This window comes from Frankia sp. R43 (assembly GCF_001306465.1).
GTDB classification, from domain to species: Bacteria; Actinomycetota; Actinomycetes; order Frankiales; family Frankiaceae; genus Parafrankia; species Parafrankia irregularis.
In genome coordinates this window covers 113524-171194 of record NZ_LFCW01000013.1, presented here as the reverse complement: position 1 = coordinate 171194, position 57671 = coordinate 113524, and the positions used below count along the sequence as shown (strand labels likewise).

Annotated in this window: 20 protein-coding genes (2 of these 20 only partly in view); 4 read left to right on the top strand and 16 right to left on the bottom strand. The window is 73.7% G+C overall.

Features of this window, described 5'->3' with window-relative positions; translation table 11 throughout:
• From ACG83_RS38720 to ACG83_RS38700, 5 genes are all read right to left on the bottom strand, one after another.
• Positions 1–2211, bottom strand: the 5' portion of a protein-coding gene (locus ACG83_RS38720) for an acyltransferase domain-containing protein (RefSeq protein ID WP_054571233.1). 237 nt of this gene lie to the left of the window's left edge; the window shows 2211 of its 2448 coding nt (coding positions 1–2211); its start codon is at positions 2209–2211; its stop codon lies off the left edge, out of view.
• On the bottom strand, positions 2208–13424 hold the full coding sequence (locus ACG83_RS38715) for a beta-ketoacyl synthase N-terminal-like domain-containing protein (RefSeq protein WP_083473925.1): 11217 nt from the start codon (positions 13422–13424) through the stop codon (positions 2208–2210). The genes ACG83_RS38720 and ACG83_RS38715 overlap by 4 nt, the downstream gene beginning before the upstream one ends.
• Positions 13424–24208, bottom strand: a complete 10785-nt coding sequence (locus ACG83_RS38710) for a type I polyketide synthase (protein ID WP_054571231.1) — start codon at positions 24206–24208, stop codon at positions 13424–13426. Before ACG83_RS38710 ends, ACG83_RS38715 begins: the two co-directional genes overlap by 1 nt.
• A 120-nt stretch (positions 24209–24328) precedes the next feature.
• Positions 24329–35065, bottom strand: coding sequence for a type I polyketide synthase (locus ACG83_RS47825; RefSeq protein WP_054571230.1), 10737 nt, complete (start codon positions 35063–35065; stop codon positions 24329–24331).
• Between the two features lie 41 nt (positions 35066–35106).
• Positions 35107–35991, bottom strand: a complete 885-nt coding sequence (locus ACG83_RS38700) for a thioesterase II family protein (RefSeq protein WP_158230847.1) — start codon at positions 35989–35991, stop codon at positions 35107–35109.
• A gap of 608 nt (positions 35992–36599) precedes the next feature.
• On the opposite strand from ACG83_RS38700, the gene nifJ reads away from it, so the two are divergent.
• Positions 36600–40127, top strand: a complete 3528-nt coding sequence (gene nifJ / locus ACG83_RS38695) for a pyruvate:ferredoxin (flavodoxin) oxidoreductase (RefSeq protein ID WP_054571228.1) — start codon at positions 36600–36602, stop codon at positions 40125–40127.
• A gap of 86 nt (positions 40128–40213) precedes the next feature.
• Here the strand turns inward: nifJ and ACG83_RS38690 are convergent, their stop codons facing one another.
• Positions 40214–40741, bottom strand: a complete 528-nt coding sequence (locus ACG83_RS38690; protein WP_054571227.1) for an NUDIX domain-containing protein — start codon at positions 40739–40741, stop codon at positions 40214–40216.
• Between the two features lie 276 nt (positions 40742–41017).
• A complete protein-coding gene (locus ACG83_RS38685; RefSeq protein WP_054571226.1) occupies positions 41018–42220 on the bottom strand; it encodes an oxygenase MpaB family protein in 1203 nt (400 codons plus the stop codon).
• Between the two features lie 906 nt (positions 42221–43126).
• Here ACG83_RS38685 and ACG83_RS38680 point away from each other — a divergent pair.
• Entirely contained in the window at positions 43127–43822 is a 696-nt protein-coding gene (locus ACG83_RS38680; RefSeq protein WP_054571225.1) for a GntR family transcriptional regulator, read from the top strand.
• 98 nt (positions 43823–43920) lie between these two features.
• Here the strand turns inward: ACG83_RS38680 and ACG83_RS38675 are convergent, their stop codons facing one another.
• Positions 43921–45411, bottom strand: coding sequence for an aldehyde dehydrogenase family protein (locus ACG83_RS38675; RefSeq protein ID WP_054571254.1), 1491 nt, complete (start codon positions 45409–45411; stop codon positions 43921–43923).
• A 153-nt stretch (positions 45412–45564) separates the two neighbouring features.
• On the opposite strand from ACG83_RS38675, the gene ACG83_RS38670 reads away from it, so the two are divergent.
• Positions 45565–46017: a DUF4334 domain-containing protein gene (locus ACG83_RS38670; RefSeq protein ID WP_054571224.1), complete on the top strand. Its 453-nt coding sequence runs from the start codon at positions 45565–45567 to the stop codon at positions 46015–46017.
• A gap of 117 nt (positions 46018–46134) precedes the next feature.
• Here ACG83_RS38670 and groL read toward each other — a convergent pair whose 3' ends face one another.
• From groL to ACG83_RS38635, 7 genes are all read right to left on the bottom strand, one after another.
• Positions 46135–47775 carry a chaperonin GroEL gene (gene groL / locus ACG83_RS38665; protein ID WP_054571223.1) on the bottom strand — a complete coding sequence of 547 codons (1641 nt, stop codon included), beginning with the start codon at positions 47773–47775 and terminating at the stop codon, positions 46135–46137.
• Positions 47776–48178: 403 nt separating this feature from the next.
• Entirely contained in the window at positions 48179–49444 is a 1266-nt protein-coding gene (locus ACG83_RS38660) for a cytochrome P450 (RefSeq protein WP_200931453.1), read from the bottom strand.
• A complete protein-coding gene (locus tag ACG83_RS38655; protein WP_054571221.1) occupies positions 49441–50796 on the bottom strand; it encodes a condensation domain-containing protein in 1356 nt (451 codons plus the stop codon). Before ACG83_RS38655 ends, ACG83_RS38660 begins: the two co-directional genes overlap by 4 nt.
• Before the next feature lie 415 nt (positions 50797–51211).
• Positions 51212–52609 carry an NtaA/DmoA family FMN-dependent monooxygenase gene (locus ACG83_RS38650; protein ID WP_241840358.1) on the bottom strand — a complete coding sequence of 466 codons (1398 nt, stop codon included), beginning with the start codon at positions 52607–52609 and terminating at the stop codon, positions 51212–51214.
• Between the two features lie 8 nt (positions 52610–52617).
• Positions 52618–53844 carry an LLM class flavin-dependent oxidoreductase gene (locus ACG83_RS38645; RefSeq protein ID WP_369812950.1) on the bottom strand — a complete coding sequence of 409 codons (1227 nt, stop codon included), beginning with the start codon at positions 53842–53844 and terminating at the stop codon, positions 52618–52620.
• 74 nt (positions 53845–53918) lie between these two features.
• The gene (locus tag ACG83_RS38640) at positions 53919–55082 is read right to left on the bottom strand and encodes an LLM class flavin-dependent oxidoreductase (protein ID WP_054571220.1); all 1164 of its coding nucleotides are present in this window, start codon (positions 55080–55082) and stop codon (positions 53919–53921) included.
• Positions 55083–55256: 174 nt separating this feature from the next.
• Positions 55257–55718 carry a VOC family protein gene (locus ACG83_RS38635; protein WP_054571219.1) on the bottom strand — a complete coding sequence of 154 codons (462 nt, stop codon included), beginning with the start codon at positions 55716–55718 and terminating at the stop codon, positions 55257–55259.
• Between the two features lie 331 nt (positions 55719–56049).
• Here ACG83_RS38635 and ACG83_RS38630 point away from each other — a divergent pair, with 331 nt between their 5' ends.
• Positions 56050–56925 (top strand): hypothetical protein, encoded by an 876-nt coding sequence (locus ACG83_RS38630; protein ID WP_054571218.1) that lies wholly within the window; start codon positions 56050–56052, stop codon positions 56923–56925.
• Between the two features lie 248 nt (positions 56926–57173).
• Here ACG83_RS38630 and ACG83_RS38625 read toward each other — a convergent pair whose 3' ends face one another.
• Positions 57174–57671, bottom strand: partial view of an MFS transporter gene (locus tag ACG83_RS38625; RefSeq protein ID WP_054571217.1) — the end only. 2199 nt of this gene lie beyond the right edge of the window; only the last 498 of its 2697 coding nucleotides appear in the window; the start codon falls outside the window, past its right edge; its stop codon occupies positions 57174–57176.

The window sequence follows — 57671 nt, the reverse complement described above, 5'->3', positions numbered from 1 at the left end:
GTCCTCACGGGCGCCGGCGAGCACGGCGGCCGACCAGCGGTCCGGATCGGCCGACAGCTCCCGCCACACGTCGTCCAGGTTGCGGCGGAACAGATCCTTCTCCAGCCGCTGGCGGTCCTCGGCGCACAGCGCCGCCAGTTCGCCATGCCGGCGATACAGCTCGTCGAGCCGGTCGGCACGCGCCGCGAACAGGCCGCCGCGCCGCAGCACCGGCACCCGGCCACCCAGCTCGAAGGAGTCGACGTCGGGAGCGGTGGTGAAGTCGGCGACTCCCGCACTCGCCAGGAGGTCCTTCACAAGGTCGCTGGTGTCCGCCTCGACCGTGCACTGGTTGACCGATCCGGTCAGGACGAACTCGGCGCCGAGCGCGAAGGCCGCGGCGACGGCCCGCGGGGAGCCCAGACCACCGGCGGCACCCACCCGTACCCGCCCGGCGGCCTGGTGCGCGTCCACCCCGCCACCCGCGGCGGCGCCCGCGCCGGCGCCTGCCCGGTCGCGCACCGCGCGAACAGCCGGCAGCAGCTCCAGCAGCCCCGGACCACCGCCTGCCCAGGGCTCGACGCACAGGTCGTCGGCCATCGGGAGGTCCGCGCCCAGCCGCACCTCCTCGGCGGTGAGCAGTCCGCGTGCCCGCAGGTCCGCGGCGACGGCAGGTGGGGGCGGGGCCAGGAAGCGGGTCGCCGCGTCCGGATGTGCCACCTTGACCAGCATCAGCCGCGCCGGGCGGGGACGTCCGTCCGGGCCGGGCCGCAGGCCGGCGAGGCGCAGCCGCACCAGCGCCGCCGTGGGCTCGGTGAAGCCGGCAACCTCCACATCCGGCACCTCGCCGCGCACCAGCAGGTCGGCGAGGTCCTCGTCGCGCCGAGGATGCCAGGGTGCCCGGGTGATGTTCGCCCCCCACGGCGCGTGCGCGGGCAGGGCCGCCCGCAGCCGTGCCAACTCGGCCGCGACCCGCTCCAGGGGAACGTCGGAGGTTCCGAGATAGCCGAGCAGCCCGGTGCCGGCCATCCGCAGCACGAGGCGGGCCGACCCGACGCCGGCCCCCATGCCCCCTGCCGCATAGGCGATCCGGGCCCGGTGCGCGCGGCACCAGGCCGCCGAGCCCGGAAACTCCGGATCGTGCGCCGCCGGGGCCGCCATGGCCACCGGGGCAGGTGGGAGCGCCTGGACCACCGGGCCGGGCTGAGCCCTCGGGCCGGGCTGGGCCACCGGAGCGGGCTGGGCCACCGGGGCCGCCGGCTCGCCGCGCGGGACCGGGTCGGAGCCGAGCCCGAAGGCCTCGTCGACCGTGGTGATCGTCCTGGTCTCGACGCCCAGGGCACGGAAGAACGAGGCCAACGCCGCGCGCGGGCCGACCTCGACGATGTGGCCGGCTGGTCCGGCCGCGGCGGCCAGCGTGCGCATGTCGTCCAGCCATCGCACCGGGCTCGTGATCTGGCGGGCGAGGTCGGCGGCGAACCGCCGGGGGTCGTGGAACTCGCCGGTCGCGTTGGAGACCACCGACGCCGCCCGCAGCGGATCGAGGTCGCCGGCCACCTCGGCCAGTCGCGCCGAGAACCGCTCCCCCGCCGGACGCATCAGCTGGGAGTGCGCCGGCACGCTGATCCGCAGCGGGATGAAGGTGAGGTCCGGGTGCGCGTCCGCGAGCACCGGGCGCAGGCCCGCCACCCGGCCGGCCAGCCCGCTGATCACCACCTGCTTCGGCGAGTTGTGGTTGGCGACCTCCACCCCGGCCGCCGTCACCAGGTCGAGCGCGCCCGACTCGGCGATGTCGTCGAGGATCAGCGCGGCCATCGCGCCCTGGTCCGCGGGCACCGCCTCCTGCATGGCGCCACCCCGGGCACGTACCAGCCGCACGGTGGGCGCGAACGGCAGCGCCCCGGCGGCCACCAGCGCGGTGAGCTCGCCGAGACTGTGTCCGCCGAAGAACCGCGGGGCCAGACCGAACTCGGCCGCCAGCACCCGGAAGACGGCGATCTCCATGGTGAGCAGGCAGGGCTGCGTGAACTCGGTGACATGCAGGCGCGGGTCGTCGGTGAAGCAGATCGCGCGGATGTCGATCCCGATGGCGTCCGAGGCCTCCTCGAACGCCGCCCGGGCGGCGGGAAACCGCTGGTGGAAGTCCTGGCCCATGCCCTGGCGCTGCGAGCCCTGCCCGGGAAAGACGACGACGTCCGCCCGCGACAGGGGTGGCCAGGTCTGGGCGGTCAACGCCCCTCCTCCGCCAGGGCGGGGCGACGGGCCGGGGCGGGATGATTCGGCGGCGGGATGTAGCCGACGTCCGCGCAGTGCTCCAGATAGCGGGTGACCAGGTCACCGATCGTGGGGCAGTTGATGCCCGCCGCACCCAGCAGGTTCCGGGTGTAGGTGGAGTCGGCGTAGGTGCTGCGGTCGTAGTGCTCGGGCCCCCAGGTCTCGACGCCGTACTTCACCATCTCGATCATCTGGCTGGCATAGGGTTCGGCGGTCCCGTTCGCGGAACCGATCGCGGTCCCGTTCGCGGAACCGTTCGCGGAACCGTTCGTGCTGGCACCCGGTCGGAAGAGCGCCTCGACGGCATGCCGGTGGTACTCGTCCACGCTCAGCGGCGCGATGTAGTACCCGTGCTCGCGGATCATCCGGTAGACCTCGCCCAGACTGCAGATGTCCGGGTTCGTCAGATGGTAGGTCTCGCGGTAGCTGGGCCGGCGCAGCGCCAGGTGCAGCAGGCCGGTGCTGACGTAGTCCACCGGCGAGATGTCCCAGTATGTCGACGCGTCCAGGTAGTAGCCGGTGTCGACGGCCGTCCTGATCAGGTCGTAGTAGACGCCCTTGACCGTCACCTCGCTGAACGGATAGCGCCCGGTGTCGCCGGTGCCCATGATGTTGCCCGGACGGAAGATGTTCCATACCAGGCCCCGCTCCGAGGCAGCCCGGATCAGTTTCTCCGCGTGGTACTTCGTCTCCTGGTACGGCAGATGGTCGTAGCCCTGGCCGAGTTCCAGGTCATCCTCGGTGAACGGCCGGTTCGCGTCGAGCTGCCAGTCGCCCAGCGCACTGAAGCTGGACACGTGGACGAGATAGCGGTGCCGGGTCCGCAGGCTGAAGTCGATGATCCGCTGGACACCGTCGACGTTCACCGCGCTCAGGGAGTCGTAGAAGGTGACCAGTGTGGTCCGCGCCGCCACGTGGATGGTGACGTCCACGTGCGCGGCGAGCTCGTCGAGGGCCGCCGCGCTCAGGCCAAGGTCGTCCTGGCTGACGTCCCCCAGGACGACCGAGACGCGCTGCGCGAACTCGTCGACCAGCAGCTGCTCCTGGTCGTAGACCTGCAGGAAGTACTGGACGCGCTCCCGCGCGGCCTGTTCGTCGCGGCCGCGCACCAGGCAGGTGATCCGCGCCGAGGTCTCGGTGAGCAGGTCGTACAGCAGCCGTCCGCCGAGCACCCCGGTGACCCCGGTGACGAAGACCGACTCGACGGGAAACGGCTCCGCCCGAACGACCTTCGCCGGGCTCAGCGCCGGTGCGGTGAGGATCCTGGTCATCTCGTCGGCAGCCGCCCCGCCCGCGTCGTTGCCCCCGATGTAGCCGCCGGCGACGACGTGGTCCACGAAGGAGCCGATGGTCGTGCACTCCTCGATCAGTGTTCCGGGTATGCGCACGCCGTAGTGCTTCATCACCCGGTTGAGCATCCGGACCACCACCACCGAGTCGAAGCCGTAGTCGAGGAAGTTCGTGTCCTCGGTGAGCTCGTCGACCGGATAGCGCGTCAGGTCCGCGAAGATCGCCTTGACCTGGACGACCAGGTCCTGCCGGACCTCGTCGTCGCCACGCCCGACGTTCGGCGTCGATGTAGGCGTCGGTGTCGGTGTCGGCGCCTCGGTCAGGGGCGGGACCGGGTTCCGCATCGGGCTCTGGGCCTGAGGCTGGGAGTGGGGCTGGGCCGGGATCCGGGCCGGAGCCGGGATCTGGCCCGGGGCCGCAGGCCGGGCCGGGGCTGAGGCCTGGCCCGGGGTTCCGGAGCGGCGGAACTCGTCGCCCTCGACCCAGTGCCGGTCGGCCGCGAACGGGTAGGTCGGCAGGCTGACGACGCGTCCTCGCAGCGGCGCCCAGACCTGCTCCCAGTCGATGGCCCAGCCCTGCGTCCACAGGTCGGCCAGCCGGTGGGTGTGCCCCGCCTCCCGCAGCGACCGCAGGTAGGCCCGGTCGGGCTCGCTGTCGCCGCCGTGGTCGACGTGCGCCGCGACGACTCCGGTACGCACCCGGCCGTCCGGCGTGCCGGCCAGGAAGGCCTCGATCGCCTCGGCCGCCTCCTGGTGCGTGCCCGCGACGATCGCCAGCCGGTGCTCGAAGGATTCCCGACCGACCATCAGTGTCCAGGCGATGTCGACGAGAGGAAGCCGCCGGCCCTCCGGGGAGCCGAGGAACGCGGCCAGCCTCGTCGCCTGTTCACGCAGCCGTTGCGGGTCTCGCGCGGACAGCAGCACCGGCGTCGGCCCCGTCCACGGCGAGCCGGTGGCGGCCGGGTGCTGGCCGCGCCCGAGGCCGTCGGGGCCGGTCACGGGATCGCCGAGGATGACATGCGCGTTGGAGCCGCCGGCCCCGAACGAGCTGACCGCGGCGAGGCGCGGCTGCCCGGTGGCGGCACGCGGCCACGGCCGTGCGTCCCGCGCCACGGTGAAGGGGCTGCCGGCGAAGTCGATGTGGGGATTCGGCGGGTCGGCGTGCAGCGTCGGCGCGATGGTCTCGTGGTGCAGCTGCAGCAGCGTCTTCGCCACCCCGGCCAGACCGGCGGCCGCCTCCAGGTGACCGATCGCGGACTTGACGGAGCCGATCGCGCAGTAGCCGCGGTCGTCGGTTCCGTCCCGGAAGGCCGCGGTCAGGGCGCTGACCTCGATCGGATCGCCGAGTGCCGTGCCGGTGCCGTGTGCCTCCACGTAGCTGAGCGCCCGCGGGTCGACGTCCGCCTTCGCCAGCGCGTCGCGGACGAGGGCCGCCTGGGCGACCGGGTTGGGCACGGTGAACCCGTTGGTCCGGCCGTCCTGGTTGACCGCCGTGGCGCGGATCACGCCGTAGACACGGTCCCCGTCCTCGCGGGCGTCGGCGAGCGGACGAAGCAGCAGTGCCACCACGCCCTCCCCGGGCACGTAGCCGTCTCCGCCGGCGCCGAAGGTGCGGCACCGGCCGTCGGTCGACGCCCATCGCCCGGACCCCAGCAGCAGGTACTTGCCCGGATGGATCGTGACGTTCACCCCGCCGGCCAGCGCGTAGGCGCTCTCGCCCCGGCGCAGGCTCTCGCACGCCAGGTGCAGCGCGGTGAGCGAGGACGAGCAGGCGGTATCGACGGCCATCGACGGCCCGTCGAATCCGCAGTGGTAGGAGACCCGGTTCGCCACCGCCCAGTACGGGGCGACGGGTGCTCCCGCGACCGCCTGGTACTCCCCGTAGGTGACGCCGACGAAGACGGCCGCGTCGCGCTGGCCGCGGCGGCGGGCCGCACGGCGGATCCGCTCGGGCGGGCTGCCGGCGTCCTCCATCGCGGCCCAGGCGACTTCGAGAAACAGCCGTTGCTGGGGATCCATCAGGTCGGCATCGCGGGGAGCGATGCCGAAGAACCTGGCGTCGAAGCGGTCGACGTCGTCGAGGAACCCGCCCCAGCGGGCGTAGGTCGCGCCAGGTTCATCCTGGTTGGTACTGAGATAACGGGAATGGTCCCAGCGCTGCGGTGGAACCTCGGTGATGCAGTCGCGCCCGGCCAGCAGGTTCGCCCAGAACGCCTGGTTGTCGGCGGCGCCGGGGTAACGCCCGGCCATGCCGACGACGGCGATGTCATCCGGCCGGTCCACCATCGCCGGCCGTGCGGGGTGCACCGCCACGGCCGACCCCACCGGCTCCGGGCGCCGCGCCACCGTCGCGACGGGCGTCGGCATGACCGGGGCCGCCATGGCGATCCCGGTCGGCACAGCGATCCCGGTCGGCACAGCGGCCCCGGTCTGCCCGGCACCCCCGGCCAGCACAGCGCTGCTGGTCGGCGCGGCGCCCGCTCGGGCGTCGGGGCCCGGCAGGTCCGGCTCCGGTGGGACGAACGCCGCGACGAGCTGGTCGGCGCGAGTGGTCGCGAGATGGGCGGCGAGGGCGCTGATGGTCTGGTGCTCGAAGAACAGGGTGGACGGCAGCGGTCCGAGCACCGCCTCCAGCCGGGACATCAGCCGCGCGATGAGAACCGACTCGATGCCGTAGTCCTGCAGGGGAGCCTTCGGCCGGATTCGATCGGCGGGAATGCGGGCCTCGGCTGCCAGCGTGTCGAGCAGGAAGCGCTCGGCGAGCGCGGTGAGGTCCCGCGGCGGCGCAGGCCCGCGGGTGGGCACCGGAACGTCGGCGCCCGCCACGACAGCGGCTGCGGGAGCAGGCGCAGGAGCGGATGCGGATGCGGATGCGGATGCGGGAAGAGGAACGGGAACGGTAGCGGTACGGTTCCACTCGCCGGACGCGACGGTGTCCACCAGCTGGCGCAGCGACGTCCGCACGGTGAGCACACCGGGCGGGAGATCCAGCCCCAGTGCCTCGCCGAGGCGGCCGGCGAGCCGGGCCCGGCCGGGGCCGTCGAACCCGAGATCCGTCGACGAGGCCTCCCGGTCGAGCTGGTCACCGGCAAGCCCCAGCTCGGTCCCGGCCAGATCCAGCACAACCGGCCAGACCAGCTCGGACGGCACCCCGCCCACCGGCACCGATGCCGCTGCCGGTACCGGCCCGGGTACCGGCTCCGCCGGCTGGGGCCGCAGGCCCGGTGCCGGATGGTTCGGGTCGTCGGCGGACGGGATCCAGCACCGTTCGCGGGCGAAGGCGTACCCCGGCAGGTGCGTCCGACGCGGCGGTGTTCCCTGGTACAGCCCGGCGAAGTCGTACTCGGCGCCGTCGGCCCAGGCCGCGGCGACGACAGCCGGATCAGCCCCCGAGGTCAGCCGCTCGGCCGGCGGTACCGGGCGGTCGGGGTCGACCCGGCCCCGCACACTGTCCGGGCCGGTGCTCCCACGCGCCGCCTGCTCGAGCTCCGCCCGCAGCCGGGCGACGGACCCGGCCCGGACGGCGAGGCGGTGCTCGTGCGAGGCCCGCCCGAGCTGGGTGGTCGCGGCCAGGTCCGCGAGGGCGACCGAGGGCGTTCCGTCCAGGAACCGCAGCAGCTGCCGAGCACCGTCCCGGAGGCTGTCCTCGGTTGCCGCCGAGAGCAGGACCAGGGCCGGGTCGGACGGCCGCGCGAACGGCGCGCGGGTCGGCGGCCGGGTCTCGCGATGCTCCTCCAGGACGACGTGGGCGTTCGTCCCGCTGAAGCCGAAGGAGCTGACGACCCCCCGGCGCGGCTGCGGCGCCTCCCACGGCAGCAGCTCCGTGTTGACGAAGAACGGCGTCGCCGAGAAGTCGATCAGCTCGTTGGCCTGGTCGAAATGCAGCGAGGGCGGAACACGCCGCTCGCTGAGCGCCAGCAGGACCTTGATCACTCCAGCCACACCGGCCGCGTGGGACGTGTGGCCGATGTTCGACTTGACGGATCCGATCGGCACCGTCGCGACACCTGGCCGGGGCTCGGAGGTGCCACCGAGCCGGCCGCCCCCGGCGGTCCTGAAGGCGGCGTTGAGCGCCTCGATCTCGATCGGGTCGCCGAGGCGGGTACCGGTGCCGTGCGTCTCGACGTAGCCGATGGTCGCCGGATCGATCCCGAACCGGCGGTACACCTCGACCAACAGCTCGGTCTGGGACCGCGCGCTCGGCGCGGTGATGCCGTTGGTGCGGCCGTCCTGGTTGACCCCCGTGCCCTTGATCACGCCGTGGATCGGATCGCCGTCGGCGAGCGCCCGGGCCAGCGGCTTGAGCACCATCACACCGACGCCCTCGCTCATCACGATGCCGTCGGCGGCGGTGTCGAACGGTCGGCAGCGGCCGGTCGGCGACAGCATGCCGATCGACGAGGTGAGCAGGTGGTGCTCGATCGTGGCGAAGACCGTCACCCCGCCGGCCAGGGCGAGCTCGCACTCACCGGCCGCCAGGCTCTGGCAGGCCTGGTGCAGGGCCACCAGCGAGGACGAACAGGCGGTGTCGACGCCGACGGTCGGGCCGGTGAGATCGAGGTGGTAGGCGACCCGGGCCGGCAGGATCGCCGGCGAGTTCCCGGTGAACACGTGGGGCGAGCCGAAGTAGCCGCGGTCGCGGATGAGCTGCAGGTAGTCGGACGGCGGAGCTCCGACGAACACCCCGGTCCGCGACCGGCGAAGCTGACGGGCGTCCAGGCCGGCGTCCTCGATCGCGTTCCAGCTCTCCTGCAGGAACACCCGCTGCTGCGGGTCCATGAGCTCGGCCTCGGCGGGGACGATCCCGAAGAACAGCGGGTCGAACCGGTCGACGTCGGCTATCTGGCCGCCCCAGCGCGAGTAGGTCCGGCCCGGCGCCGGCGGCCACGGCTGGAAATGGTCGGCGAGGTTCCAGCGGCCCGGTGGGATCTCGGTGATCGCGTCGTGGCCGGTGACCAGGTTCCGCCAGAACTCGCGGTAGTCGGCCGCGCCCGGGTACCGCGCCGACAGGCCGATCACCGCGATGTCGACGACGTCCGTGTCACCACCGCGGCCCGCCGCCACCGACGTGCCGGACGCCGCCACCGACGCGCGCGGGCGGGACGCCGTTGCCTGCGATGGCGCGGGAACCGCGGTGGTCGGGTGCGTTGGAACCGGCGGGGGCGCTGGAACCGGCAGGTGCGTTGGAACCGGCTGGATCGCCGGAACGGGCGGGGGCGCGGGACGAGCCGTGACGGGCTCGGCGGCCGCGGGCTCGGGACGTCCCCCCTGGGCGAGCGCGAACGCCGCCAGGGCACGCACCGACGGATGGTCGAAGATGACCGTGGCGTTGATGTCGACGGCCAGGCTGGAGTTGATCCGCTCGACGATCCGCACCGCGAGGATCGAGTCCACCCCGTACTCGGCGAACGACGCGGTCGGGCGCACCTCGGTCACCGGCACGCCGAGCTCGTCCGCGACGATCTCGGCGACCGCCCGCTCCACGGCGTCGGAGTCCGGCTGTGCCTGGACGTCCTGCGCCCCGCGCCCCGGCGACGGGGCCCGCCCGGTCACCTCGCCGGCCGGGATGACGAGAAGACGATGGCTGCTGGACGGATCGGCGGTGAGCCCCTCGCCGTAGGCACGGAGCTCGCCGAACCCGGTGCGCAGCGCGCTCGCCCGCCAGCCGTCGACGGAGAGCAGCGGCGAGTCGGGCAGCCGGTGCTGCGGGTCGCGGTACAGATGCCAGCCGTCCAACAGGCCGATGGTGCAGGCCATGATGTCGTGGTTCTCGACCGCCTCACCGAGAACGAGCAGGCCGTCGTCGGCGAGCAGCGCACGGACCCGGCGCATCGCCGCGTCGATGTCGGCGACCGCGTGCAGGGCTCCGACCGCCAGCACGACGTCGAAGCCACCGAGCTCGAAGCCCTGGGCGGCCGGGTCGTTCTCGATGTCCAGGACGCGGAACCGGGCGAAGGGGTGCTCAGCGCCGAAGGTTCGCCGGCCGTGCGCGACGAAGCTGCCACCGATGTCGGTGTAGTGGTACTCCAGCTCCACGCCGGCGGCGGCGAGCGGCGCCAGCGCGGCCAGCACCTGATGCGAGGTTCCGCCGGTGCCCGCGCCGATCTCCAGGATGCGTACGGGTCGACGGCCCCCGGAACCGGAACCGGCCGCTGGCCCGGCATCCGCCGTCCTGGCGCGGGCCGCCGCGGCGACGAACCGGGCCACCAGGGAGCTGTAGAAGTCGTAGACCCGGTTGCCGCGGTAGATCCCCGCCATCAGATCCATGCTGGCGCCGGGGAACAGCACCTCGGTGGCCGGCCGGACCCCGCGCAGGACGTCGGGGTAGGCGTCGAGGCAGACGTCGAGCAGCCGGAGGAACGGGGCTACCTGGGGATGGCGCGCCATCAGCTCGGCTCGCCGGAGGTCGACGTCGTCGGCCAGCCCGGCGGGATGAAGCAGACCGTCACGCTCGTACAGCAGGCCGTGCCGGCGCAGCACCCGCAGGCAGACGTCCAGGAACCGCTCGAACCGGTCCGTGACGCCGAGCAGCCGGCGCAGCTCAGGCGCGGTCGCGCCGTCGGCGGGCAGGCCCATGCCCCGCAGCCGACGGAGTACGGCGCCGGCCGCGTGGGCACCGAGCATCGGATAGGCCGCTTCCAGCTCCTCCGCCACGGGCACGAGGCCGGCCTCGAACGGCTCACAGGCGGCGTCGAGGAACGTCATCACCGCGGGTCTCCTCCTTTGCTCGGGCGCGTGCTCCGGCACGCTGTTCTCCGGGGTGCTGTTCTCCGGGGTGCTGTGCTCCGGGGCGCTGTGCTCCAGCACGGGCGAGTCAGGGGGTCCGGTGCGCGCATCGAGGTCGATCCAGAACCGAGAGGTCTCGAACGGGTAGCCGGGCAGCGCGCGGCGCCGACCCGGCCCGCCGTTGACCGCCGCCCAGTCGACGGCGCCCCCGCCGGCCCAGCGCCGCGCGACGTCCGTCAGGTTGCCGCGGCGGTAGCTGTCGGCGATCACGTCCGTCTCGCCGCCATCGGCGGTGGGCTCACCCGCCCGGCCGGTGAACACCTCGCCCCCATCGCCCGTGCCACCCGCACCATCCGCGCCCGCGAGGAAGGCGGACAGCCGCTCGGCCGCCTCGGCCGGCCCGGACGCGACAAGGGCCAGCCGGGCGGGCAGCGCGGGACGTCCGACCTGCAGGGTGCGGGCGAGATCAGCGAAGGGCACGGATCCCGCCGCCGCCACCTGCCGGAGATGATCGGCGATACGGGCGGCGTGCACCCGCAGCCGCTCCTCGGTGGCGGCGGAAAGCACGACGACCTCCGGGCCCGCCGGCCCGGCCACACCAGGCCCCGCCACATCAGATGCGGCCGCATCAGGCGCGGCGCCACCGGGCAGCACGGTCGGAGCACCGGGATCCGGTTGCTCCGGGTACTCCTCCAGCACGGCGTGCGCGTTCGTGCCACCGGCTCCGAAGGAGCTCACCCCGGCCCGGCGGGGCAGCTCGCCGTCCGCGTCACGAAGGCGCGGCCAGGCCAGCCGCTGTTGGGGGACCTCCAGCACCGTGCCGAGGTCCATGTCCGGGTTCGGCACGTCCGAGTGCAACGACGGCACGATCACGCCGTGCCGCAGCTGCAGGAGGGTCTTCGTCAGGGCCGCCATCCCGGCAGCGGGCTCAAGGTGGCCGATGTTCGACTTCACCGAGCCGAGAGCGCACGGTGCCGCCCGGGGACCGGCCGCGTCGAGCACCAGGCGCAGGCCGGCGACCTCGACCGGGTCACCCAGCGCGGTGCCGGTACCGTGCGCCTCGACGTACCCGGCGGTGGCCGGATCCACCTCGGCCCGCTCCCACGCCCGGCGGATGACGTCGGCCTGCGCGGCCGGCTGCGGCACGAGGTAGCCGGCGCCGGTGCCGCCGTGGCCGACCGCGGTTCCGCGGATGATCCCGTAGACGGTGTCGCGGTCCGCGAGCGCCGCGGACAGCGGACGCAGCAGCAGCGCGCCGACCCCCTCACCAGGCTGGTAGCCGTCGCCACCGGCGCCGAACGAGCGGCACCTGCCGTCCGAGGAGGGCAGGTTCATCCGGTCGAGCAGGGCGAACTTGTCCGGGTGCAGCACCAGGTTCACCCCGCCGACCAGGGCGGCGTCGCACTCCCCGAGCAGGAGTGCCTGGCAGGCCAGGTGCAGCGCGGCCAGCGAGGACGAGCAGGCCGTGTCGACCGTCAGGCTCGGCCCGGTGAGGCCGAGGGCGTAGGAGACACGGTTGGCGATGGACGACAGTCCCGAGGTGACCGTCTGGGGAGCGCCGCGCAGGGTCGCCTCGACGCCGCGCAGCCGGTAGTCCGTCCAGCTCGCGCCGACGAACACCCCGGTGGTACCGCTCGCGGCGGCGAGGTCGGCGGGCACGTGCCCGGCGTGCTCCACGGCGGCGTAGGCGGTCTGCAGGAACAGGCGTTCCTGCGGGTCCATGGCGGTCGCCGTGCTCGGGGGGATGCGGAAGAACCGCGGGTCGAAGGCCTCGGCGTCGGTGAGGAAGGCCCCGGCGCCGTGTGGTGACGATCCGGCCGTCGGGTAGTCGCCGACGCGCCATCGGGATGGTGGCACCGCACCGCTGGCATGGTGGCCGCGTTCGAGGTTGCGCCAGAACTCGTCCAGGTCAGCCGCGTCCGGGTAGCGGCCGCTCATTCCGACGACGGCGATCTCGAACCCGCCCGCGCGCGCCCGCCCGGGCCGCTCGGACGGGGCCTGCTGCCAGCCCGGCCCGGTCGGGCCGGGCTGACGGGGCTGGTTGGACTGGCTGCGCTGACTCGGCTGGCTGGGCCACCGCGGCGGCTGAGCACGCCACGCCCCGCCCTGATCGGACGGATCACGCCGGGGCGCCGTCCCGTTGCGCTCCGGTGCCCCGGCCAGGTGGGCGGAACCGCCCGGGGAGCCGAACGCGAGGCCTTCCACACTCGCGACGGGTGTCCCGGCCGTGTCGTAGAGGGTCAGCCGGGCCTGCCCACCACGGCCTCCGGCGGGACGGGCGTCGACGTACAGCGTGGTGAGGGCGTCCGGGCGGTCCGCCCCGGCCGCCACCCAGATCCGCACCCGGTCGATGCCGGCGAGCGGTGTCAGACCGGGCTGGACGCCGCCGCCAGCGGCGGTCGCAGCGGGCTCGCCGAACCCGGCAGAACCGGCGAACCCGGCGGAACCGGCGGAGGTGACCGCGATGGCCGCCTCCAGCAGGGCCGGATGCAGCAGGAACCCGTCCGAACGGCCCAGCGCGGCCGCGCCGAGCCGGACCTCGGCCAGCACCCGTTCACCGACCCGCGCACAGGCCCCGCCCGCCCGCATGAAGCCCTCGTAGTCGACGCCGGCGCCCGCGAGCCGGTCGTAGACCGTGTCGAGGGCGACGCTGTCGGCGCCGGCCAGCACCCGGCGGACCTCGTCGAGCGCCAGCGGCCCCGGCCGCGCGCCGGAATCGGCCGGGAGCACGGCGCAGACCACCCGCAGCGTCTCGGCTCCGCCCGGCACCGCACCGCCCGGCACCGCACCGCCTGGCGCGGCATCAGCCCGGCTCGTGATCCGCATCCGCTGCCCGCCGCCGTCCGGGCGGCAGCGCAGCAGCAGCCGGTGGTCCGCGTCATCCGTCCCGGACAGCGGTTCGGCGAACCGGACGTCCCGCAGCTCGACCTGCGCCGTCCGCCGCCCGCTGGCAAGCGCCGAGCGGTAGATCGCGTCCAGGTAGGCGGCGGCGGGCAGCGTCGGGACACCGTGGCGCCGATGGTCACGCAGCACCGGGTCGCCCGCCCGGAGCAGCGTCTGGACGTCGGCGATCCCCGGCGTCACGGCGGAGGGGCCCGCCACCGCGCCGGTATCCGTCCCGGCTGGCGCGTCCGTCCGGGCTGGTGCTTCTGGCATCACAGCGGCTCCAGCTGAAGTTGGGGCGACTCCCCCGCGACAGCGGGAGGATCGACGGTCGGAAGGTCCGCGATCAGGCGGCGGGCCAGTGCGTCGGCGGTGGGGCACTCGAAGACGAGCGTCGCGGGCAGCCGAAGCCCGGTGACGGCGGTGAGGTGGTTGCGCAGCTCCACCGCCATCAGGGAGGTGAGGCCCAGTTCCAGCAGCGGTGCGTCGGGGTCGACCGCGCCGCTGGAGTCATGTCCGAGAACGGTGGCGACCGCGCCGCGCACCAGGTCGGTCGCGGCGGCGAGGCGCTGCGCCGGCGAGAGCGTGGCAAGGCGCCCGAACCCGGCCGCGGCCGGTCCGCCGCCCACCCCCGCCGAGCCGTCGGTCCTGGCACCGCCCATGGGGCCCGCCCCGGTGTCGGACGGCACGCCCGACACCGGGCGGGGCGCCGCGCCGGACCGCGGGGAGGGCACGGTGTGGGAGGTCGGGCCGGGGCCGTCGCCCACCCGCGCGGGTACCGGCGTGACCGCGCTGGACGGCCGGCCCCGTAGCACCGCCGGCCGGCCGAGCGGGCCGGTGAGCGCCGTGTCGTCGAGGCGGATCGGCACCATCACGGCCCGGTCGACCCTCCGGGCCAGGTCGTACAGGGCCAGTCCTTCGTCCGTGCGCAGCGGTGCCGCCCCCAGGCGCCGCATCCGCCTCAGGTCGCTCTCGGCGAGGGCGCTCGCCATCCCGGCCGCCGCCCAGGGACCCCAGGCCAGGGACCGGGCCGGTCGGCCCGCGGCCCGGCGCCGCGCGGCCAGGGCGTCGAGGAACGCGTTGGCCGCGCCGTAGGCCGCCTGACCGGGGCTGCCGATGGTCGCCGCCGCCGACGAGAACAGGGTGAACTCGGCCAGCTCGACGCCGCGGGTCAGCTCGTCGAGGTGGACGGCCGCGTCGGCCTTGACCGCCAGCACCCTGCGCAGCTGGTCGGCGGTGAGGCCGGTGAGCAGCGCGTCGTCCACGACTCCGGCGGCGTGCACGACGCCGGTGAGCGGGTGCGCCGGGTCGACGGTGGCGAGCGCGGCCGCGAGCTGCTGGCGGTCCGTGACATCACAGCCGACCAGCCGTGCCGTGGCGCCCAGGCCGGCCAGCTCGGCCCGCAGGGCCTCGACGCCTGGCGCGCGGTCCGCCCGCCGGCTGACCAGCAGCAGATGCCGGACCCCGTGGCGGATGACCAGGTGCCGTGCCAGCGCGGCCCCGAGCGCACCGGTACCCCCGGTGATCAGGACCGTGCCCTGGGGGGCCAGCGCCGGCGCCGGGCCCGCCTCGGTACCGGGGACGGGCGCCAGCCGAGGTGCCAGCATCCGGCCCGCACGGACCGCGAGCTGCGGCTCGTCCGAGGCCAGGGCATCCGGCAGCAGCGCCCGGCTGGCCGGCTCGCCATCGAGATCGACGAGGACGAACCGGTCGGGATGCTCCAGCTGGACGGCGCGCAGGAAACCCCAGATCACGGCCTGGGCGGGGTCGGGAGGATCATCGCCGGCGGCGACGGCGCACGCCCGTGAGGTCACGATCGCCAGCCGGGACCCCTCGTGCCGCTCGTCGTCCAACCACCGGCGGGCCCTGTCCCACGCCCAGCCGGCGAGCCGATGGCCCGCCGCCCGCAGCAGTTCCGGATCGTCGGCGAACGTGCCCGTGTCGGGGGCGAACGCCACGGCGGGCGCCACCACCGCGCCCGGCGTGGGCGCCCCGCCGACGGGATCCCAGTCGAGTGCGTGCAGCGGACCGGCCGCGCCGCGCAGGGCGTCCGGGTTGATCGCCCGGACCGTCAGGGACGTCACGAGCGCGGCCGGGCGCCCGGCGCTGTCGGCCAGCTCCATGCGGATGCCGTCGGCGCCGGCCGCGGTAAGCCGGGCCCGCAGGAACGGCACACCGACGGTTCGCACCCGCACGCCGGCCACCGCGAACAGGACCGGGACCGCGTCGCCCGACGCTCCGCCGGCGGAACCGCCGCCGGCGCCATCACCGGCACCGAACGCCTCGAGCTGGACATGGCCCGAGGAGTCCAGCAGAGCCGGGTGGATGTCGTAGCGGTCCGCCGTCGGGCCGTGCTCGTCGGGCAGCCGTACCTCGGTGAACCACTCGTCGCCGCGCTGCCAGGCCGCGCGCATGCTGCGGAAGGCCGGGCCGAAGGTGTACCCGCGCTCACGCAGCCGGCCGTACAGCTGGTCCGCGTCGACGGGCCTGGCCCCCGGCGGCGGCCAGGACGCCTCCCCGGAGGCCTCCCCGTCGTCTCGCCCGGCCGGCCAGCCGTCCACGCCCGCCGCGGAGGCCAGGACGCCGACCGCGTTGGGTGTCCAGATCTCGGCCTCGGCGCCCGCCGGGTCGGGGCGGGTGTGCACCCGCACCCCGCGCCGGCCGTGGGCGTCCGGCGGATCGATCCAGACCTGGACCCGCACCGCCTGGACGTCCCCGAGCACCACCGGGTTCTGGAAGGTCAGCTCCTCGACCCCGCCGGCGCCGACCTCCCGGCCGGCCCGCAGTACCAGCTCGACGAACGCGAGTCCGGGCACCACGATGGTGCCCCGCACGGCGTGGTCAGCCAGCCACGGATGCTCGGCCAGCGAGTACCGGCCGGTGAACAGCCAGCCGCCGGACGCGCCGATGAGGGTCGCGGTCTCGAGCACGGGATGGTCGAGCCGCCGCGCGCCGCCGGCATCCGACCCCACGGTCACGGCACTCTCCCGCCCACCGGCGTGCCGCCCGCGAGGGCCGGGCCGACCACCGGCGGGCAGCCAGTGACGCTGGCGCTGGAACGGGTAGGTGGGCAGCTCCACCGGCCGCCGCCCGGCAGCCGGGACGTCGCTCAGCTCGACCGGTACCCCGTGCACATGCAGCGCGGCGAGGGTCGCCGCCAGCGCCCGAGGCTCGGGCCAGGGCGGGCGCAGCGCCGAGAGGCGCAACGGTGCCGCGGCACCGAGCGGCCCGTCGCCGCGGCCCGGCGCACCGGTGCTGCCGCCGGGATCACTCCCGAGGGCATCCAGACACGAGTCGACCATCGAGGTGAGAATGCCGTCCGGCCCCAGCTCGACATAGGCGGTGACACCGCGCTCGGCGAGCCATCGGACGCCGTCACCGAAACGGACCGCCGCCCGGGCGTGCCGCGCCCAGTACTCGGGCGGCGGAACAGCCTCCAGCGGGGCGCCGGTCACCCCCGAGACGATCGGCACCCGCGGCGGGGACCAGGTGCATTCCGCGGCGACGCGGGTGAACGCGGTGAGCATCCCGTCCATGTGCGGGGAGTGGAAGGCGTGGCTGACCGCGAGCCGGCGGGTTCGGCGCCCGCGGGCCGCCCATCCGGCCACGATCTCGCCGACGGCGTCCGCGTCACCCGAGACCACGACGGCCGACGGCCCGTTCACCGCGGCGAGGGCCACCTGCGACTCCCGGCCCGCCAGCTCCAGGCCGATCTCGTCCTCCGACGCCTCGATCGCGGCCATCGCGCCCGTCGCCGGCAGCGCCTGCATGAGCCGTCCCCGCGCCGCGACCAGGCGGGCCGCGTCCGGCAGCGACAGCATTCCGGCCACATGGGCGGCCGTCAGCTCGCCGACGGAGTGGCCGATGAGGTGGCGGGGCCGCACGCCGCGGGACGTCATCAGGTCGTGCAGCGCCACCTCCAGCGCGAACAGCGCCGGCTGCGCGTACTCGGTGCGCTCCAGCGCGGCAGCCGCGGCCGAACCCGGCGCCGCGAGCAGGACGTCGTGCAGGGGATGGTCCAGGTGCGGGGCGAAGGCCGCACAGACCCGGTCCAGCGCCTGGGCGAAGACGGGCTCGGTGGCGTACAGGCCACCGCCCGCGCCGGCACGCTGGCTGCCCTGGCCGGTGAACAGGAAGGCGACCACCGGCTCGGTGCGGGCGACTCCGGCCGCACCGACCGCCGGTGGTCCGCCGGCCGCCACGGCGGCGAGCCCGGCCAGCAGCCGCTCGTGGTTCTCGGCCACCACGGCGGCCCGGTGGGACAGCTGGGCGCGGCCCGCCGCCAGGGTGTGCGCCACGTCGGCGAGCGCCGGGCCGTCGACCCGGTCGGCCAGGTGCGCACCCAGCCTCTCGGCCTGGGCACGGAGCGCGGCGGCTCCCCGGCCGGACAGCGGGACGACCACCGGCCGGCCCGGTCCGGCCGGCGCCTGTTCCGGGAGCGGCGGCGCCTGTTCCGGGGGCGAGGGCGCGTCTTCCGCGATCGCCGGGGCCTGTTCGAGGATGACGTGGGCGTTCGTGCCGCTGATCCCGAACGCGGAGACACCCGCGCGGCGGGGCCGGTCGTGGGCCGGCCAGGGCACCGGGCCCGTGAGCAGCCGCACGTCGCCGGCCGACCAGTCGACGTGGGGGGTCTCGGCATCCACGTGCCGGGTCGCCGGCAGCACGTCCCGCCCCAGCGAGAGCACCATTTTGATCACCCCGGCCACACCGGCCGCGGCCTGGGTGTGCCCGATGTTCGACTTGAGCGTTCCCAGCCACAGCGGATGCCCGGGCGGTCGGCCCTGGCCGTAGGTGGCCAGCAGGGCGTGCGCCTCGATCGGGTCCCCGAGGGTGGTGGCGGTCCCGTGTGCCTCGACCACGTCCACATCGGCCGGGCCGAGCCGGGCGTCGTCCAGTGCGGCTCGGATCACCGCCTCCTGCGACGGTCCGTGCGGCGCGGTCAGGCCGTTGCTGGCGCCGTCCTGGTTGACCGCCGAGCCGCGGATGACCGCGAGCACCGGATGCCCATGCGCCACCGCGTCGGACAGCCGTTCGAGCAGCACCATGCCGACGCCCTCACCCCAGCCGGTGCCGTCCGCGGAGGCGGCGAACGCGTGACAGCGCCCGTCGGAGGACAGCCCGCCCTGCCGGGCGAACTCGACGAACGGGGTCGGCGTGGCCATGACGGTCGCCCCGCCGGCCAGCGCCAGCGTGCACTCGGCGCGGCGCAGCGACTGACAGGCCAGATGCAGTGCGACCAGCGAGGACGAACACGCGGTGTCGATCGTCATCGCCGGGCCGGAAAGGCCCAGGCAGTAGGCCACCCGCCCGGCGGCGACCGCCGGTGAGCCGCTGGTCAGCCGATATCCCTGGTACTCCTCGGCGGCGTCGGCCAGCCGCTCGCCGTAGTCCTGGGAGACCAGTCCGACGAACACGCCGGTGGGGGTTCCGCGCAGCGAGGACGGATCGACACCGGCACGTTCGACCGCCTCCCACGACGTCTCCAGCAGAAGGCGCTGCTGGGGGTCGATGGTCGCGGCCTCGCGCGGGCTGATCCCGAAGAAGGCCGCGTCGAAGTCGCCCGCCCCCGCGAGGAAGCCGCCCACCACGGCATCCGCGTCCGGCCGGAGCGCCCGGAGCTCCGCCAGCGCCGAGTCCCAGCCACGGTCGGCCGGCACCTCCGTCATCGGGTCCCGACCCGACGTGATCAGCTCCCACAGGGCGTCCGGGGTTTCCACCTCGCCCGGGAAGCGGCACCCCATGGCCACGATGGCGATCGGCTCATCCCCGGCGTCCCCGCCGTCCCCGCCGCGACCGGGCGGGACGTCCACCGATGACCCGGTCGCGCCGCCCACGGACGGGCCGCCGGACACGGACGGGCCGCCGGACACGAGCGCGGTCAGGTGCGCCGCGAGTGCTCGTGGCGTGGGGTGATCGAAGACGAGCGTCGTCGGCAGGCGCAGCCCGGTCGCCGCCGCCAGCCGGTTGCGGATCTCCACGGCGGTCAGCGAGTCGACGCCTGTCTCCCGCAGCGCTCTCGCCGCCGGCACGGCCTCCGTGCCGCGATGCCCGAGCACGTCGGCCACCAGGGCACGGACGAGATCGAGGACCTCCGGCTCCCGCTCACCGACCGGCAGGGCCGCCAGCCGCGCTGCCAGCGCGCCGGCACCGGCGCCCGTGCCGCCGCCGTCCCGGCCACTGACGCCGTGCCCGCTGACGCCACCGCCGTGACCGTTGGCGATGTGGAGGACATCCTGCTCGCCGGTCGCCAGCTCGGCCTCGATCGCGGCCAGCAGGGTGCTCTGCCGGGTGGCGGTGAAGCCGGCGGTGAAGGCGCTCCAGTCGATGTCGGCGACGACGAGGTCCGGGCGCGTGTCGTTCAGGGCCGCGTCCAGCGCCAGCAGGGCCCGCGCCGGGTCCATCGCGACCATGCCGTGCCGGCGCAGCCAGCGGCCCGTCTCGCCGCCGCCCATGCCCTCCTCGTCCCACAGCCCCCAGGCGACGGAGGTGGCGGGCAGCCCGCGGGCCCGGCGATTCGCGGCGAGCGCGTCAAGGCCCGCGTTCGCCGCCGCGTAGGCGGCCTGGCCCCCGGACCCCCACACGCCGGCACCCGAGGAGAACAGGACGAACTCCGTCACGCCGCTGTCGGATCCGAACAGGTCGTCCAGTGCCACCGCGCCGCCCAGCTTGGCCGCGCCGGCGTGCGCCAGGTCGTGCGGTCCCAGCTGCCCGACCTCGGTGGCCGCCGCCGCACCGGCGGTGTGGTAGACCGCGTCGACGGGTCCGGCCTGTTCCAGCAGGCGGGTGACCGCGGCGCGGTCCCGCAGGTCCACGGCCACGACACGCGCCTCGGCGCCCAGCCCCCGCAGCCGCTCGACCAGGTCGCCTGTGCCGGCCGCCGCCGTTCCGGCCCGGCTGGCCAGCACCAGGCGCCGCACCCCGCGCCGGGCCAGGTGCTCGGCGACCCGGCGGCCGAGCGCACCGGTGCCGCCGGTGACGAGGGCGCATTCCGGCGGCGGGCCCGGGCGCCACCCGCCCCGTGCCGGGTGGCGCACCAGGCGACGCACCAGCACGCCGGACGGACGCAGCGCCACCTGGTCCTCGTACCGCCCGCCGGCACCGTCGGCGTCGCCGTCGGCACCATCGCCGGCACGAACAGCGGCGGCGGCCGCCAGGACGGCGCGCAGCTGGGCCGCGGTGCGCTCGTCCGGCACCTCGGGCAGGTCGACCAGGCCACCCCAGCGGCGCGGCTGCTCAAGGGCCACCACACGTCCGAAGCCCCAGATCGTCGCCTGGGCCGGGTCCGCGGGACGGTCCAGGCGCCCGGTGGTGACCGCTCCCCGGGTCAGGCACCACAGCGGTGCCGCCCAGCCCAGCTCGCCGAGCGCCCGGACGAGCGACGACGTGGCGCCGAGACCGTCGGGCACCCCGTTGACCGGCACCGGCGCCGGGTCGGCCGCCAGCAGTGACACGACCCCGACCGGCGCGGCGGCGCAGGCCGCCCCCAGCGCCCTGACCAGGTCACGCTGGTCGGCGGATCGGATTGCCACCGGCAGCCTCACCACCTCGGCGCCCGCGCCGGCCAGCGCGCGTTCGCACCAGCCGGCCAGCGAGCCGCCGTCCGCACCGTCGCCGCCGTCCGCACCGTCGCCGCCGTCCGCACCGTCGCCGCCGTCCGCACTGTCCAGGCCAGCCACGCCGGTCGTGTCGGCCGTGTCGGTCACCAGCAGCCAGGTTCCGCCGCCCGTCCGACGGCCCGCGCGAAGCGGGGCGGTGGGCGGCGGGGCGGTGGGCGGCGGGGCGGTGGGAACGGTGTGCGATTCCCAGACGACGCGGTAGCGCCAGCCGTCGACGACGGCGCGATCGTCGGCGCGCCGCCGCCAGCCGGCGATCGCGGCAAGCGTCTCCGCGAGCCGCTGCGACCCGGCCTCGTCGACCGCACCGGCACCGCCGGGCAGCTCGAGCGCGCCCGGTTCCTCCTCGCCGAGCAGCGCGGCGAAGGCCTCGGCGTCGCCGGACTCGACCACCGACCAGAACACGTCGTCCCGCCGGGACCGAGGTGCCCGCGACGGCCCGGCCGGGTCGGGAACCGTCCGGCGCGCCTGCGGCGCAGGCCAGTAGCGGCGGTGTTGGAAGGCGTAGGTCGGCAGCTCGACCGGCGGCTCGGCACCCGCGGGGACGAACGGCGGCCAGCTCACCGGGACGCCGCTGACATGCGCCTCGGCCAGGGAGCGCGCCAGGCGATGCGGCCCGCCGTCGTCCCGCCACAGGGTGGCCAGCACCACCTGGTCCTGGTAGCCCTCGGCCTCGCCCGTCGCCGCGAGCCCGGCGGTGAGCACCGGATGCGGGCTCACCTCGACGAACACGTCGTGGCCGTCGGTAAGCAGCCGCCTGGTCGCGCCGTGCAGGTCGACCAGGCCGCGCAGGTTGCGGAACCAGTACCCGGCGTCCAGCTCCGTCCCGTCGCACGGCTGGCCCGTGACCGTGGAGTAGACGGGGATCTCGCCGGACCGCGGGCGAAGCCCCGCCAGGTCGGTGAGCAGCCGCGCGCGGATCCGCTCGACCTGCGGCGAATGCGAGGCGTAGTCCACGGGTAGCAGGCGGTTGCGGACGTCCCGCCCGTCGCAGGCGGCGGCCAGCCGTGCGAGCGCCTCGGACCCGCCCGACACGACGGTCGCCACGGGCCCGTTGACGGCCGCCACCGCCAGCTCGTCCGCCCAGGGCGCGAGGAGGCGTTCGACATCCTCGCGCGGCGCGGCGATAGAGAGCATGCCGCCCCGCCCGGACAGTGCCGACAACGCGCGGGCCCGGCACGCCACCACCCGCGCCGCGTCCTCCAGGCTGAGGACCCCCGCGACACAGGCGGCGGCGATCTCGCCCTGGCTGTGGCCGACGACGGCGTCCGGTGTGACCCCGTGGGCCCGCCACACCTCGGCGAGGGCGACCATGACCGCGAACAGGGCGGGCTGGACGACGTCCACCCGGTTCAGGTCGGGCGCCTGCGGCCGGCCACGCAGGACGTCGAGCAGCTCCCATCCGGTGTGCGGCGCGAGAGCGGCGGCGCACTGCTCGATCCGCCGGGTGAACGGTTTCGAGACGCCGAGCAGCCCGCCGGCCATGCCGGCCCACTGCGTCCCCTGCCCGGGGAAGACGAACACCGTGCCGGCCCGGGACGTCACCACACCCGCCGCCCCGCCGGAGCCGGCCGGGCTGGTCGCCCCCGTACCCGTTCCCGTCCCCGTCGCCGGCCCCGCCGGGCCCGTCACGAGGCCGGGTGCGGGGTGACCCGCGGCGAGCGCGTCGAGGCCCTCGCGGAGCTCGGTCGCGTCCCGGCCGAGCACGACCGCGCGATGCTCCAGCGAAGCGCGGCTGACGGCCAGTGCGTGCGCGATCGCGCCCGGGCTGGCCGACGCCCCCGCACCGGTGTCCAGGTGGTCGGCGAGCCGGGCGGCCTGGTCACGCAGGGCCGCCGGCGAGCGTGCCGACAGCAGCCAGGGAACGACCCCGGGAGCGGGCGTGCCGCCGGGCACGGCTGCGTCGCCGGGCACGGCTGCGTCGCCGGGCACGGCTGCGTCGCCGGGCACGGCTGCGTCGCCGGGCACGGCTGCGTCGCCGGGCACGGCTGCGTCGCCGGGCACGGCTGCGTCGCCGGGCACGGGTGCGTCGCCGGTGATCACCGGCTCGGACTCGGGCGCCTGTTCCAGAATCAGGTGGGCGTTGGTGCCGCTGATCCCGAACGAGGACACTCCGGCCCGCCTCGGCTGGTCGGGGCGCCGCGGCCAGGGCGTGCTGTCCGTGAGCAGGGCCAGCGGACCGCCGGCCCAGTCGATGTGCGGGCTCGGCGGGTCGGCGTGCAGGGTCGGCGCCAACACCCCCGACCGCATCGACATGATCATCTTTATGACACCGGCGACCCCCGCGGCCGCCTGCGCGTGCCCGATGTTCGACTTGAGTGAGCCGAGCCAGAGCGGCTGGCTGGCCGGCCGGTCCCGGCCGTAGGCGGCCAGCAGCGCCTGTGCCTCGATCGGATCGCCGAGCGCCGTGCCGGTTCCGTGCGCCTCGACGGCGTCGACGTCACCGGGGCTCAGCCCGGCGTCCGCCAGGGCCTGGCGGATCACCCGTTCCTGGGCCGGGGCGCTCGGCGCGGTCAGGCCGTTGCTCGCGCCGTCCTGGTTTACCGCGCTGCCCCGGATGAGCGCCAGCACCTGATGGTTGTTGCGGCGTGCGTCCGACAGCCGCTCCAGCACCAGGACGCCGACACCCTCACCGAGACCGAACCCGTCGGCCGCGGCGCCGAACGCGCGGCAGCGGCCGTCGGGCGACAGTGCCTGCTGCCGGCTGAACTCCACGAACGAGGTCGGGGTCGCCATCACCAGCGCCCCACCGGCCAGCATCAGGTCGCTCTCACCGCGCCGCAGTGACTGGCAGGCCAGGTGCAAAGCCACCAGCGAGGACGAGCACGCCGTGTCCACGGTGATCGCCGGCCCCTCGAGACCGAGGGTGTAGGCGACCCGGCCGGAGGCGACGCTCAGCGTGCTGCCGGTGAGCACGTATCCCGCCAGCTCGCCGCCGGCTCCGGCGTCGGTGACCCGGCTGTCGAAGCCCTGGTGGATGACGCCGAGAACGACCCCGGTGGACGTGCCGCGCAGCGAGGTCGGGTCCGTTCCGGCACGTTCCACCGCCTCCCACACGGTCTCCAGCACCAGCCGCTGCTGGGGATCCATGGCGGCCGCCTCACGCGGGCTGATGCCGAAGAACTCCGCGTCGAAGTCGGCGACTCCGTCGAGGAATCCACCCGTCTCCGGACAGCTCCCGCCCGGCTGCGCGGAACCGAGCCGAGCCAGGTCCCAGCCGCGGTCGGCGGGGATCTCGGAGACGACGTCGCGCCCCTGCGCCGCGATCCGCCACAGGTCCTGCGGGGAACGGACGCCGCCGGGGTAGCGGCAGCCGATTCCGACCACGGCGACCGGCTCCCGCAGGCCGGACTCGGCCCGCTCCAGCCGGGCGCGGGTGTTGTGCAGCTCCGTCGTCACCCGACGGAGGTAGTCCAGCAGTCGTGTGCGCTCCTGCGTTTCCATACCGGGGCCTCACCGCACTGTGCTCGACGGATTCGAAGGTCTCGAGGGCGTGCGACGTCCGGCGATCCGGACGTCTCGACGGGGAACGTGGGGGGCGGCGACAGGCCGCGGGCGTGGGCGTCACCCTCCGGGCACACGCAGTTCCTGGTCGATGATGGAGAACAGCTCCTCGGCGGAGGCGAGTGCCAGGCGCCGCTCGACGTCCTCCGCGTCCGGTGCCGTGGGGTCGACGTCGCTGATGTCCGGGTCCACGGGGACTGCCGGGTCGACCTGGTCTGCCAGATCTGCCAGGTCTGCCAGGTCGACCTGGTCTGCTCGGTCTACCGGGAGGGCCGGGTCGGCCTGGTCAGGGGCCGGGTCGGCGGGTCGCGGGGACCGGTCCGACGGGGGGAACAGGTCCGCGAGCAGGCGGTCCGCCAGCGCGGCCGGCGTCGGATGGTCGAAGACGAGCGTCGCCGGCAGCGGCAGCCCGATGGCTTCCGACATCCGGTTTCGCAGCTCCACCGCCGTGAGCGAGTCCACGCCGAGCTCCCGGAAGGTGCGGTCGGACCCGATCGCACCGGGACCAGGCAGGCTGAGAATCGCGGCTCCGTGGGTACGCACCAGGTCAAGCAGCTGCCGCCGGCGCAGTGGTTCGGGCAGGCCGGCCAGCCGCCCGCGGATCGAGTCCCGGGAGTTGCCCAGGCTGCCGGGCCCATCGGGCCCACCGCGGGCGTCGGCACCACCAGCCGCGGCCTGGTCTGCCAGGACGCGCGGCGGCTCCGTCGCGCGGGCGAGGTCGCGCAGCACCGCGGGCAGGGCCGCGGCGGTGGTGCGGCGCAGGGCCGCCTGGTCCAGCCGTGCCGGGACGACGACGGCGCGGTCGGTGCTCAGGGCCTCGTCGAACAGGCGCAGTGCCTGGTCCGTCGGCAGGGGAACCAGGCCGGTGCGCGCCATCCGGTCCAGGTCGGCCTGGCGCAGCTGCCCGGTCATGCCGCTGGACGCCTCCCACAGCCCCCAGGCGAGGGAGACAGCCGGCAGGCCCGCGTGTCGCCGGTTCCCGGCCAGCGCGTCGAGCGCGGCGTTGGCCGCGGCGTAGTTGCCCTGGCCGGCGTTGCCGAGCAGGCCGGCGATCGAGGAGAAGAGCACGAAGGCCGCCGGGTCACGGTCGCGGGTGAGTTCGTGCAGGTGCCAGGCGGCGTCGATCTTCGGGCGCAGCACCGCTTCGAGCTGCTCCGCGGTGAGTGCCGACACAGGTGCGTCCGACAGCACGCCCGCGGCGTGCACCACGGCCGTGAGTGGCCGCTCGGGCGGGATCGCCGACAGGACAGCGGCCACGCCGGCCCGGTCGGAGACGTCCGCGGCGACCACCGTCACCTGGGCGCCCAACCCGCGCAGCTCGTCGACCAGACCACCCGTCCCGGCCGCACCGTCGGCACCCGCCACGCCGTCAGCACCCGCCGCGCCGTCGTCACCCGTCACGCCGTCGTCACCCGTCACGCCGCGGCGGCTCGCCAGCAGCAGGTGCCGCGCGCCGTGCCCGGTGACGAGGCGACGCGCGACCAGGCCGCCCAGCCGCCCGGTGCCACCCGTGATCAGCACGGTGCCGTCGGGGTCCAGCCGGCGGGGCGGGACGAGGACGAGCTTGCCGACATGCCGGGCCAGGGAGAGCGTTCGGAAGGCCTCGCCGGCACGCGACATCGGATAGGCGGTCAGCGCCAGCGGCCGCGACGATCCGTCCGCGAACGAGGCCGCCAGCGCGGCGAGCATGCGCGCCGTATGGTCCGGGCCCGGGTCGGTGGTGACGTCGAAGGCCTGGTAGGAGACACCGGGGTACTCCCGCGCGACCTGGGCGGGATCCCGCAGGTCGGTCTTGCCGAGCTCCACGAACCAGCCACCGCGCGGCAGCAGGCGCAGGCCCGCGTCGACCCGCTGCCGGGCCAGCGAGTTCAGTACGACGTCGACGCCCTGCCCGTCGGTCGCCGCGAGCACCTGCTGGTCGAAGTCGGTACCGCGGGAGTCCGCCACATGCCGTTCGTCGAGGCCCGCCGCGTGCAGGACATCCCACTTCGCCCGGCTCGCCGTGGCGAAGACCTCGGCGCCGGCCAGGCGTGCCAGCTGCATCGCCGCCAGGCCGACCCCGCCGGTGGCGGCGTGGATGAGCACCCGCTGCCCGGCGCGCAGCCCGGCGAGTTCCCGCAGCCCGTAGTAGGCGGTGAGGAAGGCGGCCGGCACGGTGGCCGCCTCGGTGAAGGTCCACGAGTCCGGCACCGCCGTCAGCAGCCGGTGATCCGCCACCGCCACCGGCCCGAACGCGTCCGGGAAGAGGCCCATCACGCGGTCACCCGGGCGGATTCCCGGCACGCCGGGGCCGACCTCCGTCACGACACCGGCGCCTTCCAGCCCGATTCCGCCCGGGTCGTCCACCATGGCCAGCGCGAGGACCAGGTCGTGGAAGTTGACACCGGCGGCGCGCACCGCGATGCGCACCTCCCCGGCCGCGAGCGGCCGACGGTCCGCGTCGCCGGCGACCACGGCCAGGTTGTCCAGGCTTCCCCGGCTGGTCAGATCCACCCGCCAGCCGTCCCCGGGCGGCAGCACGAGCCCGCCCCCCGCAGACCGGCCGTCAGCAGGCCCGCCACCCGCCGGCCCGCCGCCGGCGGAACCGTTGCCGGCGGAACCATTGCCGACGGAACCGTTGCCGGTCGGCCCGGCCAGGCGGGGGACGACCATCTCGCCGGCCCGGACGGCCAGCTGTGGTTCGGCGCCGCCACCAGCTGCGGTCAACGCCTCCGCGGGCGCAGGCCCGTCACCGACGTCCAGGTCGAGCAGAGCGAGCCGGCGCGGGTTCTCCGTCTGCGCTGACCGGACGAGCCCCCACACCGCCGCGCCGGCCAGGCTGGCGGGCCGGTCGGCGTCACCGGCCTGGACTGCGCCGCGGGTGACCAGAACCAGCCGGTTGTCCGCGAAGGTCTCGTCCAGCAACCACTGCTGGAGCAGATCGACGGCGGCGCCGGTGGCACGGTGGACCGCTTCCACCGGCGCCGCCGGATCCGATAGGCGGTCCGGCTCCGCGACCGGCGCGGGGTGGAACACCACGCTCGGCGCACCGGCGCCGGCCGCCACAGCCGCGCGCAGCTCGGTCAGGTCTCGATAGTGGGGGACGGCGCCGCCGTCGCCCGCGCCCGCGTGCCCGGCGCCACGCACGATGCTGCCCGCCCGCTCGACGATGGACGGCGGCAGGTCGCCGACCAGAGCCCAGCCCGTGGCCGCGGCCGGCGAGCCGGGCCGCTCCAGGCCGCGGACCCAGCCGAGCCGGTAGGAGCCCGGGCCCGCGGATCCGGGCTGGGTGGGTGCGGGGCGCAGGCTGAGTTCGCCGACCTGCAGCACCAGCCGGCCGTCTGCATCCTGCAGCCGCAGCTCGGCTCGATGGGGGCCGGTTCGAGTCAGCCGCACCCGCAGCCTGGTCGCGCCGACGGCGTGCAGGCTCACGCCTCGCCAGGAGAACGGGAGCAGCGGGCCGTCAGCCACCGTCGTCGGCGCGGCCGACGGCACCGCGGAACCAGGGCCGGGATCCGCGGAACCAGGACCCGCTGGCGCGTCGCCGGGGCCGGGTGTGGCGCCGAACGCCGCGAGCAGCAACGGGTGCAGGGCGGCGTCCAGCAGCGCCGGGTGCAGCGCGAACCCCGCTCCCGGTGGTTCAGGTGTGCCCCGCTCATCCCCCGGGGACAGCTCCACCTCGGCGTACAGCTCGTCGCCGTCCGCCCACAGCGCGGTGAGCCCCCGAAAGGACGGGCCGTAGCCGTGGCCGCGGTCAGCCAGCAGTTCGTACCCGTCGGCGATGTCGACCGGCACCGCCCCGGCCGGCGGCCAGTCCCCCGCGACGTCCACCGACAGCGCGGCGGCCGGCGGCCAGTCCCCCGCGACGTCTGCCGACAGCGCGTCGGCGGGTTCGCGGGCCAGCCAGCCGGTGGCGTGGCACACCCACCCGCCCTCGCCGTCCGGCTCGTCACCCGCGCCGTTCGCCGGGGCGCTCCCGGTGGCGCCGAGCCCGCCGGCCGCGGCAGCATCAGCGCCGCCCGGGTGGGAAGCGCCGCCCGGGTGGGAGTAGAAGGCGAAGCCGCGCCGCCCGGACTCGTCCGCCGCCGCCAGATGCAGCTGGACGGCGACGCCGGATCCACCGGGCGCCGGCGCTGGCAGGGTCAGGGGTGCGGTCAGCGTCAGTTCGTCCAGCCACGGTGTGCCGGCGGCTCGCCCCGCGTGCAGGGCGAGGTCGAGGACCGCGGCCGCGGGCAGCACCACCGTGCCGTGCACCTGGTGCTCCCCGAGCCAGGGCTGGGCGGCCGGCGAGAGGCGGCCGGTCAGGATCCGCTGACCGTCGGGGAGGCGCACCACCGCGGTGAGCAGCCCATGCCCGGCCGCGTCGAGCCCGCTGTCGGCCACGGCCACCGCGGCGGGAGCGACCGGCGGCAGCCAGTAGGACGTCCGGGCGAACGCGTAGGTCGGCAGCGGCGTCGCGCGCCCGGACGGCCGGGGCAGCACCGCCGACCAGTCGGGCCTGACACCGTGGGTGTGGGCCTCGGCGAGGGAGACCATGAACCGGTCGAGGTCGCCCTCGCCCCGGCGCAGGGTTCCGACGGCCGCCGCGGTGACCCCGTGCGCCTCGGACGTCTGCATGCTGCTGACAGTCAGGACCGGGTGCGGGCTGATCTCGATGAGCACCCGGTGCCCGGCGTCGAGCAGCGCGCGGCAGGCCTGCTCGTACCGCACCGGTTCGCGCAGGTTGCGGTACCAGTACTCGGCGTCGAGCCCGCGGCCGTCCGCACGCGCCCCGGTCAGCGTGGAGTAGAAGGGAACCGAACCGGTGGACGGCGTGAGGCCTTCCAGCGCGGCGAGCAGCTCGGCGCGGACCTCCGCCACGTACGGGCTGTGCGAAGGGTAGTCGACCGGCACCCGGCGCGCGTGCACCTTCGCCCGCTCGCAGGCGGCGAGCAGCGCGCCGAGCGCCTCGTCGGCACCGGAGACGACGGTGCTGTCCGGGCCGTTGACCGCGGCGATCGACAGCCGGTCCGGCCAGTCCGCGAGCAGTTCGGTGGTTCGTGCCGCCCCGACCTGCAGAGCGACCATGCCGCCCCGGCCGCGCAGCCGGCCCAGCACCCGGGCCCGCAGCGCGACGACGCGCGCGGCGTCGGCGAGGCTCAGCACGTCGGCGACGGCCGCGGCGGCGATCTCGCCCTGGGAGTGCCCCACCACCGCGTCCGGCTCGACCCCGTGCGCCCGCCACAGGGCTGCGAGCGACGTCATCACCGCGAACAGCGCGGGCTGCAGCACCTCGGCCCGGTCCAGCGGTGGCGCGTCCGCCGAACCGGTGATCACGTCGAGCAGGTTCCAGCCCACATGCGGCCGCAGCGCGTCGTCACAGGCCCGCATCCGGTCGCGGAAGACCGCCGAGGAGTCGAGCAGCCCCGCGGCCATGCCCTCCCACTGTGCACCCTGCCCGGGGAAGACGAACGCGATCCGGCCCGCCAGCGCCTGGCCTCGCACGACCCGCGGCAGCCGGCCGGAGATCGCGGTGACCGCATCGCTCGAGCCAGCACTCGATCGATCACTCGATCGATCGCCAGACGCCCCGCCCGACGCGTCCGCCACGTCCGCGGGCAGGAGCCCCGCCAGCCCGGTGAGGAGCTCCTCCCGGGTGCGGGCGACGACCGCGGCCCTGCTGGGGTGCGCCGTGCGGGTCGTGACCAGCGCCTGAGCGAGCGCCGCCAGCGGCGTCTGCTCCTCCCGGCGCAGCTGGTCGACGAGGCGGGCGGCCTGGCCGGCCAGATCATCCGGACGGGCCGCGGAGAGCACGAACGGCATCGCCGTGGTCACGGCGGACGGACCGACAGCCCCGGCGCCGGCCGCTCCGGCGCCGGCCGCTCCGGCGCCGGCTGGCTGCGCGGCCACGTCCGGGAGCGGATCGCCCTGCTCCACGATGACATGCGCGTTCGTGCCGCTGATGCCGAACGACGACACACCGGCGCGCCGGGGGCGACCGGCCCGCACCGGCCAGGCGACCGGTTCCGTCAGCAGCCGGACCGTGCCGGCGGACCAGTCGACATGCGGGGTCGGCTCGTCCACGCCCAGCGTTGCCGGCAGCAGCTCATGGCGCAGCGCCTGCACCATCTTGATGACCCCGCCGACACCCGCCGCGGCCTGCGGGTGGCCGAGGTTCGACTTGAGCGACCCCAGCCACAGCGGACGTCCACCGTCTCGCGCACCGTAGGTCGCGATGATCGCGTCGGCCTCGATCGGGTCCCCGAGCGTGGTCCCCGTGCCGTGCGCCTCCACCGCGTCGACATCCGCCGGGGCGAGCCCGGCGTCGCCCAGGGCACGACGGATCACCCGCTCCTGCGACGGGCCGTTCGGGGCGGTCAGCCCGTTGCTCGCGCCGTCCTGGTTCATCGCGCTGCCCCGCAGGACGGCCAGCACCGTGCGACCGTTGCGGCGGGCATCGCTCAGCCGCTCCAGCAGCAGCAGGCCCGCGCCTTCCGCCCAGGCCGTGCCGTCGGCGGCGGCCGCGAACGGCCGGACGCGGCCGGCGGGCGACAGCCCACGGTGCCGGCTGAACTCGATGAGCAGGCCCGGGGTGGCCAGGACGGCCACCCCGCCGGCCAGCGCCAGATCGCACTCGCCGGCCCGCAGCGCCGCGCAGGCCTGGTGCATCGCGACCAGCGACGACGAGCAGGCGGTGTCCACGGTCACCGCCGGCCCCTCGAGGCCCAGCACGTAGGCCAGCCGGCCGGACACGACACTGCCCGTCGTCCCGGTCAGGACATAGCCGGCGACGTCCCCGCGGGCCTCATGCAGACGTGGGCCGTAGTCGGCCGCCATGGCACCGACGAACACCCCGGTCGCCGAGCCACGCAGACTGGCGGGAACGATCGCCGCGCGTTCCAGGGTCTCCCAGGCGACCTCCAGCAGCACCCGCTGCTGCGGGTCGAGCGCCAGCGCCTCCCGTGGACTGATGCCGAAGAACTCGGGGTCGAACATGTCCGCGTCGGCGAGGAACCCGCCGCGCCGGGTGTAGGATCTGCCCGGCCGCGGCTCGGGCCCGGGGTGATACCAGTCGAGCCGGTCCCAGCCGCGGACCCGCGGGACCTCTCCGGTGGCGTCCGCGCGGTCGACGACCAGGCGCCACAGGTCCTCGGGCGAGCGGACACCCCCGGGGTAGCGGCAACCCATCGACACGATGGCGATCGGATCCCGCGACAGCGTCTCGTTCTCGTCCCGGCGCCGGTCCTCGTCGCGACCCGCCGTCTCGTCCCGGTACGTGATCTCAGGTCGGCGGGCCCCGCCGCCCGCCGCGCCCGGTGCCCGACGCGATGTCGGCTCAGGACGCAGCGTCAACCTCAGGTGGCGGGCGAGCCGGCGCGCCGTGGGCTGGTTGAACAGCAGTCCGCTCGGCAGCCGCAGGCCGGTGGCCGCGGCCAGCCGATCACGCAGGCGGACGGCCGTCAGCGAGTCGAGGCCCAGGTCGTCGAACGGGCGGTCCGGGTCGACGGTGGACAGGTCGGCGTGCCCGAGGACCCGCGCCGTCTGCTCCCGCACCAGGTCGAGGAGGGCCGCGTCCGCCGCCGAGGGCGTGAGGCCGCCCAGCCGGTCGCGAAGCGCCTCGGCTCCCGTCCCCGGCCCGGCACCCCGCGCACCTGGAGCAGCCGGGACACCCAGGACAGCCGAAACAGCCGGGACAGCCGGGACAGCCGGGACAGCCGGCGACCCGGAGACTTCCGGTGCGTCCGCGGCATCCGGCAGGACCGGGCCGGCGGAAAGATCCTGGACGCCCTCCGAATCCGTGAGGTCCGCTGCCCCCGGCACATTCGCCGAGGCGGGGACGGCCACGCCGGGCCAGTGACGCGTGCGCTGGAACGGATAGGTCGGCAGGGCGACCCGCCGCGCGGTGCCCGGGCCGAAGCAGCCTCGCAGATCGACATCCACCCCCGCGACCAGCGCCTCGGCCACCGAGGTCAGCATCCGCCGGGGGCCACCGTCGTCCCGGCGGAGCGACCCGATGACCGTCACCGGACCGATCTCGGAGCGCTCCGCCTCGTCGTCGGCGGTGTCCCGCACGCTGGCGGCCAGCACCGGATGCGGGCTGACCTCGATGAACACGCGATGCCCCGCGGCGAGCAACGCCCGGGTGGCGGCCTCGAAGCGAACGGGCTCGCGCAGGTTGCGGTACCAGTAGGCGGTCGTGATGCCGGCGGCGTCGAGCCGGCCGCCGCTCACCGACGAGTAGAACGCGACGCGCCCCGCACGCCCGGTGGGACGGGCCGCGCCGAGATCGCCGAGATCGGCGAGGAGGCGGTCCCGCAGCTGCTCCACCTGCGGAGAGTGCGAGGCGTAGGTCACCGGCAGCCGCTGCGCGCGGATGCCGTCGGCCTCGCAGGCCGCGACGAGCCGGGTGAGCGCCACGGGCTCCCCCGCGACCACGCTTGACGCGGCACCGTTCGCGGCGGCGACGTGCAGGCCGTCGAACTCTCCGGCCAGGCCGCCGGACCGCGCTTCGGCCAGCCAGGTCTCGACGGCCTCGGAGCCCAAGGCTACCGCGACCATCCCGCCCCGGCCGGTCAGCGCACGCAGGGCACGGGCACGCACCGCCACGATCCGCGCGGCCTGCCGCAGGGAGAGCACGCCGGCGACACAGGCCGCGGCGATCTCGCCCTGGGAGTGCCCGACGACAGCGGCGGGGCGCACCCCGTAGGACCGCCACACCTGGGCCAGGGAAACCATCACGGCGAACAGCAGCGGCTGGACGACATCGACCCGCTCCAGGTCGGGGAGCTCGTCCCGGCCGCGGAGGACCCGCGCGGGCCGCCAGTCGAGATGCGGTTCGAGCGCGTCGCCGCACGCCACCAGCTGACGGCGGAAGACCTCGGACGTGTCCAGCAGGCCGGCGAGCATCCCGGCCCACTGCGAGCCCTGCCCGGGAAAGACGAACACGGTCCCGCCGGACCTCCCGGACGGCTCCGCACCGGCGTCCCCGCCCGCCCACGCGACGTCGTCCGAGTGCCGGGCCTCGCCCGGCTGCCGGACGGCGGTCGCCCGCCCGACGACGGCCGCGGGCCCAGGGGCGTGTCGTGCCAGCGCGTCGAGCTCGCCCAGCAGCTGGGCCCGGCCGCCACCGAGCAGGACCGCCCGGTACTCGAACAACGACCGAGTGGTGGCCAGGGAATGACCGACATCCCGCATGGACCAGTCCGGCCGGCCCGCGAGGTGCTCCCGCAGCCGGGTGGCCTGCGCCGCCAGCGCCGCCTCATCCCGGGCCGACAGCACCCAGGGCATCGGACAGGCCGCGGCGCCCTCCACGTCTTCCGACCCGTCCGCGTACTCCGTACCCTCCGCGAGTTCCGCGCCGGCCGCGGCCGCGTCGAGCGCGTCGCGGGCGTCGCGGGCGCTCCCCAGCTCGATGATCTCGGAGTCGTCCTCGAGCCCGCCACACCGATCGGGCGGGGCCATGGGCGCCTCGCCCACCACGACGTGGCAGTTCGTGCCACCCACCCCGAACGAGCTCACCCCGGCCAGCAGCGGTTCCTGGGGGCGGGGCCACCGTCCGAGCTCGGTCTGCACCCGCAGGTTCAGCTCGTCGAGCGGGATCCGCGGATGGGCGCTGTGGTGGTTCAGGCTCGGCGGCAGCTGCCGCGCTTCGATACTCAGGATCACCTTCAGCAGGCCGACGAGACCGGCCGCGCCCTCCAGGTGGCCGACGTTGGTCTTGGCCGAACCGACGAGCAGCGGTCGGCCGGGACGCGGCGACGATCCGAACGCGGCGCCGAGCGCTGCGGCCTCCACCGGGTCGCCCGCCGGTGTGCCCGTCCCGTGCAACTCGACGTACTGGACGTCCGCCGGGTCCACCGCCGCCTGCCGGTAGGCCCCGCGCAGCAGCTCCGCCTGCGCCGCGGCGCTCGGGTGCGCCAGCGACGGCCCGCCACCGTCGTTGTTGACGGCACTGCCCAGGATCACGCCGCGGATCGGATCGCCGTCGGCCATCGCCTGGGCCAGGGGCTTGAGCAGGATGGCCACCCCGCCCTCGCCGCGCACGAAGCCGTCGGCGCCGGCGTCGAAGACCCGGCAGCGACCGGTCGGCGACAGGCCGCCGAACGCGGCGGTGGCCAGCGCACGCTCCCGCGCGAGGTTGAGATGCACCCCGAGGACGAGCGCACAGGTGGACTCGCCACGGCGCAGGTTCTCGGCAGCCATGTGCACGGCCACCAGGGACGATGCCTGCGCCGCGTCCACGGTGAGGCTCGGCCCGCGCAGGCCCAGCAGGTAGGAGACCCGGTTGGCGATGACGGCCGGCTGCACGCCGGTGAAGGTGTGTGGGGTGATCCCCTCCGGTCCGTGGGCGGCCAGTGTCCAGGCGAAGTCGGCGCCGACCGCTCCGGCGAGCACGCAGGTCGCGCTTCCGCGCAGCGTGGCGGGCACGATGGCGGCGTCCTCGATGGCCTCCCACGCCAGCTCCAGGGCGAGCCGCTGTTGCGGATCCAGCACCGCGGCCTCGCGCGGGGAGATCCCGAAGAAGGACGCGTCGAAGCGGTCGACATCGGTCAGGAACGCCCCGTGACGCAGCGGGCTGCCCGCGGGCGGCAGGAACTGCCCGTCGGAGCCGGCCCCGACCCCAGCCCCAGCCCCAGCGCGATCGTCAGGACTGGTTCCGGCCCAACGCCAGGCCGGCATCTCACCGACGCCGCTGACACCGTCGCGCAGCAGTCGCCAGAAGGCGTCCGGCGTCGCCGCGCCAGGAAGCCGGCAGGCCACGCCGATCACGGCGATGCCGTCCGGCGACAGCGCACCATCGCGGGTCCCGTTTCTCCTGGGCGAGCCGAACCTTCCCATGGACGAACCGGGTATTCCCCTGGACGAACTGGACACCACCGTCACTCCCACCTGCCGGCCAGGCGCTCGGCCACTGCGGCGAGCAGTGCCGGCCGGTCAGCATTCAGGTAAAAATGGTCACCGGGAAAGGTACGGACCTCGACGGTCGTGGGCAGCAGAGCCCGCCACGCCCGCAGCTGCGTGGTATTAACGCTGGTGTCCGTCCGACCGCCGTAGATATGGACGGGGCATCCCGGAGGATCTCCCGGGCGATGTCGATACGTCTCGAAAAGCTCGAAATCGGCCCGCAGCGCCGGCAGAAAGAGGCGCATTGTCTCGCGGTCGGCCAGCAGGAGCTCCGGCGTACCGCCGTGGCCCCGCAGCTCGTCGATGAACTCGGTGTCGGGCAGGGCCGCGATCTCCCTGCGCCGACGGGGCAGGTGCGGCGCGGCGGCGGCGCTGAGGAAGAGCAGGGCCGGTTCGGGCCCGCCGTCGGCTCGCAGCCGACGGGCGACCTCGTAGGCGACGAGCGCCCCCAGGCTGTGGCCGAAGAAGGCGAACGGCTCGTCCAGGCCGGGCCGCAGGCCGGCGACAACCGCGTCCACCATGGCGTCCATCCGGCGGATCGCCGGCTCCCGGCGGCGCTGCCGACGGCCGGGCGGTTCCACCGCGCAGACCTGCACCTGCGCACCGAGCTCCGCCTGCCAGCCGAGGTAGGACGCGGCGCTGCCACCCGCGAAGGGAAAGCAGTACAGCCGTATCCGCGCACCCGTGACGCGGCCGCGATGAATCCATGGGTTCCTCGGGAGCGCCCGGTCCGCCGGCACGCCCGAACCGGGCGTCGCCCCCGCGCCGCCGCCGACATCCGCGCCATCGACACCGGGACGATCAGGGACGGCGGCAGCGACAGCGGAGCCGTCGGCGGGTGGGCGACGGGGCCCTGCCAAGGGATTCTCCGATCCCGATATCCCGCCCCGGCCGGGCACGCGTGTCGTCACCCGGCAGACGATAGGAATCGTCGTTGACCGCTCGGAACCCCTAAACCGACGTACCCCTGCGGCGACTGACGACCCCTAATCAGAGGGCCGAGATCGACATCCGGACCATCCTGCCCGGAAACCCCCCGCCCACCTGGCCAATCCGACACCCACCGGGCCGGCCGGCGGGCCCGGTGCCCCTACCGGGACCTTATAGGGGTCCGCATACCTCGCCGCCCGACCGATATGGACCACCTACCCGACCAGAAATTCGGAGTTCTCCCGGTCCATCTTCTCCTCGCCGGCCAGATCCCCTTGTCCGGGTCACCATGCGATGCTTTCGCATATTCCTGTGCAGATGCGCTGGCGGATTCCGGCGGACCCGGCGGTACACCGAGCCGGCCCGAGCAGACGGTGCGCGGGCCTGAGCAGGACGCGAGGCCATCCGGCAGGTGACGAGCCGTGATCTCCGCCCCGGCGCGGAGCGCGGTCCGTCGGGCGGGCCCTGGGAGATCAGTCCCGGGAATGGGGGCCGATGTCCTCGGCTGACGCGGCCCTGTTCCATGCACTCTGGCTCCATGGGGCAGAAGACGATCGACGGCAACGAGGCGGCCACGTCCGTTGCCTACCGGGCGAGCGAGGTCATCGCCATCTACCCGATCACTCCGGCCTCGGGGATGGGCGAGCTCGCCGACGTGTGGGCCGCGGCGGGACGCCCGAACCTGTGGGGCGGGGTGCCCGAGGTGGTGCAGCTGCAGAGTGAGGGTGGCGCTGCAGGCGCCGTGCACGGTGCGCTGCAGGCGGGTGCGCTGTCCACCACCTTCACCGCGTCGCAGGGGCTCCTGCTGATGCTGCCGAACATGTTCAAGATCGCCGGCGAGCTGACGCCGATGGTTCTGCATGTCGCCGCCCGGACGCTGGCCACACAGGCACTGTCGATCTTCGGCGACCACAGCGACGTGATGGCGGCCCGGTCGACCGGCTTCGCCATGCTGTCGTCGGCCTCCCCGCAGGAGGCGCACGACCTCGCCGCGGTCGCACATGCCGCGACCATGCAGACCCGTGTTCCGTTCCTGCACTTCTTCGACGGCTTCCGTACCTCGCACGAGCTGAACGAGGTCACGCTGATCGACGACCCGACACTGGCCGGGCTGCTGGCCGACGGGCACGTCGAGGCACACCGGCGCCGGGCGCTGTCCCCGGACCGCCCGGTGATCCGCGGCACCACCCAGGACCCGGACACGTTCTTCCAGTCCCGGGAGGCGGCGAACGCGTACTACGCCGCGGTCCCGGGCGCTGTCCAGCAGGCGATGGACCAGCTGGCCGCGGCGACGGGACGGGCCTACCGGCTGTTCGAGTACCACGGGCACCCGCAGGCCGAGCGGGTCGTGGTGATCATGGGTTCGGGCCGGTCGGCGGTGCGGGACGCGGTCAGCCGGCTGGTCGACCGCGGTGAGCGGGTCGGGTTCGTCCAGGTCCGGCTGTACCGGCCGTTCGACACCGGGGCGTTCCTCGCCTGCCTGCCGACGACGGTGCGCACGATCGCCGTCCTCGACCGGACGAAGGAGCCGGGGGCCGCCGGCGAGCCGCTGCGCCTCGACGTCATCGCGGCCCTCGCGGAACGGCCGGAGCGGATGCCGCGGGTCATCGGCGCCCGCTACGGGCTCGCCTCCAAGGAGTTCACGCCCGCGATGGCGGCGGCCGTGTTCGACGAGCTGACCCGGGAGAACCCGCGGCGCGAGGCGACGGTCGGCATCGACGACGACGTCACCCACCTTTCGCTGCCGGTGGACGAGGCCGGTTTCCCGGCGGAGGCCGACGACGTCCTGCGGGCCGTCTTCTACGGGCTGGGCAGCGACGGCACCGTCGGTGCGACCCGGACCACGGCCGGCATCGTCGGTGAGCACACTCCGCTGCACGCGCAGGCGTACTTCGTCTTCGACTCGAAGAAGTCCGGTTCGATGACGGTGTCGCACCTGCGGCTGGCGCCGCGGCCTGTGGACGCGCCCTGGCTGATCCGCGACGCCCAGTACGTGGCCTGCCATCAGTCGTCGTTGCTGGAGCGGGTCGACGTCCTGGCAGTGGCCGGGCGCGGTGCCACGGTGCTGCTCAACACCGCGTACCCGCCGGACCGGGTGTGGGACCGGCTGCCCGCCGAGGCGCAGCGCCATCTGCTGGAGAAGGAGGCGCGGCTGTTCGTCGTCGACGCCGACCAGGTGGCGGCGGCAGCGGGCATTCCCGGCATCGTCAGCCCGGTGCTGCAGACCTGCTACCTGCGGCTGTCCGGGCTGTTCGAGGCCGAGGCTGCGGTCGCGGCGGTCAAGGAGGGCGTGCGCGCCGCGCAGTACAAGCGGGGTGAGGACGTCCTGCGGCGCAACATGGCGGCCATCGACGGCGCGCTGGGCGCGCTGCACGAGGTGGATCTGCGCGGCCGCGTGGTCAGCGGTCAGCCGCGCCCGCGGCTGACCGGGAACGTGCCCGAGTTCGTCCGGACGGTCACCGCGCGGATCATGGCCGGTGAGGGTGACCAGCTGCCGGTCAGCGCGCTGCCCGCCGACGGCACCTTCCCGGTGGGGACGGCCCGGTACGAGAAGCGCGGCATCGCCCGGGAGCTGCCGGTGTGGGACGCCGAGCTGTGCGTCAGCTGCGGCAAGTGCGCGATCGTCTGCCCGCACGCGGCCATCCGGATGACGCTGTTCGACCCGGCCAGGCTCGCCGACGCGCCGGCGACGTTCCGCCACACCCGGCCGAAGGACCCGCGACTGGGCGACTACCGCCTCACCATCCAGGTCGCGCCGGACGACTGCACCGGCTGCGGGGTCTGCGTCGAGGCGTGCCCGGCGAAGAGCCGCGAGATGCCGGACCACCGCGCCCTCGACATGGTCGACGCGGCGTCACGCTTCGTCGAGGAGCGGGCCAGCTGGGCGTTCCACGAGACATTGCCCGCGGTGGAGCCGGCGCTGGCGTCGGCGACGACCGTGCGCGGGTCGCAGCTGCGGGAGCCGCTGTTCGAGTTCTCCGGGGCCTGCGCCGGCTGCGGCGAGTCGCCCTACCTGAAGCTGCTCACCCAGCTGTTCGGTGACCGCATCGTGGTCGCGAACGCCACCGGCTGCTCGTCGATCTACGGCGGCAACCTGCCGACGACACCATGGACGACGAATGCCGAGGGGCGCGGGCCGGCGTGGGCCAACTCGCTGTTCGAGGACAACGCGGAGTTCGGGCTTGGGATGCGGCTCGCGCTCGACGCCCGGGCCCGGGAGGCCCGCCGGCTGCTGCGTGCCGAGGGCGCCCTGGTCGGCGACCAGCTCATCGGGGCGATCCTGGACGCCGATCAGTCGACCGAGGCCGGCATCGCCGACCAGCGCGCCCGGGTGGCCGAGCTGCGGCGCCGGCTGGCGGGCATGGAGCACGCCGGGCGGCTGGACGCCCTGCTCGACGACCTGGTCGAGAAGAGCGTGTGGATCGTCGGCGGCGACGGGTGGGCGTACGACATCGGCTTCGGCGGCCTCGACCACGTGCTCGCCTCCGGGCGTGACGTCAACGTGCTCGTCCTCGACACCGAGGGGTATTCGAACACCGGCGGGCAGGCGTCGAAGTCGACGCCGCGGGCGGCGGTCGCGAAGTTCGCGGTCGGCGGCAAGCGGACCCGCAAGAAGGACCTCGGCCTGGTCGCGGCGGCCTACGGCGACGTGTACGTCGCGCAGGTGGCCCTCGGCGCCAACGACGCGCACACCGTGAAGGCGTTCAACGAGGCGGCGAGCTGGAACGGGCCGTCGCTGATCATCGCCTACAGCCACTGCATCGCCCACGGCATCAACATGACCGCCGGGATGGAGCACCAGAAGCGGGCGGTGCGGTCCGGGTACTGGCCGCTGTACCGGTTCGACCCGCGCGAGGAGGAGCAGCCGTTCTCGCTGGACTCCCGGGCGCCGTCGATCCCGTTCAGCGAGTTCGCGGCGGCCGAGTCCCGGTTCACCCGGCTCAGCCGGGCCAACCCGGCGGAGGCCGGCCGGCTGGAGGAGCTCGCGCAGAGCGACATCCTCGGCCGGTGGCGCAACTACGAGCGCGAGGCCGCGCAGGGCCGCGGGCCCGCCGCGGACAGCTGATCCGGCCCGCGGGTCCCCGGTCCGCGGGGACCCGCGGGTTCGCGGTGCCGCCAGGCAGCCAGGCAGCCGGTCAGCCGGTCAGCCGGTCAGCTTGTTGAGGCTGGCACCTGGCGGGCGAGGCGGGCGAAGTAGGACGCCAGCGCGTCGGTGTGGGTCGGGAACACCAGCGGCTGCGGCTGGGTGACGACCAGCCATTCCGTCGTCTCGTCCGTCGCCGTCACCGGCGGCAGGTCGGCCCAGGGCCGCTCGGGCAGGAGGCCGAAGACCAGCAGCACCGAGCCGTCGGTGCTGCTGTGCAGGTCGAACAGGCTGACCTCGGCGGCGTCCGAGAGGATTCCCGTCTCCTCACGGAGCTCCCGGACGACGGCCTCCTGCCAGCTCTCGCCGACGTCCATGAAGCCGCCGGGCAGCGCCAGCTCGCCACGACCCGGGTCGATGTCGCGGCGGATCACCACCAGGCCGTGCCCGCCGTCCGGCTCGACGACGGGCACCAGCGCCACCCCCACCGGAGACGGGTTGCGCCAGGTGGTCTCACCGCAGTCGGCGCACAGCCGTGGCCAGCCCGCGTCGGCCTGGTATTTCGTACCGCAGTGGGAGCAATACGCGTTCCGCATGATCCTCGACCATAGTGCGAGTCAGGCTGGATGTCGCCGCGTCAGCTCGAGTCGGCGGCGAGCACGTTCCCGCTGCCGACGCTGGCCCCGATGGCCGTGGCGCCGGTGAGGCCGCTCCTGTGCCGCGTGTCGCAGGTGCCGGCGCACTCGCAGGACCCTCATCCGCCGGGCCGCGGCGGGATGGGTCAGGCCGCGCCGGATCAGAATGCCCTCGCCACGGGCAGATGCCCCGCGGCACTGGGCCGCGGGGCATCTGCCGTGAATCGGTGCCTGAGGTCAGGAGGTCGGGCGGTTCATGTCGGGGATCTCGATCGGAGTGGTCTGGGTCGAGGTGCCCCCGTTGAGGAACGCCATGGCGATGGCGCGGATGAGCTGGTCGAACAGGTAGAAGTTGGCCGGCATGAGCGGCAGCAGCCCCTCACGGAAGGCGATGTACGACGGCCAGCCGATCTTGATGATGCCGGCCGAGATGTAGTCGCGGGGCAGGCTGAGCCAGTTGGCGATCTGGTCGCCGAGCACGTAGCGGGTGAACTCGTTGAGGAAGCCCCGGGTGAGGCCCAGGTCGACCTCGGAGACGAGACCGAGCAGAACCTCGGCGAGCTCCTGGCCCTCGAAGGTGTGCGTGAGGATCGGCGTGAGCACCTGCGCAGCCTGGGCGTGCGCGTCGTTCCACGTCGCCGGGATGAACTCGTCCCGCACACCGAGCAGCGAGATCGCGACCTGCCACGAGTGGAGGAAGGCCTCCTCGTCGGCGGCCGACATCGGGACCTTCCACTCCTTCAGCTTGGAGTGCACGAAGGTACCCAGGCTGTGGAAGGTGACGAGGATGTCCGCGTTGCTGATCGGGATCTTGTTGGGCTCGTCCGCCACCGCCAGCCAGTTCGGCAGCGTCGGCAGGATGTGACGGACGGTGGCGTGCACCAGCCGCGTCTTGTTCGCGGTGACGATGAACTGGCCGCTCGGTTCGAACGCGGCCAGCTGGCTCAGGTCGTAGCCGAAGGTGAAGGTCTTCGCCGCGCGGTCCTTCATGTCGGCGCCGCCCTTGGACCAGTACACCGACTTGGCCTCGCGCGGGATGACCGTGCTCATGATGCCGCTGCCGAGCCCGTACAGCATGAACAGGTAGGTGTCCTTGCGCCGGTTGAAGTCGGCGGCCCGCTTCAGCTTGGTCATGTCGGCCCACGCCGGCAGCTTGTTGTGGTTCTGCAGCCAGGTGGCGAGGGGCGCCGGCAGACCGGTCGGCAGTGGGTCGTTGTTGTCCACCCACGGACGGATGGCCGTGTTGACCGCGGCCACCTGGCCGTTGTCGAACACGTTGGCCATGATCTGGTCGATCTCGGGGTCCCAGACCCAGTTGGCAGGAGTGCCGGAACTGGTCGCGCCGCCGACGGCGCTCCAGGCCGGAAGCACGTCCGCGACGCCGACCAGACCGAGCGCGGCGCCTAAGGTCAGGACACCTCGCCGATGGAGATTGCTCATTTTTTACCTGCTTCCCGAGAGCGACAGCACGAGGGAATCCTGCTGCATCACAGCGACGCAGCACGCCAACAAATGGGGAGGGCCACTCGTTCGACGAGCGGCGACTGCCAGTACGTTATTCGACGTTCCGGGCATTGCGCAAGGCTTGTTTCTGGACGGGTTCTCCGCGCGCGACAGAACTTACCAATGACGGCGGCGGGCATGGTCGATGAATCGAATCCGAACAGCGCGTTCCCGCCCGACCAGACAGAAGAACACACTGGCCAGGTGAGGATGAGCGCTTCCGAGACCGGTCAGCAGGCGGCCTTTCGTACCGCGGTACCGCGGTACGACGGTCGATTTCCATTGGGATGGCCGGTCAGAGCTGGTTCTGGGATCCCAGGCGAATCTAGTACGCCACCACGGCACACGCCAGAGGTTTGGGCCCATTTTCAACGAAGGCGAACACCACCTAACGCATTCCATCACCTTCCATGGCAATCAGTGAACACCGAGCCCTTTCCACCGTCGCCTCAGGATCGCGACATCCCCTACCTGGCAGCGCAGGACAGAAAAGGCTCATCGCATCCACCTGAAAAGGTCACCCGAATCAGCCCTCACCGGTCTGCCGACACCCGGCCCCCTCTCGGTTCGCGACGTGTGCGCGGCCGAGCGGGTCGGCCCGACCGATCCCGCCGGCCCGGCCGACTCAGACGGCTTGGTCGACGCAGAGATCCTGGTTCTCCCGAGTGGCTTGGCCAGCACCCGCGGCCGAGCTCGGCCCTCGTGGGGGCAGCGGTGATCGCGCCGCGCGGCAGGTGGGCACCCAGTTCCACCACAACCCGTCTCATATCTCATATGTTTGATAGGCAGCGCTGCGACCGGCCGCTCACACATCCCGCGGCGGGCGACCAGGAAGGGCGGCACATGACCAGGCCAGCCGGAACACCACGCACCCGCCGCGGCACTCCGCTGCCGCGAGCACCCCAACTCGCCGACGAGGTCGCCGCGCACCTGCGCGACCTCATCATGTCCGGCGAGATCTGGCCCGGCCAGTACATCCGCCTCGACGACGTCGCCCGCGAACTCGGCGTCAGCGTCACCCCCGTCCGCGAAGCCCTCGTCCGCCTGCGCAGCGAGGACATGGTCGAACTCGAACCCCGCCGCGGCTACGTCGTCACCCCCCTGTCCCAACAGGACGTCCGCGACCTGTTCAACCTCCAGGGCCACATCGCCGGCGAACTCGCCGCCCGCGCGGCCACCACCATCGACCCCCCACACCTCACCCAGCTCCACGACATCCAACAAGCACTCCGCAACGCCGTGGAAACCGAGAACGTCGACCAGATCGAACAACTCGAGTTCGAGTTCCACCGGGTCATCAACCGGCTCGCCCACGCCCGCAAACTCTCCTGGTTCCTCCACACCGCCAACCGCTACACACCCGCCCGCTTCTACTCCACCGACCAGGCCTGGCGCGCCGACATGCTCCAACGCCACGACGCCCTGCTCACCGCACTCGAAAACAAGAACACCGAAGAAGCCCGCGCCATCACCGTCCGCCACTTCACCGACGGCGCCGACCGCCTCATCAACCACCTCGCCAAACTCGGCATGTGGTGACGGCCGTAACCGCACGGGCGCTCGGCCACGTGCCCGGGCCCGGGCCCGGGCCCGGGCCCGAAACCGTGCCCGCTCGCAGAAGCGGGCCCGCTGCCCGTTCACCGGCGCCCGTGCCGCAGCCGGAACATCCGCAGCGCGCTCGGCACCGCCTTCGGTGAGCGCTCCAGTGTCATCAGATCCACGGGGCTGGCGAAGCGAACGCTTGTGATCGCCTTCGGCCGGCTGAACTCCCGCAGGCCGTCGGCACCGTGGATGCGGCCGAACCCGGAGTCGCCGACACCACCGAAGGGCAGCGCCGGGATCGAGGCGAACCCGAGCACGCTGTTGACGGAGGCGGCCCCGGTGCGCAGCCGGCGCGCCACATCGAGCCCACTGCGTCGGTTGCGGGTGAACACCGAGGCGGCGAGCCCGAAGCGGGAGTCGTTCGCCCGGCGGACGGCCTCGTCGAGGTCCGCGACCTTGTCGATGACCAGGGTCGGCCCGAACGTCTCCTCCCGCGCGGCGAGGCTGTCGGACGGCACGTCGACAAGCACCACCGGCGCCACGAACGGCGCGTTCACCGCGTCCAGCCCGCCGACCAGGGCCCGCCCCCCGCGCCCCAGCGCGTCGGAGATGTGGGACCGGATGATGTCGACCTGGGCGGGCATCGTGATCGGCCCGTAGTGGTCGCCCTCGCCGTCGCCGGGGCGCAGCCGGGCCGCGAGGGTGGTGACCCGGGAGACGAAGTCGTCGTACACGGTTTCGACGACGAAGACCCGCTCGACTCCGGCGCAGGTCTGGCCGGAGTTGCCCATCCCGCCGAAGATCGCCGCCTTCGCCGCGGCGTCGAGGTCGGCGTCGGCCGCGACGATCAGCGCGTCCTTGCCACCCGCCTCGATCACCACCGGGGTGAGGGTGCGCGCGCAGGCGGCCATGACCCGCTTGCCGGTGGCCGTCGAGCCGGTGAAGGCGATCTTGTCGACGCCGGCCTCGCACAGCGCGGCGCCCGTCTCGCCGAACCCGGTGACGACCTGCAGCACCGGCTGCGCGGGCAGCAGCTTCGCCCACGTGTCGGCGAGCCAGCGCCCGACACCCGGGGTGTACTCGCTGGGCTTGAAGACCACCGCGTTACCCGCCGCCAGGGCGTAGGAGATCGAGCCCATCGGCGTGTAGAGCGGGTAGTTCCAGGGACCGATGACCCCGACGACCCCGAACGGCGCGTATTCGAGGATGGCCTTCTGGTTGGCGGCCAGCAGCCCCGTGCGCACCTTGCGCGGACGCAGCACCGCACGGGCGTTGCGGGCGGCCCAGTCCAGGTGCTCGACGGCCAGCATGATCTCGAGCACCGCGTCGTCGAACGGCTTGCCGGTCTCGGCGCGGATGATCCCGGCCAGGGTGTCGACCTCACGGACCATCGCCAGGCGCAGCGCCGCCAGGTGTGCGCGGCGGCGCTTCCAGCCGATGGAACGCCACCATTCGCCCGCGCCGCGGGCGGCCTCCACCGCGGCGCGCACGTCGGCGGGCGCCGAGACCGGATAGGACGCGGCATCCGCACCGGTGGCCGGATGATGCGTCACTAAGACAGCAGGCTGATCGGCCATGGTGGTCATCGTCAACACCCCTGGGCAGACATCCAATATATTTGGTATCCGGCACGATACAGGCCATGAGGCCAACGCGGGAGACGGCAGCACGCACTGATCCCACGAATTCGCGCGGCCGGGAGACGTCGACAGTCACAGCCACCGTGCCGGGAGAATGAGATGAAACTGACGAGCAGTGCGGCAGCCATCCTGGAGCTCATCAGGACAGGCGCGAACGAGTCGGCGGAACCGCTGCTGGCGTTGTTCGACGAACTCGATCCGGTACCAGCGACGTTCATGTATGGCCGCTGGCGCGGCGGCCTGCTCACCGCGGATCGCGAGCTGGGCGTACTGCTTACCCGGATGAAGTGGTACGGCCGACATTTCACTGACGCGGAGCACGCCGACCCGCTGTTATGCCGCCGCAGCGACGGCACCCTCTACTCGTTCGCCGGGCTGGGCCTGGCCCGCCTGCGGGAACTGAGCTTCCGCGGCAAGGTCTCCGCGGCGATGATCTACGACGACCAGCCGATGATCGATGTCTTCCGGAAGATCTCCGAGAACGTGGTGCTCGGCGTCACGGACACCAAGGGCCGCCCCACCGACTTCTTCTTCCATCTCACCCGCGACTGACCCACCCGCGACCGACCCACCCGTGACCGACGCGGTAACGACTGAGGGGAACCACCGGGCCCGCACGGCTCGGTGGTTCCCCTCAGCAGGTGACGTCGGCTGCCGGCAGCCGTGGGCTCAGAAGCCCATCCCGCCCATCTGGCCCATGGCGGCCGCGTCGACGGCGGCCGCGTCGGCGGCGGCGTCCTCCGGGGTGATCGCCACGACGACCTCGACGGTGAGGAAAAGGCCCGTGATCGACGCGGCGTTCTGCAGCGCCGAGCGGGTGACCTTGACCGGGTCGATGATGCCGGCGGCGACCATGTCGACGTAGTCGCCGGTGGCCGCGTTCAGGCCGTGGCCGGTCGGGAGGTTGCGCACCTTCTCGACCACGACGCCGCCCTCGAAGCCGCTGTTGAACGCGATCTGCTTGATCGGCGCCTCCAGCCCGAGCCGGACGATGCCCGCCCCGGTCGCCTCGTCGCCGGTGAGCTCGAGCTTCTCGAAGGCGCTGGTGGACGCCTGCAGGAGAGCGACGCCACCGCCGGCGACGATGCCCTCCTCGACCGCGGCCTTCGCGTTCGAGACGGCGTCCTCGATGCGGTGCTTCTTCTCCTTGAGCTCGACCTCGGTGGCCGCGCCGACCTTGATGACCGCGACACCGCCGGCGAGCTTCGCCAGCCGCTCCTGCAGCTTCTCCCGGTCGAAGTCGCGGTCGGCCAGCTCGATCTCGCTGCGGATCTGGTTGACCCGCCCCGCGATCTGGTCCGGGTCGCCGGCTCCGTCCACGATGGTGGTCTCGTCGGCGGTGACGACGACCCGGCGGGCCCGGCCCAGCACGTCCAGCGTGGCGCTCTCCAGCTTCAGCCCGAGGTCCTCGGTGACGACCTGACCGCCGGTGAGGATCGCGATGTCCGCCACCTGGGCCTTGCGGCGCTCGGCGAAGCCCGGCGCCTTCACCGCGACGCTCTTGAAGGTGCCGCGGATCTTGTTCACGACCAGGGTCGCCAGCGCCTCGCCCTCGACGTCGTCGGCGATGATGACCAGCGGCCGGCCGGCCTGTGAGACCTTCTCCAGGATCGGCAGCAGCTCCTTGACCGCCGCGATCCGGGCGCTGGTGAGCAGGATGTACGGGTCGTCGTAGACGGTCTCCATGCGGTCGGTGTCCGTGACGAAGTACGGCGAGATGTAGCCCTTGTCGAAGCGCATGCCCTCGGTGAGCTCGAGCTCCAGGCCGAAGGTGTTGCTCTCCTCGACGGTGATGACGCCTTCCTTGCCGACCTTGTCCATCGCCTCGGCGATCATGGCGCCGATGGCCGGGTCACCGGCGGAGATGGAGGCGGTGGAGGCGATCTGCTCCTTGGTCTCGACGTCCTTCGCCATCCGCCCGAGCTCCTGGGCCACGCACTCGGCGGCGGCCTCGATGCCCTTCTTCAGCGCGAGCGGGTTCGCGCCGGCCGCGACGTTGCGCAGGCCCTCGCGCACCAGCGCCTGCGCCAGGATCGTCGCGGTGGTGGTGCCGTCACCCGCGACGTCGTTGGTCTTCTTCGCGACTTCCTTGACGAGCTCCGCGCCGATCTTCTCGTACGGGTTCTCGAGCTCGATCTCCCGCGCGATACTCACACCGTCGTTCGTGACGGTGGGAACACCGAACTTGTTGTCCAGGACGACGTTGCGCCCCTTGGGGCCGAGCGTGACCTTCACCGCGTCGGCCAGCTGGTTCATCCCGCGCTCCAGGCCGCGCCGCGCCGCCTCGTCAAACGCGATCATCTTCGACATGCGTGGTGAATCCTCCTGGGGCGAAGCCTGCACGGAGGAGTGCCAGGCGCTGGCGGGTGCCTGACGAGAAAAGACGAAGGAGCCCCGGACCGAAGGCCCCCGCCGCGCCACACGTTGGCACTCTCCCTAGCTGAGTGCCAGCAACTGTACAAGTCACGGCGTGGCACTCGGCGTCCCCGAAAATGAGGTGACCACCACGGTGCGCGATCGGACCGATGGGCTCGCGCGGCACGTCGGATCCACTCGCCGGGGCGCGGCCCCCTCCGGCGCGGCTGGCCGGGGGGAAAGGAACGGATGCCGGCGTCCGACCAGCGAGCGGCCCCCTGCGCTGGCTCCGCCATCCAGGCCAGGCACCGGCAGGACAGCACCGAAGTGCCCCCGCCACCTGGGCGCCCGCCCTGCCCTAAGGCGGTGAGAAGCGCACCGGGAGCCGCTCGACACCACCGAGGAGAACCCCCGGCCGCCGGGCAAGTTCCCGGGGGTCGAGGGCGAGCATCAGGCCTGGCCGCTTCTCGAAAAGCGTCCGGATCGCGATCTGGGCCTCCATGCGCGCCAGCGGGGCGCCGAGACAGTAGTGGATCCCGTGGCCGAAGGCCAGATGGCGGCCGCGCGCTCTGCCGATGTCGAAGGCCGCGGGATCCGGGAAGCGGCGCTCGTCCCGGTCGCACGACGCGAGCGCGACGAGGACCAGGCTGCCGCCACCGGGAACGGCGGTTCCACCCAGCTCCACGTCCTCGGTGGTGAACCGCCAGGTCGTGGCCTCCAGCGGTCCGTCGTACCGGAGCACCTCCTCAACGGCGTCGTCGAGGAGAGACCAGTCCGCACGCAGCGCCGCGAGCTGTCCGGGATGCCGGAGCAGCGCGAGGACGGAATTGCCGATCAGGCTCGCCGTGGTCTCGTGACCGGCGGAGACAAGCAGGAAGACGGTCCCCTGGAGCTCGTCCTCGGAGAGGCGGCCCGCATCCGCCGCGCGGACGAGGTCGCCGAGCAGATCCGGCGTCGGCCGGCGGCGGCGTTCCGCCACCAGACGTGCCAGATAGCCGCGCATCTCGCCCACCGCGCAGCGGGTCTCCTCCGAATCGCTGTCGGAGCCCAGAATCACCGCGGACCAGCGGTGCAGATCGGTGCCGTGCTCAGGAGGGACGCCCAGCAGCTCGCAGATGACGGTGATCGGGAGCGGAAAGGCCAGGCTCTCCATGAGATCCGCCTCGCCGCGCATCGGCATTCCGTCGATCAGCTCGTCGGCGATCTCCTGGATCCGTGGCCGCAGCGCACCCAGCCGCCGGGGACCGAAGGCGCCGGAGACCACCCCCCGCAGGCGGCCGTGATCCGGCGGGTCGGAGTTCAGCATGTGCCGCCCCAGCCGCGCCGTCCGTCTGCGGCCGTCCCCCATCTTCGCCTGCCGCAGGTCCGGTGCGGCGGCCGACCAGTCCTTGCGCAGCCGGGGGTCGGTGAGGGCGACGACCGCCTCGGTGTATCGCAGGACGAGCCATGCCTCGACGCCGCCCGCGAGCGTCACCTTCTGGACGGCCCGCTCCGCCCGCAGCGCCGCGTAGAACGGATGCGGGTCGGTCGTGGAACACGGCCCCGGCGAGGCCAGGTCGATGGCTCCGGCTCCGGCCGCGAGACGGCCTGCGTCCCGTTCACCCCCGACGGCGTCCATGGTCATCGGCTCCCGCAGGCGAGCTCGACGATCCGAGCCTGCGTCGAACGCAGCAGCCACTCGGCGCGCTGCGGCTCCATGAGGTCGTCCCGCCAGGTCAGGCGCAGGTGAACGCAGTCGGTGTCGTGGACGACCATCAGCATGAGCGCGGCCGCGAGGCGGCGCACGGGCTCGGTGTGGATGGTCTCGTCCGCGCCGTCCGGGGCCAGACCGCTGGCACCGCGGCCGAGCCCGGTCGGAATGTAGTTGAAGGTCGCTCGGGCGACCGCCGGCGAACCGGCGTCCGGGATGAGGGCGTCGCGAAGCTTGTTGACCCTTCGGCGGTCGACGCGCGCGAACCGCCGGCCCGCCTGGGTCTGCCGCTGGCACGACGCCATGATCTCGGCTGGGCCGTACCCGTCGGCCGGCCGGCGGATCACGATCGGGGCCTTCATGAACATCTTGCTCACCGAGCGGAGATCCGCGTCCGAGTTCCTGTTCGCGTAGAGGTTGAGAACACCGATGGCGGGCGCGTCGAAGAGCTCGCAGAGCGCCATCCCGAAGACGGCCAGGAAGATCGTCGCGGGGCTCGCTCCCAGCACCCGCGACGCCGTGGTGGCGGCCCGGTTGAGGTCCGACGAACTCAACGTGAGCGTGTGGTGGGGCAGGTCCCCCGGGGTGCCTCCCGCCGGCCGCACCGTGGCCGGATCCGCCGGCACAGCGAACTCGGCCAGTTCCGCGAACCGTTCCAGCCAGTACACCAGGGCATTCTCAGCATGCCGCCGGCCTGCCGGGGAACGCTCCCATTCCGTGACGTCGAGCGGTTGCGTCACCGGCCCGGCGGGATCCGGGCGACGAAATGCTCCGCCGGGGGCGGCATTTCCGCCCAGCAGGCGGGTGATGTCGTCCCGAGTCACCACCATGCCCCACATGTCGACGGCGCTGTGGTCGCATATCACAGCCAGCTCACGGACCGACGAGGAGGAGGCAGCGGTCTCCAGGACGACTCGGATCGGCCACTCACGGGACACCTGGAATGGAGTCCGCAGCGCCTCCTGGCATTCCTGGGCCATCTTTCCGGGCCTGGCGGTCCGCACGATGTGCTCGATCGCTCCGATCTCGCGCGGAGGCGGGGCGACCCGCTGCCGGGAGGCCGCCGCTCCGACTGCGTCGAACACGGTGCGCAGCGCCTCGTGACGGCAGACGAACGCACGCACCGCGTCGAGCGCCGACGAGATCGAGGCGCCGTCGGCGGGCACACCGATGATCGTGTTGTACTCGTGGCTGAGGCTCGTCGGGTACTGCGGCTGGGTGAGCAGCCAGTCGATCTGCATACAGTTCAGATCGCCCTCCCGCCAGCTGCCGTCACCAACGGGCATGCCGGACATCCAACGCCCTCCAATCCCTGGCCCTCTGGAATCACGCAGCACTGAAAGGTTCCACCGGCCCGCGGATGGAGCATTGTCCCGAGAAGGCGATGAGTGGCCTCCCGTTCCGATACGGAAATCGCCTGCCATCCACCCGGCCTGACCAGATCCGGCCAGACCACACCGCCACGTCGACCACGAAATTGCCGGCGGATTTCTTACTCGGTTCCACGGAATGGTTGAAAGCCGTGTCAACGGTAGCTCGGCGCACCAACCAGAACCGACCTAATAGCGCCCTGCAATCATTCGATCAAGCCACCCTATTACCATTCTCCGGCGCTTTTCAGGGTGGTAGGGCGGGATGGTTTCACGCCGGGTCACCGCGGCCGGGGCGCGTCCTTCCAGCTCGCCGGCCCGCGGTGACGGCTCACTGCCGAGCAGGCACCGGCCGACCGCCGACACCCAGGTGTTCGCGCAGGGTGGTGCCCTCGTAGTCGGCCCGGAACACGCCGCGCTCCTGCAGCAGCGGGACGACCGTGTCGGCGAACTCGTCCAGGCCGGCTGGGGTGATGTGCGGGGCGAGGATGAACCCGTCCGCCGCCTGCTCCTGCACGAAGCGGTTGATCGTCTCGGCGACCGTCGCCGGGCTGCCGACGAAGGTCTGCCGTGCGGTCACCTCGATGATGACCTCCCGGGTGGTGAGCTTGTGCTGCTCGGCCAGCTCCCGCCACCGCCGGGCGGTGGCCAGCCGGTCGTCGAACATCCGCACGCTGGCCCGCCCCTGGGCGATCGTGTGCTCCCCGGGCAGCGGGTCCTCGGTGGGCAGCGGCCCGTCCGGGTCGTGGCCGCTCAGGTCCCGGTTCCACAGCTGCTCGAGCAACAGGATGGCGGTGGCACCGCTGACCTGCTGGCGGCGGACCTCCGCCGCCCGCTCCCGGGCCTGCGCGTCGGTGTCCCCGAGGACGAACGTCGCCGCCGGGAGCACGAGCAGGTCCTGCGGCGCCCGGCCGTACCGGGCGAGGCGGCGTTTGACGTCCGCGTAGAACGCCCGCCCGGCGTGGAACTCGCCGTGCCGGCTGAAGATGGCGTCCGCGGACGAGGCGGCGAACTCCCGGCCCGCGTCCGAGTCACCCGCCTGGAAGATCACCGGCCGGCCCTGCGGCGAGCGGGGCACGGTGAAACGCCCGCGGATGTCGAAGTGGGCGTCGGTGTGCCTGAACGAGCCCGCGGCGGGATCCCGCAGGAAGACACCCGACTCCTTGTCCGCCAGGATATCGCCGGGCGCCCAGGAGTCGAACAGCTCCAGGGCCGTCCGCAGGAACGTCTCGGCACGTTCGTAGCGCTGTGCCTGGGGCAGGAACCCGCCGCGGCGGAAGTTCTCCCCGGTGAACGCGTCCCAGGACGTCACCACGTTCCACGCGGCTCGGCCGTCCGAGAGATGGTCGAGGCTCGCGAACTGGCGGGCGACCTCGAACGGCTCGTTGAACGTCGAGTTGATCGTGCCGGCCAGCCCCAGCCGGTCGGTCGCCGCGGCCAGGGCGGCCAGCACGGTGAAGGTGTCGGGGCGCCCGACCACGTCGAGGTCGTGGATCCGTCCCCGCTGCTCGCGCAGCCGCAGGCCCTCGGCGAGGAAGAGGAAGTCGAACCGGGCACGCTCCGCGGTGCGCGCGAAGTGGACGAACGACGCGAAGTCGATATGACTGCCCGATCTGGGATCGGACCAGACGGTGGTGTTGTTGACCCCCGGGAAGTGCGCCGCGAGATGGACCTGCCTGGGCTGGCCGCGCGCTGGACCGCTCGGCTGGGCGCTCACGTGGCCCGTCACGTGGCCCGTCACGTGGCCGCCTCCGCGTAGCGGTTGGCCGGCAGGCCCAGGCCCAGCGTCCCGCGCAGCGTGCCGGCGCCGTACTCGGCCCGGAACAGGCCGCGGCGGCGCAGCTCCGGAGCCAGCCCACGGGTGATCGTGACGAGGTCGGTGGGCAGCACCGCCGGGCGCAGCTGGAAACCGTCGATACCGAGGGCGCTCCACTGCTCGATGAGGTCGGCCAGGCCCGCCGGCGAGCCGACGAAGATCCGCGCGTCCGAACGGTAGGGCCGCCCCCGGCCGGAACGCTCGTCGAGGCGCTCCCGGCGCGCCACGGCCTGGCCGGGGGCGTCGTCGAGGAACACCACGAGATCGGCGAACACCCTGACGTCGGCGGCCGGGCGCCCGGCGGCCTGCCAGGCGGCCCGCACCTCGGCGACGATCCGTGCGGCGTCCGCGGCGTCGCGCGGGGTCACATGGACGAGGTCGGCCGACCGGGCGGCGAACCGGTACGGCAGGTCCGCATGCGCCAGCGCGGTGACCAGCGGCTGCCCCTGCGGCGGTCGCGGGACGATCGACGGGCCGCGCACGCTGAACCAGCGGCCGGCGAAGTCGATGTAGTGCAGCTTCTCCCGGTCGATGAACCGGCCGGTGGCCACGTCGCGGATCTCCGCGTCGTCCTCCCAGCTGTCCCACAGCCGGCGCACCACCTCCACGTAGTCGCCGGCCTCGTCGAACAGGTCGGCGACGAACTCCGCCGGCCACGCCCCCGGGGAAGCCGGCGGGGCGGGGACGTCACGCCGGCCGAAATGGGCGGCGTCGGCCGGTGACCCGGCGACCCGTACCCGAACCCCGGCCCGCCCGGAGCTGACATGGTCGAGGGTGGCGATGGCCTTCGAGAGGTGGAACGGCTCGGTGTGGGTGACCACCGCCGTCGGCACGATGCCGATCCCGCGGGTGCGCGGGGCGACCCGCGCCGCGACGAGAACCGCGTCGAGCCGGCCCCGCACCTCGTCGACGCGCTCGTCCGGCCCGTCGAACCGGGACGACTGCAGCGCGAGGGTGTCCTCGATCGTCACGAAGTCGAGCCGGCCGTGCTCGGCCTCCTGGACGAGGTCCGTCCAGTAGCGGCCGGAGAACAGCTCCCCCGGCCGGGCCTCGGCCTCACGCCAGGCCGCGGGATGCCATCCGCAGCCGTCCAGCGCCACGGCCAGGCCCAGCCCGCGCCCGCCGGGTACCGGCTCCCGCTGTTCCACCAGCTGTTCGGTCGGCTGTTCGGTCGGCTGTTCGGTCGGCTCCGCCTCCGGACGCGGCGTCGTCCCAGGCGCGGTCACTGGTTGTTCCAGGCGTCGGCGAGCAGCTGGTAGGAGCGCACCCGGTCGGCGTGGGAGTGGGTGATGGTGGTGATGAGCAGCTCGTCGGCTCCGGTGACGTCCCGCAGCACCTGCAGGCCGCGCACCACGGTCTGCGGCGAGCCGACGAACTGGGTGTCCGTGCGGTCCGCGATCAGCGCACGCTGCTCGTCACTCAGGGCCGCCGCGGCCTGCGCCGCCTCCGGTGGGCTCGGGTACGGGATCGCTCCCCCGCCCGCCCGGATGCTCGCCACCCACGGCCCGTAGCCGCTGGCGAGGTGCCGTGCGGTCTCGTCGTCGGGGGCCACGACGACATCCGCGGAGACCATCACCCGGGGCCGCGTGAGCACGCCCGGGCGGAACGACGCCCGGTACGCGTCGATCGTGTCGAGCACCCCCGCCGGGGTGATGTGGTAGTTCGCCGCCAGCGGCAGCCCGAGCTCCCCCGCCGTCCGGGCGCTCTCGCCCGCGGTCGACGCCAGGATCCAGATCTGGGCGTCCGCCCCCTGCGCGGCGGGCGCGGACAGTTCGGTGCCGTCCTCGGCCCGCAGCGTTCCGGCGAACAGCGCCTGGATGTCGCGGACGAGCCCGGCGTAGTCGTCGTCGGGATCGTCCCGGAAGCCGACGAGCCGAAGCAGCCGGCCGAGCCGCTGCAGGTCGAAGCTGAGCGCCGGCTGCGCCGGGACCAGCAGGCCGCCGACCACCCGCGAGGACGACGCCGACGACGACGCCCGTGCCGGTTCCGGTGCGGGTGCCACGGCTGCAACGGGTGCCGGGGATGCGGGGGGTGCGGGTGCCTGCCCAGCCCGCTCGAGCAGTCGCCCGACGCTGGACCGGCCGAGACCGAGGTCGATCCGGTCGGGGTGCAGGTGGGCGAGCGTGCCGAACTCCTCGGCGATGACGACCGCGGTGTGGTGACCGGTCTGCACCGCTCCCGAGCCGACCCTGATCCGTTCCGTCGCGGAGGCCACCAGCCCGATCAGCACCGCCGGCGCGGCGGAGGCGACCCCCGGGGTCAGATGGTGCTCGGCGAGCCAGTACCGGCTGTAGCCGAAGCTCTCGGCCCGGCGGGCCAGGTCGATCGTGTTGCGCAGCGCGTCGGCCGCGGACGACCCGGCCGTGACCGGCGCAAGGTCCAGCACGGAAAGTGGAACAGCTCCAGGTGAGGACAACGGGCCACCGCCCCTTCGATCACCACGAATGACAAGGCATGCAACGCCACTTTGTTCATCTGATTAGTGAAGATTAGGAGCGTAGCGCCGGCTCGTCCAGTGGAACCGCGCATCGCGTTCGGGCGGGCTCCCTCCGAACGCCTGTCAGTCCAGGCAGAACTCGTTGCCTTCGGGATCCGCCATCACGATGAAGCCGTTCTCCATCGGAGGTGCCGGCTCGTGGCGACGCACCCGCGTCGCACCCAGCACAACCAACCGATCACACTCGGCCTCCAGCGCCGCCATCCGCTCCTCGCCCGACAGCCCGGGAGCGGCCCGGACGTCGAGGTGCACACGGTTCTTGGCGACCTTGTCCTCCGGCACCCGCTGGAAGAACAGCCGCGGGCCGTGCCCGGCCGGGTCCTCGATGGCCGACCGGGAGTTGCGCTGCTCCGGAGGTACGCCGATCCGCGCGAGGAACTCGTCCCACGCGGCCAGCGGATCCGCGCCCGCCGGCAGGTCGGCCCCCGGCGGGCCCGGGTGCACGTAGCCCAGCACCTCGCGCCAGAAGATCGACAACGCCCGCGGATCGTGCGCGTCGAACGTGACCTGGACGTGACGGCTCATCAGCTCGCTCCGTTCGCGGTGGTGGCTTCTCGGCGCTGACCCCCCGGATCATAGAGATTCCGATCTCGGCCGCGGATCCGCCCGGATGCGCGGCCGTTTCCGTCGAGCTGGTGCGGAATGGGCCGGGCCCGCGATTTATCGGTACCGGGGCGGGCAGCGAACTGGTGCGGCGAAGACGGTGAGGGCACAGGCTCTCCCGCTGCGGAATGCTTCCAGCGCCGCGATGTCCGGCGTGCTGCCGTGATGTCGGGCGCGCCGCCGTGATGCCTGGCGCGCGGAGCCTGAGACGACCCGGCCGGAGCATCGTCCAGTCAGTCTTTCGGGAGGTTTCATGCTGGTACGTGAGATTGCGCTTGTGCCTTACGACCCGGACGGCGAGAGCGGGGAGAACGTCGAGTTCGACAACCTGAGGCATCACCAGGTGATGGAGGTCACGGCGGCGCTGCAGAAGCAGGTGACGCGCGACTTCGCCCCGATCTGGGGTGTTTCGGCAACCGTAGACGCCTTCGCCAAGCTCTCCGATGTCCCACTGGGCTACTGGCCGGTGCTGCTGGTGGAGGACGTACGCGGGGCCGCCGGCGTTCACCTTGACGAGGACGGCCAGCCGTTCTCACTGGTCGAGGTCGGCAGCAGTTGGTCGCTGACCGCCAGCCACGAGGTGCTGGAGATGCTCGCGGACCCCTTCGGGAACCGCCTCGTCGCGGGCCAGTCGCCGGTGGCCAGCCAGGGCCGGGTCCAGTTCCTGGTCGAGATCGCTGATCCGTCCGAGGACATTCGGTGGTCCTACACCGTGAACGACATCGTGGTGTCGGACTTCTACACGCCGAGATACTTCGACCCGGTCGCGGCCAGCGGCGTCCAGTACAGCTTCACCGGCGCGATCACCGAGCCGCGCCAGGTACGCGAGGGCGGCTATCTGAGCTGGCACAACCCCGAGGACGACCACTGGTACCAGCACACGTTCTTCGGCCCGAAGCTGGAGCTCCGAGATCTCGGGAAGTTCACCCGGGACGGCCGGAGCATCCGCGAGGCGATCGACGCCAACACCCGCCGCGAGTACGCCGAGATCCAGCGCCAGTCGAATCTCGATGCCGGCACACCGAGGCTGCAGGAAGCGGTCACGACCAAACAGTCCAGCGACCAGATCTCGGCGAAGCGCGCGAAGTTCCTCGACGAGTACATCAGCCGGAAGCTGATGGAGCGGTAACGAGCAGGGAAGAAATGGCAACGGACGACGAAGCGAAAGCTGACAAGGGCGACCGCCGTGCGGGCGAGCAACGCGCACGGCGGTTGGCGGGCCAGGTCAACCGGCTCCTGTCGGGCGAGGCGTGTTCCTCGCCCGACGAGGCGGACCCCGGCGCGCGTACCCCTCGGGAGCTCACCGATCAGGCGGCGAGCGACGCCGCTGGGGCGCGCGACGCCGCTGGTGAGTGGCGCGACAAGCCTGACCAGCGGTCAGGGCCGGCCGCCGGCCGAGGGGGGAACAGAGCCGGTGGGGATGGTCGTGGTCGCGGCGACCATGACGACCGACTGGGCAGCCGGGACCAGTAGGCGGGGTGTGCCGGTGCCGTCCGCCGGGACGGTCCAGGTGTCGGCCAGCGCCGGACCCGTGCCGCCCGCCGCCACCGCGTAGCTCACATGGTCGCCGTCGAGCCAGGCCACCTGGTCGTCGACGTCGCGGGTCTCGGCGAGCGGGTGGTCCACCCCGGTCGAGAGATCGAGAACGTGCAGGCGCCACGTCGCCGGGTCGAACCCGTGGCGGTTCCGGGACTTGTAGGCGACGCGGGTGCCGTCCGGGGACAGCGACGGACATTCCACCCCATCCCGCAGGATCTCCGCCCGGCGGCCGCGGACATGGCCGCGAATCAGGTAGTAGTGGTCTGCGGTGCCCATCGTCGCGTAGAACGTGTCCGAATCGGCGGCGAAGGTGACGCCCCAGAAGTTCCCGTCGGC

Bases quoted from the DNA above. Each gene is read 5' to 3' on its own strand.
- ACG83_RS38675 (WP_054571254.1), bottom strand. From the start codon at position 45,411: ATGACCACCATGGCCGATCAGCCTGCTGTCTTAGTGACGCATCATCCG.
- nifJ (WP_054571228.1), top strand. From the start codon at position 36,600: ATGGGGCAGAAGACGATCGACGGCAACGAGGCGGCCACGTCCGTTGCC.
- ACG83_RS38685 (WP_054571226.1), bottom strand. From the start codon at position 42,220: ATGAGCAATCTCCATCGGCGAGGTGTCCTGACCTTAGGCGCCGCGCTC.
- ACG83_RS38660 (WP_200931453.1), bottom strand. From the start codon at position 49,444: ATGACCATGGACGCCGTCGGGGGTGAACGGGACGCAGGCCGTCTCGCG.
- ACG83_RS47825 (WP_054571230.1), bottom strand. From the start codon at position 35,065: ATGGGAAGGTTCGGCTCGCCCAGGAGAAACGGGACCCGCGATGGTGCG.
- ACG83_RS38715 (WP_083473925.1), bottom strand. From the start codon at position 13,424: ATGCCAGAAGCACCAGCCCGGACGGACGCGCCAGCCGGGACGGATACC.
- ACG83_RS38680 (WP_054571225.1), top strand. From the start codon at position 43,127: ATGACCAGGCCAGCCGGAACACCACGCACCCGCCGCGGCACTCCGCTG.
- ACG83_RS38635 (WP_054571219.1), bottom strand. From the start codon at position 55,718: ATGAGCCGTCACGTCCAGGTCACGTTCGACGCGCACGATCCGCGGGCG.
- ACG83_RS38710 (WP_054571231.1), bottom strand. From the start codon at position 24,208: ATGGAAACGCAGGAGCGCACACGACTGCTGGACTACCTCCGTCGGGTG.
- ACG83_RS38690 (WP_054571227.1), bottom strand. From the start codon at position 40,741: ATGCGGAACGCGTATTGCTCCCACTGCGGTACGAAATACCAGGCCGAC.
- ACG83_RS38630 (WP_054571218.1), top strand. From the start codon at position 56,050: ATGCTGGTACGTGAGATTGCGCTTGTGCCTTACGACCCGGACGGCGAG.
- groL (WP_054571223.1), bottom strand. From the start codon at position 47,775: ATGTCGAAGATGATCGCGTTTGACGAGGCGGCGCGGCGCGGCCTGGAG.
- ACG83_RS38655 (WP_054571221.1), bottom strand. From the start codon at position 50,796: ATGCCCGTTGGTGACGGCAGCTGGCGGGAGGGCGATCTGAACTGTATG.
- ACG83_RS38670 (WP_054571224.1), top strand. From the start codon at position 45,565: ATGAAACTGACGAGCAGTGCGGCAGCCATCCTGGAGCTCATCAGGACA.